The sequence below is a fragment of the Maridesulfovibrio spiralis (SeqCode) genome, from assembly GCF_048571135.1.
Taxonomy (GTDB): Bacteria; Desulfobacterota; Desulfovibrionia; order Desulfovibrionales; family Desulfovibrionaceae; genus Maridesulfovibrio; species Maridesulfovibrio spiralis.
This window is the reverse complement of the sequence record NZ_CP182344.1, coordinates 400,777-458,447: the sequence shown is the minus strand read 5'-3', so window position 1 is coordinate 458,447 and position 57,671 is coordinate 400,777. Positions and strand designations below refer to the sequence as shown.

The 57,671-nt window shown below is 47.8% G+C and carries 53 protein-coding genes and 1 tRNA gene (2 of these 54 only partly in view); 30 read left to right on the top strand and 24 right to left on the bottom strand.

From position 1 onward, the window contains the following. The 5 genes from ACNI29_RS02100 to ACNI29_RS02080 all read right to left on the bottom strand — a co-directional run. Window positions 1-1,889 carry the 5' portion of a methyl-accepting chemotaxis protein gene (locus ACNI29_RS02100; protein WP_419780535.1) on the bottom strand. It extends 517 nt beyond the left edge of the window, so only the first 1,889 of its 2,406 coding nucleotides appear in the window; the start codon lies at window positions 1,887-1,889; the stop codon falls past the left edge of the window. 133 nt (window positions 1,890-2,022) lie between these two features. After that, window positions 2,023-2,466, bottom strand: coding sequence for a DUF3592 domain-containing protein (locus ACNI29_RS02095; protein WP_419780534.1), 444 nt, complete (start codon window positions 2,464-2,466; stop codon window positions 2,023-2,025). 104 nt (window positions 2,467-2,570) lie between these two features. Continuing rightward, complete coding sequence (locus tag ACNI29_RS02090) at window positions 2,571-3,194, bottom strand: LysE family translocator (RefSeq protein ID WP_419780533.1); 624 nt, start codon at window positions 3,192-3,194, stop codon at window positions 2,571-2,573. Between the two features lie 9 nt (window positions 3,195-3,203). Further along, the gene (locus ACNI29_RS02085; protein WP_419780532.1) at window positions 3,204-3,614 is read right to left on the bottom strand and encodes a response regulator; all 411 of its coding nucleotides are present in this window, start codon (window positions 3,612-3,614) and stop codon (window positions 3,204-3,206) included. Window positions 3,615-3,639: 25 nt separating this feature from the next. Next, on the bottom strand, window positions 3,640-4,257 hold the full coding sequence (locus tag ACNI29_RS02080; protein WP_419780531.1) for a D-sedoheptulose 7-phosphate isomerase: 618 nt from the start codon (window positions 4,255-4,257) through the stop codon (window positions 3,640-3,642). A gap of 160 nt (window positions 4,258-4,417) precedes the next feature. On the opposite strand from ACNI29_RS02080, the gene ACNI29_RS02075 reads away from it, so the two are divergent. Beyond that, window positions 4,418-5,542, top strand: coding sequence for a glycoside hydrolase family 3 protein (locus tag ACNI29_RS02075; RefSeq protein ID WP_419780530.1), 1,125 nt, complete (start codon window positions 4,418-4,420; stop codon window positions 5,540-5,542). Window positions 5,543-5,610: 68 nt separating this feature from the next. On the opposite strand, the gene ACNI29_RS02070 is transcribed toward ACNI29_RS02075, so the two are convergent. After that, window positions 5,611-8,223, bottom strand: a complete 2,613-nt coding sequence (locus ACNI29_RS02070) for a PAS domain-containing sensor histidine kinase (protein ID WP_419780529.1) — start codon at window positions 8,221-8,223, stop codon at window positions 5,611-5,613. A 312-nt stretch (window positions 8,224-8,535) separates the two neighbouring features. Here ACNI29_RS02070 and ACNI29_RS02065 point away from each other — a divergent pair, with 312 nt between their 5' ends. The 4 genes from ACNI29_RS02065 (at window position 8,536) to icd (ending at window position 11,339) form a co-directional block, all read left to right on the top strand. After that, complete coding sequence (locus ACNI29_RS02065; RefSeq protein WP_419780528.1) at window positions 8,536-8,664, top strand: hypothetical protein; 129 nt, start codon at window positions 8,536-8,538, stop codon at window positions 8,662-8,664. A 31-nt stretch (window positions 8,665-8,695) separates the two neighbouring features. Continuing rightward, the gene (locus ACNI29_RS02060; RefSeq protein WP_419780527.1) at window positions 8,696-8,824 is read left to right on the top strand and encodes a hypothetical protein; all 129 of its coding nucleotides are present in this window, start codon (window positions 8,696-8,698) and stop codon (window positions 8,822-8,824) included. A gap of 69 nt (window positions 8,825-8,893) precedes the next feature. Next, entirely contained in the window at window positions 8,894-9,778 is an 885-nt protein-coding gene (locus ACNI29_RS02055; RefSeq protein ID WP_419780526.1) for a flagellin N-terminal helical domain-containing protein, read from the top strand. Window positions 9,779-10,193: 415 nt separating this feature from the next. Beyond that, entirely contained in the window at window positions 10,194-11,339 is a 1,146-nt protein-coding gene (gene icd / locus ACNI29_RS02050) for an NADP-dependent isocitrate dehydrogenase (RefSeq protein WP_419780525.1), read from the top strand. Between the two features lie 106 nt (window positions 11,340-11,445). On the opposite strand, the gene ACNI29_RS02045 is transcribed toward icd, so the two are convergent. Continuing rightward, window positions 11,446-11,778 (bottom strand): hypothetical protein, encoded by a 333-nt coding sequence (locus ACNI29_RS02045; RefSeq protein ID WP_419780524.1) that lies wholly within the window; start codon window positions 11,776-11,778, stop codon window positions 11,446-11,448. 204 nt (window positions 11,779-11,982) lie between these two features. Here ACNI29_RS02045 and ACNI29_RS02040 point away from each other — a divergent pair, with 204 nt between their 5' ends. The 4 genes from ACNI29_RS02040 to ACNI29_RS02025 all read left to right on the top strand — a co-directional run bounded on the left by ACNI29_RS02040 (window position 11,983) and on the right by ACNI29_RS02025 (window position 18,238). Continuing rightward, complete coding sequence (locus ACNI29_RS02040) at window positions 11,983-13,038, top strand: efflux RND transporter periplasmic adaptor subunit (protein WP_419780523.1); 1,056 nt, start codon at window positions 11,983-11,985, stop codon at window positions 13,036-13,038. A 21-nt stretch (window positions 13,039-13,059) separates the two neighbouring features. Continuing rightward, window positions 13,060-16,176, top strand: a complete 3,117-nt coding sequence (locus ACNI29_RS02035) for an efflux RND transporter permease subunit (protein WP_419780522.1) — start codon at window positions 13,060-13,062, stop codon at window positions 16,174-16,176. Window positions 16,177-16,302: 126 nt separating this feature from the next. After that, complete coding sequence (locus ACNI29_RS02030) at window positions 16,303-17,541, top strand: AAA family ATPase (protein ID WP_419780521.1); 1,239 nt, start codon at window positions 16,303-16,305, stop codon at window positions 17,539-17,541. Window positions 17,542-17,545: 4 nt separating this feature from the next. Then, complete coding sequence (locus ACNI29_RS02025) at window positions 17,546-18,238, top strand: HNH endonuclease family protein (RefSeq protein WP_419780520.1); 693 nt, start codon at window positions 17,546-17,548, stop codon at window positions 18,236-18,238. A gap of 52 nt (window positions 18,239-18,290) precedes the next feature. Here the strand turns inward: ACNI29_RS02025 and ACNI29_RS02020 are convergent, their stop codons facing one another. Continuing rightward, window positions 18,291-19,451, bottom strand: coding sequence for a pyridoxal phosphate-dependent aminotransferase (locus tag ACNI29_RS02020; protein ID WP_419780519.1), 1,161 nt, complete (start codon window positions 19,449-19,451; stop codon window positions 18,291-18,293). Between the two features lie 227 nt (window positions 19,452-19,678). Between ACNI29_RS02020 and ACNI29_RS02015 the strand changes: the two genes are divergently transcribed. From ACNI29_RS02015 to ACNI29_RS02000, 4 genes are all read left to right on the top strand, one after another. Further along, complete coding sequence (locus ACNI29_RS02015; RefSeq protein ID WP_419780518.1) at window positions 19,679-20,230, top strand: aminodeoxychorismate/anthranilate synthase component II; 552 nt, start codon at window positions 19,679-19,681, stop codon at window positions 20,228-20,230. Continuing rightward, window positions 20,196-21,485: an anthranilate synthase component I family protein gene (locus ACNI29_RS02010; protein ID WP_419780517.1), complete on the top strand. Its 1,290-nt coding sequence runs from the start codon at window positions 20,196-20,198 to the stop codon at window positions 21,483-21,485. The genes ACNI29_RS02015 and ACNI29_RS02010 overlap by 35 nt, the downstream gene beginning before the upstream one ends. Further along, window positions 21,482-22,258, top strand: a complete 777-nt coding sequence (locus tag ACNI29_RS02005; RefSeq protein ID WP_419780516.1) for an aminotransferase class IV — start codon at window positions 21,482-21,484, stop codon at window positions 22,256-22,258. Before ACNI29_RS02010 ends, ACNI29_RS02005 begins: the two co-directional genes overlap by 4 nt. Window positions 22,259-22,337: 79 nt before the next feature. Then, a complete protein-coding gene (locus ACNI29_RS02000; protein ID WP_419780515.1) occupies window positions 22,338-22,517 on the top strand; it encodes a hypothetical protein in 180 nt (59 codons plus the stop codon). Between the two features lie 42 nt (window positions 22,518-22,559). On the opposite strand, the gene ACNI29_RS01995 is transcribed toward ACNI29_RS02000, so the two are convergent. From ACNI29_RS01995 to ACNI29_RS01985, 3 genes are read right to left on the bottom strand one after another with little or no spacing between them, the layout of a single operon-like run. Continuing rightward, the gene (locus ACNI29_RS01995) at window positions 22,560-23,579 is read right to left on the bottom strand and encodes a glycosyltransferase (protein WP_419780514.1); all 1,020 of its coding nucleotides are present in this window, start codon (window positions 23,577-23,579) and stop codon (window positions 22,560-22,562) included. 2 nt (window positions 23,580-23,581) lie between these two features. Further along, complete coding sequence (locus ACNI29_RS01990; protein ID WP_419780513.1) at window positions 23,582-24,514, bottom strand: PP-loop family protein; 933 nt, start codon at window positions 24,512-24,514, stop codon at window positions 23,582-23,584. Window positions 24,515-24,518: 4 nt separating this feature from the next. Beyond that, complete coding sequence (locus ACNI29_RS01985) at window positions 24,519-24,716, bottom strand: MoaD/ThiS family protein (RefSeq protein ID WP_419780512.1); 198 nt, start codon at window positions 24,714-24,716, stop codon at window positions 24,519-24,521. 321 nt (window positions 24,717-25,037) lie between these two features. On the opposite strand from ACNI29_RS01985, the gene ACNI29_RS01980 reads away from it, so the two are divergent. From ACNI29_RS01980 to trpS, 4 genes are all read left to right on the top strand, one after another. Continuing rightward, window positions 25,038-25,397 (top strand): response regulator, encoded by a 360-nt coding sequence (locus ACNI29_RS01980; RefSeq protein WP_419780511.1) that lies wholly within the window; start codon window positions 25,038-25,040, stop codon window positions 25,395-25,397. A gap of 154 nt (window positions 25,398-25,551) precedes the next feature. Further along, window positions 25,552-25,628 (top strand) — tRNA-Trp (locus tag ACNI29_RS01975). 36 nt (window positions 25,629-25,664) lie between these two features. Further along, complete coding sequence (locus ACNI29_RS01970; RefSeq protein ID WP_419780510.1) at window positions 25,665-26,303, top strand: site-2 protease family protein; 639 nt, start codon at window positions 25,665-25,667, stop codon at window positions 26,301-26,303. Between the two features lie 27 nt (window positions 26,304-26,330). Continuing rightward, the gene (gene trpS / locus ACNI29_RS01965; RefSeq protein WP_419780509.1) at window positions 26,331-27,326 is read left to right on the top strand and encodes a tryptophan--tRNA ligase; all 996 of its coding nucleotides are present in this window, start codon (window positions 26,331-26,333) and stop codon (window positions 27,324-27,326) included. 305 nt (window positions 27,327-27,631) lie between these two features. Here the strand turns inward: trpS and ACNI29_RS01960 are convergent, their stop codons facing one another. From ACNI29_RS01960 to ACNI29_RS01945, 4 genes are read right to left on the bottom strand one after another with little or no spacing between them, the layout of a single operon-like run. Next, on the bottom strand, window positions 27,632-28,168 hold the full coding sequence (locus ACNI29_RS01960; RefSeq protein WP_419780508.1) for a hypothetical protein: 537 nt from the start codon (window positions 28,166-28,168) through the stop codon (window positions 27,632-27,634). Further along, window positions 28,161-28,307: a hypothetical protein gene (locus ACNI29_RS01955; RefSeq protein WP_419780507.1), complete on the bottom strand. Its 147-nt coding sequence runs from the start codon at window positions 28,305-28,307 to the stop codon at window positions 28,161-28,163. The genes ACNI29_RS01960 and ACNI29_RS01955 overlap by 8 nt, the downstream gene beginning before the upstream one ends. Window positions 28,308-28,344: 37 nt before the next feature. Further along, window positions 28,345-29,634 (bottom strand): SO_0444 family Cu/Zn efflux transporter, encoded by a 1,290-nt coding sequence (locus ACNI29_RS01950; protein WP_419780506.1) that lies wholly within the window; start codon window positions 29,632-29,634, stop codon window positions 28,345-28,347. Next, window positions 29,635-30,021: an ArsR/SmtB family transcription factor gene (locus ACNI29_RS01945; protein ID WP_419780505.1), complete on the bottom strand. Its 387-nt coding sequence runs from the start codon at window positions 30,019-30,021 to the stop codon at window positions 29,635-29,637. A 214-nt stretch (window positions 30,022-30,235) separates the two neighbouring features. Between ACNI29_RS01945 and ACNI29_RS01940 the strand changes: the two genes are divergently transcribed. After that, window positions 30,236-30,547 carry a hypothetical protein gene (locus ACNI29_RS01940; protein ID WP_419780504.1) on the top strand — a complete coding sequence of 104 codons (312 nt, stop codon included), beginning with the start codon at window positions 30,236-30,238 and terminating at the stop codon, window positions 30,545-30,547. 1 nt (window position 30,548) lies between these two features. Here the strand turns inward: ACNI29_RS01940 and ACNI29_RS01935 are convergent, their stop codons facing one another. Genes ACNI29_RS01935 through ACNI29_RS01915 form a run of 5 tightly spaced genes read right to left on the bottom strand, consistent with a single transcriptional unit; the run spans window position 30,549 to window position 37,214 of the window. After that, the gene (locus ACNI29_RS01935; RefSeq protein WP_419780503.1) at window positions 30,549-31,184 is read right to left on the bottom strand and encodes a putative molybdenum carrier protein; all 636 of its coding nucleotides are present in this window, start codon (window positions 31,182-31,184) and stop codon (window positions 30,549-30,551) included. Between the two features lie 13 nt (window positions 31,185-31,197). Continuing rightward, window positions 31,198-33,702: an ATP-binding protein gene (locus ACNI29_RS01930; RefSeq protein ID WP_419780502.1), complete on the bottom strand. Its 2,505-nt coding sequence runs from the start codon at window positions 33,700-33,702 to the stop codon at window positions 31,198-31,200. After that, window positions 33,699-35,015 (bottom strand): ABC transporter substrate-binding protein, encoded by a 1,317-nt coding sequence (locus tag ACNI29_RS01925; RefSeq protein WP_419780501.1) that lies wholly within the window; start codon window positions 35,013-35,015, stop codon window positions 33,699-33,701. The genes ACNI29_RS01930 and ACNI29_RS01925 overlap by 4 nt, the downstream gene beginning before the upstream one ends. A 35-nt stretch (window positions 35,016-35,050) precedes the next feature. Next, window positions 35,051-36,817, bottom strand: coding sequence for an HD-GYP domain-containing protein (locus tag ACNI29_RS01920; RefSeq protein ID WP_419780500.1), 1,767 nt, complete (start codon window positions 36,815-36,817; stop codon window positions 35,051-35,053). 10 nt (window positions 36,818-36,827) lie between these two features. Next, on the bottom strand, window positions 36,828-37,214 hold the full coding sequence (locus tag ACNI29_RS01915) for a response regulator transcription factor (RefSeq protein WP_419780499.1): 387 nt from the start codon (window positions 37,212-37,214) through the stop codon (window positions 36,828-36,830). Window positions 37,215-37,461: 247 nt separating this feature from the next. On the opposite strand from ACNI29_RS01915, the gene ACNI29_RS01910 reads away from it, so the two are divergent. Genes ACNI29_RS01910 through ACNI29_RS01895 form a run of 4 tightly spaced genes read left to right on the top strand, consistent with a single transcriptional unit; the run spans window position 37,462 to window position 42,523 of the window. Then, entirely contained in the window at window positions 37,462-38,544 is a 1,083-nt protein-coding gene (locus tag ACNI29_RS01910) for a hypothetical protein (RefSeq protein ID WP_419780498.1), read from the top strand. Between the two features lie 3 nt (window positions 38,545-38,547). Further along, complete coding sequence (locus ACNI29_RS01905; RefSeq protein ID WP_419780497.1) at window positions 38,548-39,747, top strand: ABC transporter substrate-binding protein; 1,200 nt, start codon at window positions 38,548-38,550, stop codon at window positions 39,745-39,747. Beyond that, window positions 39,747-41,777, top strand: coding sequence for an ATP-binding protein (locus ACNI29_RS01900; protein WP_419780496.1), 2,031 nt, complete (start codon window positions 39,747-39,749; stop codon window positions 41,775-41,777). Before ACNI29_RS01905 ends, ACNI29_RS01900 begins: the two co-directional genes overlap by 1 nt. Window positions 41,778-41,809: 32 nt before the next feature. Beyond that, window positions 41,810-42,523, top strand: a complete 714-nt coding sequence (locus ACNI29_RS01895) for a response regulator (RefSeq protein WP_419780495.1) — start codon at window positions 41,810-41,812, stop codon at window positions 42,521-42,523. 143 nt (window positions 42,524-42,666) lie between these two features. Here the strand turns inward: ACNI29_RS01895 and mltG are convergent, their stop codons facing one another. From mltG to ACNI29_RS01880, 3 genes are all read right to left on the bottom strand, one after another. After that, complete coding sequence (gene mltG / locus ACNI29_RS01890) at window positions 42,667-43,695, bottom strand: endolytic transglycosylase MltG (RefSeq protein WP_419780494.1); 1,029 nt, start codon at window positions 43,693-43,695, stop codon at window positions 42,667-42,669. Window positions 43,696-43,709: 14 nt separating this feature from the next. Continuing rightward, on the bottom strand, window positions 43,710-44,117 hold the full coding sequence (gene ruvX / locus ACNI29_RS01885) for a Holliday junction resolvase RuvX (protein WP_419780493.1): 408 nt from the start codon (window positions 44,115-44,117) through the stop codon (window positions 43,710-43,712). 307 nt (window positions 44,118-44,424) lie between these two features. Continuing rightward, window positions 44,425-47,967 (bottom strand): FAD-binding and (Fe-S)-binding domain-containing protein, encoded by a 3,543-nt coding sequence (locus ACNI29_RS01880; protein ID WP_419780492.1) that lies wholly within the window; start codon window positions 47,965-47,967, stop codon window positions 44,425-44,427. A 472-nt stretch (window positions 47,968-48,439) separates the two neighbouring features. Between ACNI29_RS01880 and ACNI29_RS01875 the strand changes: the two genes are divergently transcribed. The 8 genes from ACNI29_RS01875 to ACNI29_RS01840 all read left to right on the top strand — a co-directional run bounded on the left by ACNI29_RS01875 (window position 48,440) and on the right by ACNI29_RS01840 (window position 57,157). Continuing rightward, entirely contained in the window at window positions 48,440-49,579 is a 1,140-nt protein-coding gene (locus ACNI29_RS01875) for a pyridoxal-phosphate-dependent aminotransferase family protein (protein ID WP_419780491.1), read from the top strand. Between the two features lie 364 nt (window positions 49,580-49,943). Continuing rightward, window positions 49,944-50,537: a TetR/AcrR family transcriptional regulator gene (locus ACNI29_RS01870; protein WP_419780490.1), complete on the top strand. Its 594-nt coding sequence runs from the start codon at window positions 49,944-49,946 to the stop codon at window positions 50,535-50,537. Window positions 50,538-50,550: 13 nt separating this feature from the next. Next, window positions 50,551-52,686 carry a SulP family inorganic anion transporter gene (locus ACNI29_RS01865; RefSeq protein ID WP_419780489.1) on the top strand — a complete coding sequence of 712 codons (2,136 nt, stop codon included), beginning with the start codon at window positions 50,551-50,553 and terminating at the stop codon, window positions 52,684-52,686. A gap of 12 nt (window positions 52,687-52,698) precedes the next feature. Then, entirely contained in the window at window positions 52,699-53,913 is a 1,215-nt protein-coding gene (locus tag ACNI29_RS01860) for a response regulator (RefSeq protein ID WP_419780488.1), read from the top strand. 24 nt (window positions 53,914-53,937) lie between these two features. Continuing rightward, window positions 53,938-55,680, top strand: coding sequence for a sensor histidine kinase (locus tag ACNI29_RS01855; protein WP_419780486.1), 1,743 nt, complete (start codon window positions 53,938-53,940; stop codon window positions 55,678-55,680). 1 nt (window position 55,681) lies between these two features. Next, complete coding sequence (locus ACNI29_RS01850; RefSeq protein ID WP_419780485.1) at window positions 55,682-56,038, top strand: response regulator; 357 nt, start codon at window positions 55,682-55,684, stop codon at window positions 56,036-56,038. A gap of 20 nt (window positions 56,039-56,058) precedes the next feature. Then, window positions 56,059-56,691 (top strand): sensor histidine kinase, encoded by a 633-nt coding sequence (locus ACNI29_RS01845; protein WP_419780484.1) that lies wholly within the window; start codon window positions 56,059-56,061, stop codon window positions 56,689-56,691. 37 nt (window positions 56,692-56,728) lie between these two features. Continuing rightward, window positions 56,729-57,157: a response regulator gene (locus tag ACNI29_RS01840; RefSeq protein WP_419780483.1), complete on the top strand. Its 429-nt coding sequence runs from the start codon at window positions 56,729-56,731 to the stop codon at window positions 57,155-57,157. Window positions 57,158-57,283: 126 nt separating this feature from the next. Here ACNI29_RS01840 and hypF read toward each other — a convergent pair whose 3' ends face one another. Continuing rightward, window positions 57,284-57,671, bottom strand: the 3' portion of a protein-coding gene (gene hypF, locus ACNI29_RS01835) for a carbamoyltransferase HypF (protein ID WP_419780482.1). Its footprint extends 1,967 nt past the window's final position; only the last 388 of its 2,355 coding nucleotides appear in the window; its start codon lies off the right edge, out of view; the stop codon is at window positions 57,284-57,286.

Below are 57,671 nucleotides of genomic sequence, written 5' to 3'. Positions count from 1 at the left end.
GAGTCGGTGCGCACCCCAAGCTCTTCCATGCTGGTTTTCAGTTCTTCTGAATTCTGTTCCAGCACCTTGATGGCTTTGACTACTTCGCCTACCAGTTCCTGACCTTCTATGGCCTTTTCTTTGGTAGAGCGGGCATTTTCAGAAGCTTCTCCGGCGTTACGGGCAACTTCCATAACTGTGGAGTTCATCTGCTCCATAGCTGTGGCCGTTTCACTGGCCCGTTGCTGCTGCACTTCCGCGCCCCGGCGGGATTCTTCAACCTGAGCGGACAGTTCGTCCGCAGCAGATGAGAGCTGGTCGGAGATTTCATCCGCTTCCATTGCGGTTTCGGCGATGGTGTCGCGCTGAGCGGTGATAGCGCGTTCGTTTTCCTTGATGGTAGTGATGTCATTCATGACCATGAATGCACCGATCAGTTTTTTATCAAGGTCATGCAGCGGAGCAACGTCAATTATGGCGTAGAATTCTTTGCCGTTTGCTGTGCCGTTGATCTCAATCTCAGAGAAACTTTTTTCCTCTTTGATGCAGCGGGCAATTGTTTCGGAAACGGTGGCGATGTTGATAAGCTCACGAGCCTGTTTTCCGAGGTAGCTGTCCGGCTGCCCCTTGAGTCCGAATTGTTCCAGCAAATGCGAATTGATGAAAGAAACCTTTTCGTCAAGGTCCACAACTATGCAGGGCAGGGTCAATCCGTTGAGCAGGCCGTTCGAGAAACCAAGCTTGTTTTTGAGTTCAAAGACCATGTGCTTGACTGAACCGATAGTTTTACCGATTACGTCGTCAACATCATATTCAAGTTCTGAATCGTAATTTCCATCGGAAACTTTGCCGGTAAAGTCGGAGAGGTCCTGAAGCGGCTTTGTTGTCGATTTGATGAGCAGGAGCAGAACAATCACCGAAATGGCAAGGGCGGCCACAGCGATAATAACGTTGGTAATGAATATTTCCCTGTCCACGCCATGAGACATGTCGGCTTTATTCATCATGAAAGCAAAGGACCAATTCCAAGGCTTGAAATAGGTTATGTAAGCAGCCTTGGCTTCACCGTTCAAATCGTATTCAACATCACCCTGTTCTGTTTTTGAGAAAACATCCCAGAAGGGGGCATCTTTCAGGTTTTTACCGGTGAGTGTGGGGTGGAGAAGAACATCACCGTTACGATTGAAGATTGTCGCGTAACCTTTTCCGCCTACATTTGAGGCCAGTACGGATTTTTTGAAGGCTTCAGTAATGATTTTGCGTCCTACATATATGACGCTGACAACGTTGCCGCGCAGGTCTTCCAGCGGCTTGTAGGCTGTAATATACCATGCGTTAACAACGTAGGCCATTCCGTAGTATGTTTTGCCGGACATTACAGTTTTATAAACGGGGCTGGATTCGGGTATATAAGTCCCGGTAGCGCGGTTGCCGTCCAATTTCATAACGTTGGTGGATATGCGCAGCAGTTTGCCGGGCAGCACTTCAAATATAGTCGCTGTGCCGCCGATTTCTTTTTGCAGGTCGTCAACTATGTCAAATTTTCCGTTGACTTCAATCCCGCCGAATTCGAGGCTGGGATAGGTTACCTTTTCGCTCTGTTTTGTGGACTGGTTGGTAATTGTGGCTTCAATAGGGCGTCGTTTATTCAGCTTGGGGAAACCGAGTGAAAATATTTTTTTGTCCAGCGTGTCAATGTCGGCCTTGACTTTATCAAGCAGGATTTCATTTTGGATTTCCATGAGCGCGTGAACACTGTCAGCAATTGATTTCATGGAAGTTTGGCCCAGCCAGTGTAGCGATCCTTGCACTTTATAAAGATTTATGCCGGTCATGAACACAATGGTGGCCAGAACGATCAGCACTGCTCCCAGCATGAGTTTTGTTTGAAATGCCAGCTTTTTTAACATGGTCTCTCCTGATCCGAAGTTAAATGCTTTTACCGTTACATATGCGTTCTTCCCTTAAACGCGTAGGGTCGGCTTTTAAGATTTTATTGAAACTGCTTTCGCAGTATTCAGGCATTAATTTGTCCGGCATAAATCATTGTGCACTCTTACGTGAAAATCTGGCTAAAAGCTGAACCACCGCATTTTCCTTTTCATGTTCAATGCGGGACACCTCAGGCGCGGCTTTTGCGTAGTACACAATTACACTATCCCCCCGTGAAATCCTCCTCCAGAAATTGTTTTTTACTGTTGCGGTCCGTTCTCTCGGTAGACCTGAGTTATCAACAAAACGATATTTAACGGTCTGTCGTTCAATGTGGTCTTGTTTGGAATTATGTTCACCTCTTCGGCTCTTTTTTTCAATAACTATACCTATAACTTTTTTTTCGCCGAACGCCCTTATCCTTTCCAGTCTTATTTCCTGATATGGGATAAAGAAGTACCCGGCTATCACCATTAGAGCCGCTAACATAGCGATTTTGCTTTTTATGCCGGATTTCGTGGGTGAGTTATAAAATAGCATGGCTGATCTTAGCATTTGCGTGTGCAGGGGGCAAGTTGTTGATATTTATATCCGCAAAAAAGCCCGGAACCTGAGAGGCTCCGGGCTATATAAAGTTCAATGGCAATGGCTGGTAAGAATTAATTTCTGCTGAGGGCCATTTTCAGACCGAGGCCGATGAATACGACACCGGATAGTGCTTCGAGTCTTTTTTTGAATTTTCCACCGGAAAGCAGGTGGCGGATCCGGCCCAGTGCAAGGGTGACAAAGCTGAACCAGATTATGCCCATGCTGAAATGAATAGTCATCAGCAGCATTGACTGGCGCAGAATGGATTCTCCGGGAGAAATAAATTGCGGAAGAAGTGCGAGGTAAAATACCGCTACTTTAGGATTCAGTACATTTGTAAGAAAGCCCTCACGAATGGAAGCGGAGATTCCTTTGCTGCATAGTTCTGCAGAGAATTCCGTTTCTTCTTGTTTGCGGCTGTTGCGCAGTGACTGGATACCAAGGTAAATTATGTAAAGGGCTCCGGCCATTTTGACCATCTCAAAAGCGGTTGCCGAATTCATTAGGATCATGGACAGCCCAAGAGCTGAGGCCAGAGCATGAACGAGCAGGCCGGCATTGATCCCGGCAACAGTGCAAAGTCCGTCTGCTGTTGATCTGGTCAGGGTGTTGTTGACCACGAGCATTGTATCCGAACCGGGAGTGATGGTCAGTATTGCTGCTACCGGGATGAAAGCAAGTGTAAGTGCGTCCATTTCGAAATCCTATATCATTCCGAATTTACCGAGTTCTGAACGTATCTTTTCGGCTGTGATGGGTTTGGTCATGTACGAAAGGGCTTCGCATTTAAAAAATGCGCGGGATGCCTTAGTGCTGTCATCAAGAGCGGTGGTCATGATTGCCTTCAGTCTTTTGTCATCGGCAATCTGTTTTTCCTGTTCAATAGCTCTGATTTTTTCAAGGGTCTGCAATCCGTCCATACCGGGAAGGATGATGTCCATAAAAATGAGGTCGCAGGGATTCCCTTCAATCCATTTACGTTCGAATTTTTCGAGAGCTTCCTCGCCGCTGACAGCGCAGTCGATATCAGCATCGAGATTTTCGGTTATGTCTTTCAGGATTTCTTTCAGATACATCCTGCTGGTATTGCTGTCTTCTACTATGAGAATCTGCATGGTGGACTCGTTTGCTGGTGTTTGCCTACTCCCCGCTCAAGTAGGGTTCAAGTTCACTGACCGCTTCAAAAAGAAAGTGATCAATCAGGTGGCAGAACAGGTGTCCGGCGGCGATGTGAACTTCCTGAATTATAGCAGTATCCTTGCTGGGAACACTGATGATGTGGTCACAAATGGGCAGCATTTCTCCGGCACTGATTCCGGTCATGCCTACTGTTACCATGCCTTTGCGCTTGGCTTCCTTTAGGGCACAGATCACGTTGGGACTGGTTCCTGAAGTGCTTATGCCGACGAGGACATCACCGGGCTGACCGAGAGCCTGAACCTGCTTTTCAAAGACCATCTCATATGAGTAGTCATTACCAATCGCGGTGAGGATGGATGAATCAGTGGTCAGGGCGATTCCGGGAAGGGGCGGACGTTCAAGTTTGAACCTGTTTACCAGTTCCGCCGCCAGATGCTGACAGTCTGCCGCGCTACCGCCGTTTCCGCAGAAAAGAATTTTGGAACCGAGGGCAAGTCGTACGGCCAGTGCTCTTGAAACATCAACTACCAGCTGGGAATATTGTTCGAAAAAAGATTCACGGACTTCAAGCCCCTCACGGGCGTGGTCTAATACTTTTTGCAGTGCGGTCTGGGACATTTATTTTCCTTCTGTTGCAATTTTTTAAAAGCAAGTGGAGAAACCCGTGTATAGGAAATCATTCCGGGTGGCAATACGCTTGCCGCTCTTGCAAAATTGCAGGATGCTAACTATATCACGTTTTTAGTGTTCTGTATTAAAAAAGTTCGGAGTTTTATCTTTGAGAAAATTAATATTTATATATTTTTTGGCTGTAATGATTTTGTCCGGGTGTGCCCTGAAAAAAAGTTCAAGCGGTCCTTCGGAACTGGATGTAATGATCGGCCAGATGGTCATGGTCGGTTTTCGCGGGCTGGAACTCACTGTTGATAATCCGATAGTAAAAGATATCCGTGAAGCGCGAATCGGCGGGGTTATCCTTTTCAGCAAGGATTGCGCACTGAACAGCACTGTTCGCAATGTGGACAGTCCTGCACAGCTTTCCATGCTGACTTCCGATCTGCAAAGCCATGCAGATATTCCCTTGTTTGTTGCTGTTGATCAGGAAGGCGGCATCATCAAAAGGTTAACCGGGGAAATGGGATTTCCAGAGACCCCCTCCGCTGCCGAACTTGGTAACAGTGGTGATCCGCAGGGCGCATACCGTGCCGGTAAAGTAATCGGGAATACTTTGAAAAAAGCCGGGATTAATATGGATTTTGCCCCGGTTGTGGATGTTAACCGTAATGCTGCCAATCCGGTAATTGCGGCTCTGCAGCGCAGTTTCTCCGATGACCCGCGCATCGTGGCCCGTTTCGCGGAAGCGTTTATCGACGGATTGCATTCCGAGGGCATTCTTTCCTGCCTGAAACATTTTCCCGGACATGGCAGTTCGCGTGGTGATTCCCACCTGGGCTTTACCGATGTTACCGGGGCATGGGACAGCAGCGAGCTGTATCCATTTGAGAAAATTATCAAGAATAATAAGGCCGATATGGTCATGACGGCCCATATTTTTAATGCTGATCTGGACCGGAATTATCCGGCAACGCTTTCCCGTAAGATTATCCACGGTAAATTAAGGCGCGGAATGGGATTCAAAGGAATAATTGTTACCGATGATATGCAGATGCAGGCTGTCAGCGGTGAATATGGCTTTAAAGAAGGGGTTTACCGGGCGGTAAAAGCCGGTGCGGATATACTGCTGTTCGGCAACAACCTGATTTTTGAGCCGGGACTGGGAACCAAAGCCGTAGTCACTTTAAAGCAGCTGGTCCGTGAAGGTAAGATCACCGAGCGCAGGATCAGGCAGTCCTATGAGCGCATTATGCGGGTCAAGTCTGGACTGCCGGTCAGCCGTAACTGATGGCGGTTTATAAAAAATTTATAAAAAAAAGCCCGGAAAATCTGTTCATGATTTTCCGGGCTTTTTGATTATTTCTGCATTGCGGGAAGCTGGATGGTGAAGGTTGTTCCCATTCCGGGGGAAGAATCTACCTGAAAGACTCCCTGATGGTTCTGGGTAATGATGAAGTAGGACACAGAAAGTCCCAGTCCCGTCCCGATTCCCGGTGATTTGGTAGTGTAGAATGGTTCAAACACTCTTTTGCGTACCGCCTCATCCATTCCAGGTCCGTTGTCGGAAACAGTACATTTGACCATGTTCCGGTCGTTGTGGATGTGAATCATAATTTCCGGCACATTTTCCATATCTTTCCAGTCGTTCATGGCCTGTGCTGAATTGCGCAGCAGGTTCAGGAATACCTGTTCGATTTCAGTGGCGGTGCAGGGGGTCAGGCTCAGTTTGTCGTCATAATCCTTTATGATAGTGATTTGTTTGAAATCATACCCCTTCTGGGGATTGTAGTCCTGAGCTGCAAGGCTTGCGGCCTTATCCATTATTTGTCGCAGATCTCCCGGAGCTTTCTGGGAATCGCTTTTGCGGCTGAATTCCAGCATGCCGGAAACAATTGATGCCGCCCTCACCCCGGAGTCGGTTATTCCATTCAGGGTTCTCAGGATTTTGCGGTCTTCCATGTAGGCAATTATGGAATCAATTGAACAGCCCGCTTTTTCCGCAGCTTTGAGGTTCGCCGGCAGGTCCGGTGATATACGGCGGACTATGTTCTGAATGCCTTGAAGAATTCCACCCAGCGGATTGTTGATTTCGTGGGCCATACCTGCGGCAAGTCCTCCGATGGACATCATTTTTTCTGTCTGGATCATCATTTCATCAATCTGGACCCTTTCGGTTGCGTCATCAATACGGATAACAGCTCCGCGCATGCCGTCGTTGAGAGGGTAAATGATAATGTCCTGATGGCTGTGCGGAGCACTGATTCCCTGAGTGCGAATACCAGTCTCCGGAATTCCGCTCTCGATGGCCTGAGTGATGCTATAGGCGTACTTGGCCAGCGGTGGGAAAGCTGTTTCCACATCCGCCCCCTCCAGTTCAGTGGCCGGAATAACTGCCAGACGCTGTGCTGCTGTATTGAAATGTGTAATCTTGCAGTCATTATCCAGCCCGATGATTACTGAGGGCATGGAGTCGATGATGTTGCGGATGTAGTTACGGGTCTCATGTAGCGCGCTTTCCATCTTCTTGCGTTCAGTAATATCTGTACCTACACAGAGAATTTCTGAAAGCTCCCCAGAATCATCAAATACAGGGCTGTTGGTCCAGTATACCCAGACAGTACTTCCGTCTTTACGGGTGTTGCGGTTGGTATTGGCCGGATAATTCTCGGGGTTGTTGGTAAGCTCCCGGATCAGTTGCTCCAGCTCCGAACTGCCTTTCTCCGTTTTGGGAATCAGCGTTCCGATCACACTTTTTCCGATCATCTCCTCTTCCGAAAAACCGAAAAAGGACTGGGCATATTCATTGAAAAAAGTACATTTCCCTGTGCAGTCGATACGCAAGATTATAGAGCGGGCGGTATGCACAAGGTCATGATATTTCTGGCGCGAACTGGTCAGTTTGCGTGAATGTGAAGCGACTTCTTCCAGCAGCCTCAGAATTTTTCTGGAAAAGAAAGCCGTGGCTGTTACGTAGTTTCTGTTTTCCAGAAATGCCATACGGTGTGCTTCCCTGTCCCAATCAACTTCACGGATTCTTTTTGCCGTAGCCTCAATTGCCGGAAGATGGTTCAGGTTTTCATCCGGTGCATCCGACACTTTTTTTAGCAGGTTGTTGATTCTGATGAAGTCTTTTTCGTTTTTTTCAAGGTCCCAAGTAAGGAATGCGGACCTTTTGACCAGAATACCCAGACATATTGTCGTAAAAAGTATGAGCACGATTCCGGCATAGAATTCTGTAGAGATATCCTTGCCCACGGTCAGGGAGAGACCACCGAAATTTGTTGTTTGGGCCTGTGCGGATGCAATAATATGGAATTTGGAAAAATGCAGCTTGCCTAGCTTGAAGGAGTTCGGAATGAAACTTTCGGTTGATTTGAAAATTGAATTTCCGTTTCTATCTCTAATATATATTTCTGTTCCATACGGGGATACGGGGAGTAGGCTTCCCGGCGGAACTTTGGCAATCGCGAAACTGTGGTCCAAACGCTGGATGAGATAGAGTTGCTTGGAGCCGTCTTCGTGTGTGCGCAGGAGAAGGGATTGCCCGGGCTTGAAGTCTTTTACTTCCTGGAAAACAGGAGACTTGGCTACAGATTTTATTTCAGAGGGAAAGGGCCTGCTGTTTACTACTTCGCCTTCGGTAGTAACCCGCAATATGGACATTCCATGATCGAATGTTGCTCTTGATGTAACAACATCCTCCAAAAAGGATATCCGTTCAACAAGGTAGTTTGCCCATGTGGCAGCTTTGCTATCCACCTCTTTGGATACGGACCAGAAAAATAAAATAGAAGAGCAGAGTGAGCTCGCTATAAATATGGTCAGGAATAGGCAGAGGTAATTCCTGATACGGTTATTGAGCCTGTGAATACTTCGTATCTTCATGTGGAAAAGTGCTTTGTCTTTGTTTTTGGATTTTCGTGCTTTTGTTTTTCGGGTCATATCGGTCAAATAGAATCGTGTAAACATTTTCCCGCCCCCGCCAAGAGGAAAGATTTGCCGCTTACAGAAGGGCAGATATTTCCCGTTTTCTTTCTTTCTATCCTTTTCTTCTTAAATATTAAGATATCTTTGTCTTTAAAAATACTGTCTAAACAGCATCTTGTGTCTTCTTTTCTTTAGTAAATAAACGCTTCCCGCAGTCTAGGCATACCCATTGCAAATACTTCGGCAGAGTAAAATTATATCAAGTCAACAAAGGAGGATGCCCGGAAAGAATAAACCGTCGTTCACAAGAGCATATAAAGGCATTTGGTCGAGTGTGGTTCTCGGAGGTTGGTAATGTGCGGAGTAGTACCCTGCATAGAGAAATTTCCCAGAAACGGGACATGTGAGAATCGCCGCCGTATGACCGTGCCTGTACAGAGTCGCGGACTCATCAAGGAGTCCCGCGTCTTAATCAAAGATTAAGCGGACACCTGCGTGAGTCCATATGCAGGTAATGCCCGAAGATGCTCCAGATGAAGTGTCGGTGATTACCGGGTTGACCGGCCATAGGCCGCATGTCGAACTGTTCCGGAGGGTATTTTATGCAGTAGAAATTCAAGAGGATTTTGTACTGAATATTTAACCAGTAAAAGGTCGGAGTGGAAGGACCCACTCAGGCGAATTTAAATAAGTAATTCATGGAGGAATTATTATGTCGCTCGTAATTAATCACAACATGATGGCAATGAACGCAAGCCGCAACTTGCAGGAATCATATGGTAACCTCGGTGTTTCAACCCGTCGCCTGTCTTCAGGTCTCCGTGTTGGAACAGCAGCCGATGATGCCGCAGGTCTGGCAATTCGCGAACTCATGCGTGCAGATATTAAGTCCCTTAATCAGGGTATTCGAAACGCAAACGACGCCATCTCAATGATTCAGACTGCTGATGGAGCTCTCGGTGTTATCGATGAAAAGCTCATCCGTATGAAGGAACTTGCAACTCAGGCATCCACCGGTACCTACAACTCTGACCAGCGTCTTATTATCGACTCTGAATATCAGGCCATGGCTTCAGAAATTACCCGTATCGCAAGTGCCACTGACTTCAACGGAATCCACCTGCTCAACGGTAACATGTCCGGTGCAAACTCTGATCACAGCGGTACTGGTCTCACATCTACCGGTCCTGTAAAGGTTCACTTCGGTACCGGTAACGATTGTGCGGAAGACTACTACTACATCTCAATCGGCACTTCTACTGCTTCGGCTCTCGGTGTCGGTTCGGCTGCAGATAACTCCATCTCAACTCAGGAGATGGCTCAGAAGTCTCTGGAGAAGCTGCAGAATGCAATTATCTCCAAGGATAAGATCCGCGCAAATCTCGGTGCTCTCCAGAACAGACTGGAAAACACCATTACCAACCTCTCAATCCAGGCTGAAAACGTTCAGGCTTCGGAATCCCGTATTTCCGACGTGGACGTAGCGACTGAAATGACAGAATTCACCAGAAACCAGATTCTGACTCAGTCCGCAGTAGCCATGCTTTCCCAGGCTAACGGTATGCCCAGGATGGCAATGCAGCTCATCGGTGGCTAATAATCACAGATGGGTTATATACAACTCAGAAAGGGAGGTCCGTGTTCGGGCCTCCCTTTTCGTATTTAATATCAGAATGAATTTTGTGCTGTTTATGCGGTTGTGTTTTGATTAAAGTTTCCTGATTTGATGTTTTTGCGAAGTATGTGTCTCTTGTGCGCTTTGGAGTGGGTCTTCTTTACTTTTTTGCAAGAATATCGTATTTCTACGCTTTGTAATCGATTATGCAGATACAATCCTGCCGTTTGTCCAGCCTGCGGACGGAAAAAATACCCGGTTCCTCTTTTCAGTTTAATGATGACTCGAAACGCCGTCCGGTCATACCTGATGTCACGTCTTTATAACACAGGTGTCAATTCACTTCACTGCGCAGCCGTAAGGAGCCGGAGCTGTGCCAGCAACATAGGAGATCATTTTGTCCACAAAAACAGTATATTTTATCGAAGGTGACGGTATCGGACCAGAAGTATGGGGCGCAGCCCGTCCAATTCTGGATGCTGCCATTGAGAAAGCATACTCCGGCGATAAGAAAATTGAATGGGTTGAACTTCTTGCCGGTGAAAAAGCATATGAAGCTACCGGTGAATACCTTCCCCAGAAAACTCTTGATACCCTCGCCAAAGCTGAATTGGCCATCAAAGGGCCTTTGCAGACTCCCGTCGGGAAAGGTATCCGCTCTCTCAACGTTACTTTGAGACAGGTTTTTGATCTCTATGCTTGTATCCGTCCCATCCGCTACTTCGAAGGTATCGAGTCCCCGGTAAAACGTCCTGATCTGGTTGATATCGTGGTTTTCCGCGAAAACACCGAAGACGTTTATGCCGGAATCGAATGGAGCTCAGCTTCCCCCGAAGCAAAGCGGGTAATTGATTTTCTCGTGGACGAAATGGGTGCCAAGATTGATCCCACTGCCGGGATCGGCATCAAGCCCATCACTCCCGCAGGTTCCAAGCGTCTCGTCCGCCGGGCCATTGATTATGCCATTGACCAGAACCGTGAGTCCGTGACTCTGGTTCACAAAGGCAACATCATGAAGTTCACCGAAGGCGGATTCCGTCAGTGGGGCTACGACCTCGCCGAGGAAGACTATGCCGGCAAGGTTGTCAAAGAAGGCGAAGATGCGACCGGTAAGGTTGTGATCAATGACCGTATTGCCGATGCAATGTTCCAGGAACTGCTCATGCGTCCCGAACAGTACAGTGTCGTTGCTACCACCAACCTCAATGGTGACTATCTTTCCGATGCGCTTGCCGCACAGGTCGGCGGTCTCGGACTGGCTCCGGGCGTAAACATGGGTGACAAGCTTGCTATCTATGAAGCTACCCACGGAACCGCACCGACCATCGCCGGTAAAGACCTTGCCAACCCCGGAAGTATCCTGCTTTCCGGTGCCATGATGCTGGAGAATAACGACATGGGCGAAGCAGCCGCACTGATCAAAAATGCGGTTGAAAAAGCCCTTGCAGCCAAGAAAGTAACTGTTGATCTCGCAAGCCAGATCAGCGGTGCCGAGCAGGTTGGCTGTAAAGCATTCGGTGAGATTATTCTCGCCAATCTTTAGTAAGTAGCTGAAAGGACTTACTTGGTCGTTTACAGAGACCGAAAGTAGTGAACCCTCCCCGTACATGAGTATGGGGAGGGTTTTTTGATGGTAGAGAGACGGAAATTTATTCCACCTTGAATTTGATCCCCTCTGGAGATTGTTTCAATTCAATGTGGCTGTCCGGATTGTCGATTTCAATAGAAGTTATTTTAAGCTTCTTCATGTCGTAGACATTGGGAATGGTCCTGATAATAAGTCCCATTTTTTCGAAATTATCCAGTATCTTTTTGGACTTGCCGGGCGCGATGTTGAATTGGGCAACACTAACCATACTTTCCGCAACTGTCACCGAACCCGCCACAGTATATTTACATTTGTTCTTCAAAGTCAGGGCCGCCGCAGGCGTTGCGGTTGCAAAAAGTCCCAGTATTACAGCGTTTGCTAGCAGCGTTTTCATATTTGTCCGGGTCAGGGGTTGGAGATGGATTCTTCCAAGGCAAATTTAAGCAGGATTGTTTTAGCGGTAAATTATAAATTCACCGCTGTCGAGGTGTGAATGTTTGCTTTCAGGTGAAATACGATCTCAGTTGACTATATTTCGATCTTACGTAAAGTGTGCCCGTTAACAAAATGAAGTTATAATTTCTATCGGAGCTGTTCTATGCAACGGATAATATTTTTTTTGATTTTCTCACTTATCTCTTGTCCTGCCTTTGCTGCTGAGAAGAAGGCCCCGCAGATGCCCCCCGCCCATGTGGCAACATCCAAATCTTTCGCCGGGCAGGTTGCCCCGCAATCGTCCTATATCGGCACGGTCTATTTTTCCGAGACTTCGGATGTTGCATCCGAGGTCAGCGGTAAGATTGTCCGAGTAGATGTCGAAGAAGGTGATGTGGTCAAAAGGGGGGATGTTCTGATCAGACTCAGCTCTGATTTACTGAATACTGAAATCCGGGCAGCTAAGGCGGCTTATGCGGAAGCAAAAGCCAATTACGATCTTGCCAAGCGTGATGACCAGCGTATTACCAAGCTTTTTAAAAGCGGCTCTGTTCACGAAGGTGAGTACGACTCCAAACGGTTCAAGGCTCTGGCCATGGAGAGTGAGCTTGCTTCCTCACAGGCCAAACTGCGCCGTTTGCAGATTCAACTTTCCAAAAAGATTATCCGTGCGCCATTTACCGGCATTGTGCTTAAACGTTCTGTCTACCTCGGCGAGTGGCTTTCAGTCGGAGAGGATGTAGTCAAGTTGGGCATGAATACCAGTTATGATGTGGTGGTTAATGTGCCGCAGGATGTTGCGATGGTCGTTAAACCGGGGCTTGAGGTGGGTATCTCCGCCGCAGGTAACGAGTATAAGGGTAAGGTTTTCGCAGTTATCCCACGTGGCGATGTTGCCAGCCGAACCTTTCCTGTGAAGATCAGGATAATCAGCGAGAACGGTTTCAAGCAGGGCATGGAAGCCCGTGTTTCCCTGCCGAATGCTCTTGCCAGTGAGACAGTTGTGGTTCCCCGTGATGCGGTTATAACTCTGCGCGGAACGACCATGGTTATCGGGGTTATTGACGGCAAAGCCCAGCCATTTCCTGTACAGGTGATCGGTTTTAAAGGCATGAATGCCGGAGTACGCGGCAAGGGTCTCAAAGCCGGAATGGATATCGTCACCAAAGGTAATGAACGGCTCAGACCCGGTCAGCCTGTGGTCATAGACAATAAATAGCCCGGCGGGCCGGAGTAGATTATGGATTTTGTAAAGTTTTCAATCGAAAAGCCTGTTTCAGTGCTAGTCGGGGTTATTCTGCTGGTCCTGTTCGGCGGAATGGCCCTTTCCGGTCTGCCGTACCAGCTTTCCCCGTCTGTAACTGAGCCGGAAATTACCGTTGAAACAACTTGGAGCGGAGCTACTCCCTATGAGATCGAGCGTGACATCATTGAAGAGCAGGAAAAAGTGCTCAAGGGTGTCACCGGCCTTATGGAGATGGAATCGGAATGCTTCGACAGTTTCGGGCGAATTTCCCTGCGCTTTAAGATCGGTACTAATATTGATGATGCACTGCTGAGAGTTTCCAACAAGCTCAATGAGGTTAAGAAATATCCTTCTGATTCCGACCGTCCGGTAATTTCCGCGACAGGTGCTTCGGCTTCCCCGGTTATCTGGATGATTTTGCGTACCCTGCCGGAGAACAAGCGGCATATCAACGAATTTGCTACTTATTTTGAAGATGAAGTGCGCCAGTACCTTGAGCGTGTAGACGGTGTTGCGGACCTGTTCATCGGCGGTGGAACTGAAAAGGAAATGCACATCATCATCGCGCCGGAAAAGCTGGCTGCCTACAACCTGACCATCGATAAGGTGACCAAGGTTCTGCAGAGTGAGAACGCCAACGTTTCTGCCGGTAACCTCGGTGTTGGACGCCGTGATTACCGCATCCGCACAACCTCCGAATTCAAAAGTCCTGAAGAAATCGAGCAGGTGGTAATCACTTCCTCCGGCCAGCAGCGGGTGACCATTGCTGACGTGGGCAGGGTTGTTCCCGGATTTGAGAAAAATAAAGTAGCCATGCTGCAAAACGGAGTTGCCGGAATAGCAATCGGGGTTAAACCCGAACCGGGCGCGAACGTACTGGAAGTTACCGAGAACGTGCGTAATGTTGTGGAAGAACTCAATGCAGGGCTGCTCGCTGATCAGGGTGTTTTTCTTGATTGGGTTTACGATCAGGCTCCGTACATCAATGGTGCGATTGATCTGGTAAAACAGAATATCATCATTGGTGGTGTGCTGGCGATTATCGTTCTGCTGACATTCCTGCAATCACTTTCCGCCACCGTTATCGTCGCAATCGCCATTCCTATTTCAGTTGTCGGTTCATTCATTGTTTTCGGCGGCTTGGGCCGGACACTGAACATTGTCAGTATGTCCGGTATTTCGTTTGCTGTCGGTATGCTGGTGGATAACGCCATTGTTGTTCTGGAAAATATCGACCGACACCGGGGGATGGGTAAAGCCCCCTATCAGGCCGCTTACGACGGGGCCAGTGAGGTTTGGGGCGCGGTTCTGGCTTCAACTTTGACTACCGTTGCGGTATTCCTTCCGGTTGTTTTTATTGAAGAGGAAGCAGGGCAGTTGTTCAAGGATATCGCCATCGCGGTTACCTGTGCGATCTCCCTGTCCCTGTTTGTTTCAATTTCGGTTATCCCCATGCTGGCCAAGCAGTTCTATTCTATTTCCAAAAGGAAAAAAAAGGTCAAAGAGAACTTCCTTACCGTAATCGGAGCCAAGTTTTCCGACGGAATTATGGCAATACTCAGCTTTTCCATCCGCAACTGGGTTACGCGTCTATCCACTGTAGCAATCCTTGTGGCGGCTTCGGCTTTGCTGGTAATATCCTTTTTCCCGAAAATGGAATACCTGCCGCAGGGTAACCGTAACCTGATTCTGTCCATTCTCATCCCGCCGCCGGGTCTTTCCTTTGAGGAACGCTCGTCCATCGGTGAATTCATTGCCGCTCAGACTAAGCCGCATATGAATCAGGAAAAGGATGGTTTTCCTTCCGTGGAGCAGCTCTTCTATGTTTCCGCCCCGGATATTAATCTTTTCGGTGCAATCTCCGGTGACGAGGATCGTCCCGCTGCGCTGATCCCGCTTTTTAACCGCATTATGAACTCAATCCCCGGTATGTTCGGGGTTAGCATTCAGGCTTCTATCTTCGAAACAGGTCTCGGTAAGGGTCGCATGGTCGCTGTTGATTTCAGCGGACCGGAACTGCCCAAGCTGATGGCTGCTGCCGGAACAATGTTCGGTATGGCCAGACAGGCAATTCCCGGCGGGCAGGTCCGACCAATCCCGTCTCTGGAAATGCTTTATCCTGAAGTACGCATAGTGCCCGACCGTGACCGTCTGCGTGCGGCAGGAATGTCCAGTCAGGAAATCGGTGAAGCTCTTGACGTACTCATGGATGGGCGCAAGATCGGCGACTATAAAGAAGATGGTAAGAAGAAGATCGACCTGAAGCTTATGGCTTCTGAAAACAGGGTCGGCACACCGGAAGATCTCTATGAATCCCTTGTGGCAACCCCGCAGGGCTGGGCGGTTCCGGTATCTTCCCTTTCCCATCTGGAGCGGACTTACGGTATCACCCAGATCCGCCATCTTGAGCGGCAGAGAACTGTTACCCTGCAGATTACCCCGCCCAAATCCATGCCTCTGGAACAGGCTATGGACATCGTCCAGAACCAGCTCATCCCCAAGGTTAAGGAAATGGGACTTATGGACGGCGTTAACGTACGTATGTCCGGTGCGGCTGACAAGCTGACCCAGACCCGTGAGGCCATGCAGTGGAACTTCCTGCTGGCGGTAGTCATTACCTACCTGCTCATGGCGGCACTCTTCGGAAACTTTATCTACCCGTTCATCATTCTGCTGACCGTTCCGCTGGCTGGTGCAGGTGGTTTCCTCGGCCTTAAGCTGGAAAACCTGTTTATCGCGCCGCAACCGCTGGATGTTTTGACCATGCTCGGTTTTGTTATCCTGATCGGGGTTGTTGTTAACAACGCGATTCTCATCGTGCACCAGTCCCTGAACAACGTACGTTTAGAGGGCATGGAACACCGCGAGGCCGTGCTGGAAGCGACCCGCTCCAGACTTCGCCCCATCTACATGTCAGCAACAACATCCATCTTCGGTATGCTGCCGCTGGCAATCGCCCCCGGTCCCGGTTCCGAACTTTATCGCGGTCTCGGAGCGGTTGTGCTCGGCGGTCTGGCCCTTTCCACGGTCTTCACCGTGTTCATGATTCCGGCCCTGCTCATGTTCTTCATCAAGATGGAGAAGGTGGGCCACGGTGAGGCGGAAGCTTAGGGGATGAGGAAAATTTAACTGATCAGCATATTGAGAAACATAGGATCATAGGCTACTTATATTCCCATCGGCGTTGAATGCGTCGATGGGATTCTTTTATATCAATTCTTCAGGAGACAACCTGCTATGTATTTAGAAAAATTATCGCTGCACAATTACCGGGGCATCCGGGATATGGAGATCGAATTTGACAGGCATCTGAATGTGTTTGTGGGCGATAATGGGTGCGGGAAGAGTAGTATAATTAGTGCTATAGGGAATGGACTGTTTGGTTCCAGAGTAGATCATTTTGTAGGTGAAGAAAGAAATACGTACGAAACACTCTTGTTTATATATAATCATCAAATTTTTGAAAATGAAGAGTATGCCAAATTTTGCCTTAATTTTATTTATGACGATAAAAAGATAGAGGTAGTTTGTAGTAGTGAACCGGACGAGATCTCCAGTACATTAAAGAAGCAGTTCCCTCGTGTTGATTTTTTAGATTTTACTATTTTCGAAGAAGATAGAGGTGTGGGATTAATTGAAAATGAACCGGATAAGGGTGCTCTTGAATCGTTGAGAAAAATTGATCCAAGACTTTCAGTGATAGCAAACAGAAATGCAGCTTTTAATCACGCTTTTGATTGGATTAAAAAAAGGGAAAGCTATGAAGATTCATTGTTCCGCAAGCATATTTTAGCAGGTAATAGCATTGATGATTTTTCTCGAGACGCACATCTTAAATTTGTTAAAGATGCTATTGTTAATATTACAGGATTTTTAGCAATAGATTTCAATATTGAACGTGGTGTTTTTGAAGTAGTTAAGGAGTATAAAGGAAAACAAGTCACATTAGGTCTATTCCAACTTTCTTTGGGTGAACGTGTATTCATAGGACTTATTGCCGCAATCGCATATAGTTTTGTTCTTTCTTCTGAATTAAATAAAAAAATTGATGCTGAACACCTCATCATAATCGACGAAATAGACCTCCATCTGCACCCCAAATGGCAACGCCGCATTGTTCCTGCACTGCGTGAGACATTTCCTAACTGCCAGTTTATTATTACAACACATTCGCCACAGGTCTTGAGTGAAGTGCCGGCGGAGAATATTTTTTCCCTTTACCGTGATGAGGATGGGGATATTCGCTACGACAAGCCTGTTCGCAGCAAGGGGCTGACTTCATCTGAAATTCTTACCGAAGTTATGGATGTTTCTGATATTAATGACGAAGTAGCTGCCACTGTTAATGAAATTTATATATGTATTGAGAATGAGGAGTTTGATAAGGCTCGTGGTATCTTAGATGATCTTGAATCTGAACTCGGTCAGATACCGGCATTGATTGAAGCGCGGACAGTTCTTGATCTTTCGGAGTAAAGCTGTGCTGAATATTAAAAAGAGCACTGAGACTCAAGAGTTTAAAGATTTCAAACGTGAGCAAAGCAAAGTTTGCGATCTTTCTGATTACGACGGCAAGTATAACGAATTGATTACTTCTGAGGCAAAAAATGCTGCCCAGAAATCTTTGTGTGAAGATCAAGGATACCTGTGTTGCTATTGTATGCAGCGGATTAACCATGTGAGATGTCCTGATGACAAAGTTCAGGATGTCAAATGTATGCGCCTTGAGCATTTCAAATGCCAAAGTAATCACAAAGAACTAAAGTTTGAATTTTCAAATATGCTTGCCGCGTGTCACGGGTTTAACCATAGAAGGGATTCAGAGAAGCATTGCGATGTAAGTAAAGCTGATGCGGAATTAAAGTACGACCCTTCAAGCTATGATGTTGAGAGGATTGTTTTTTATCTTCCAGATGGAACAATCTATTCAAATGATACTGAATTCAGTGAACAACTTGATAACGTGCTGAACTTAAATATTGAGTATTTGAAGAGAAACAGAAAGTCTGTCCGTGATGGTGTGAAAAAGTATCTGGATATAACCGGATGGAAAGAGGGTAACTATAAAAAGGCTCTTGCCAAATATGAAACTCAGAATTCAGACGGTGAATTAAAAGAATATTGCGGCGTAGCGATCAACTACCTAAAAAAGAAATTACACCAACCAAAATAAAGCCCTGCGAACACAAAGTCCGCAGGGCTTTTCTTTTTATCGAGTCAGAAGTCTAGCTGTTTTCTTTTACGTATTTTTCAAGCCTGTTCATTCCTTCAGCTAGGTTTTCCATTGAGTTGGCGTAGGAGAGGCGGATAAAGCCTTCGGCTCCTTCGCCGAAATCAATGCCCGGTGTGACTCCGATTCCGGCTTTCTCTAGGATGTCGAAGGCCAGTTTCAGGGAGCTGCCGTCGAATTTAGCTGCCAGATGCTTCATGTTTACCAGCACATAGAAAGCCCCGGTTGGTTCGACTTTGATATCAAAGCCGATTTCGCGCAGCCGTTTGATCAGGAACTTGCGTCGTTCGTCGTAAATGCCTTTGATGCGGTTGACCTCATCCCACGATTCTGTGAGCGCGGCTACTCCGGCATGCTGGGCCATGGAGTTGGCGGAAATGAAAAAATTCTGGCAGAGCTTCTGCATTGGCCGGACGTATTTTTCCGGGGCGATAATGTAGCCCAGCCGCCATCCGGTCATGGCGAAAAGCTTGGAAAATCCGTTCAGCACAAAAGCGTGGTCGGTGTATTCAAGGATGGTATGTTCCTTTTCCCCGTACACAAGGCCGTGGTAAATTTCATCGGAGATAATCCAAGGCCCCATCTTGGCGATTTTCTCCATGCGGTCCGGCGGGAGCAGGGTTCCGGTTGGGTTGGAAGGGGAGTTGATCAGAATCGCTTTGGTGCGTTCGTTGATGGCCTTTTCAATTGCTTCCGGGCGGTACTGGAATCCGTCTTCCTCAAAAGTGCGGATGGAGTTGGCTTCAGCCCCGGAAAAGGAAATGAAGTTGCTGTAACAGGCATAGGCGGGGTCGGAAACAATGATATTGTCGCCCTGATCCAGAATGAAGGTGAAGAGCAGCAGCATTGCCGGGGAAGTCCCCTGAGTAATGATGACCCGGCCCGGATCAACATCCACACCGTATGTGTCGTTGTAATATTTGCTGATAGCCTCGCGCAGTTTTGGTATGCCCAGACTGTGGGTGTAGTGGGTTTCACCGGATTCCAGTGCCTTGATACAGGCCTGTTTGACACATTCCGGGGTATCGAAATCAGGTTCACCGATTTCCATGTGGATGATGCTGCGCCCCTGACGTTCCATTTCCTGCGCTTTTTCCAGAACGTCCATGACCAAAAAGGGGGTGATCTCACAGGCTCTTTTCGAAATACATTCCATACTGCTCTCCGTGGGAATATTATGACGCGCTGCGCGCATTTGATGATTTGATTTAGCCTTCAGCGGAACCAAAGGGAATGATCTCCTTTGTAATCCCTGATAGTGGGGAGGGGGTAAGAGTATATAACCTATACATTTTGATCTCCCTGAACGCAATACGTCAGTTCTGAATCAGTTTATCATGCTTGTGCCCCGTCTTTTGATGAAGTAAACACCCGGTTCGAACCATGAATATACTTCTTATCGATAACAACGACAGCTTTACCAACAACCTTGAGCATCTGCTGGCCCGTGAGATTTCCGGGGCGCGCATTTCTGTGCGTCCTTATGCCGAGGTGCTGGGTAAAGGCAGCGGTTTTGATTTCAAGAGCTATGCGCTGATCATTATTTCACCCGGACCCGGTTGTCCGGCAGACTATCCCGGTTATGCAGCGGTTTTTGAATCCGGCCTGCCTGTGCTGGGTATCTGCCTGGGCATGCAGATTATGAATGAATATTTCGGGGGCCGTACTGCTCGACTGGACGGCTGTTTTCATGGTCGCACCGAAAAAATATCTTTCGCCGGGAAGAAGCTGGATGTGGCTCGCTATCATTCTCTTTATTGTGCCGAACTTGGGCAGGGGCTGGAACTGCTTAGTTTTAATTCTGCCCATGTTCCTATGGCTGTAGGGCATCCGAATCTCCCGCTTCTGGGATATCAATTTCACCCGGAATCTTTCTTAACCGAGCAACCCGGAGTCTTCATTGAATTCGCCATTAATTATTGCGGACTGCTGTAGCTTCGAACGGTTCAGGGAAATCGCGGCGCATTTCGTGCGTAATCATGATGCGGATATTCTGCTCGGCTCCCTGGAATTTGCTGATTCTAGCTTTAGTTATCTCGGCATTGATCCAGTTGACGAGCTGGTGATGACGCATGGTCATAAAGCCGATGATTTTTCCGTAAAAATGAAGGACTTTTGTTTCGCGGAAGACACTCCGGTTATAGGTTACCTCTCCTATGAATTGGGACATGAATTACGTGGAGTGGAGAGCGATAAGCCTGCTGAGTTTCCGCTGCTGCACTTGAAAAAATATCGCGCTGCACTGATTCATGGAGGTGGTGATTCGTCCCTGAGAATTATCTGCGGAGATGAAAGTTATCGGTCAGCGGTTCTCGTCGAGATCGGGAAAGCAGAAGCCGTTCCAGATATTTCATTGCCTTCGTTTGTTAAAAGTGATGTGCGTATGTCCTTGGATAAACAGGGGTATGAGGAAGGCGTTGCCCGCACTCTTGAATATATCCGAGAGGGACTTACCTACCAGTTGAATCTGACAACAAGGTTCAGCATGTCGGGTGGGGATTTGGATCCTGTTCTCTGGTTTTTTGCATTGCATAAAAAGTATCCTGCGCCTTACTATGCACTTCTGAAGAGCGGTGGGAATATGATTATTTCCACTTCACCGGAACTCTTTTTGCGGGTGGAAAAGGGTCAGGTTCTTTCGGAGCCGATTAAGGGAACCCTTCGTTTTGAAGAGTATTCCGAAGATTTGGTCAGGGGATTACAAAGCTCAGTTAAAGAAGACTCGGAACTTTCCATGATCGTGGATTTGATCCGTAATGATATTTCTGCCGACTGCCTTTACGGTTCGGTGGTTGTTGAGGATCACAAATCAGTATTTGCGGTGGACAACCTCTTGCAGATGTTCAGCCGGGTGCGTGGGGAATTACGTGAAGGGCGTGACTGTATTGATCTGCTCTTGAGTGCTTTTCCCGGTGGTTCCATTACCGGGTGTCCCAAGAAAAGTTCCATGGAGCTTATCGATAAGCTGGAGCCGCATGTGCGCGGGCCGTATTGCGGGAGCATTGTGTTTATCAACGGTCCGCAGGATATGGTTTCTTCCATTCCTATCAGGACAGCTGTGTTTAATCAGGCGGATAAAGAACTTCATTACTGGGCCGGAAGCGGCATAGTAATTGATTCTGATCCTGAAGCGGAGTATCTGGAGACGATTGCCAAAGCCGGCAAAATTCTCGACCCGGAGTCTGTATGATTTATTTCAGGAATGGTGAGTTTATCGAAGATGCGGTCAGTCTCGATCTGGCCCAGCCAGCGTTCAGGACCGGGTACGGTTTCTTTGAGACCATCTGCTGGAATGGAAATAAACTCTGCCATCTGGACCTGCATATTGAGCGTGCGCGTAAGAGTCTGGCCCAGTTTGGAATTTCTGAGCAAGCTCTTGATTATGCCGCTGTCATCAAAGATGTACTGGCGACTAATGGTCTGGAGAATGAATTCGCGAGGGTGAATATATTCTTTCCGGTTGAGGAAAATTGCACTGTGCCTGTCGTGTGTGCTGTTCCGTTTGAATACATCCCGAAGCGCACTTGGACTCTGAAGCCCTGCCCGGATGTTTTTCTTTCCCCGCTCATGGCTCATAAATCCACCAATCGCATGGATTACCTGAACGCCTGGCAGGACGCGCTTGCGGACGGTTTTAATGATGCTTTGTTGCAGGATTTTGACGGGAATGTGCTGGAATCATCATTCGCTTCCCTTATGTTCCGCAAGGGAAATTCGTTTTACGAACCATTGAGCGCCTACAAACTTCCCGGTACGGCCCGCATCGTAGCGGCTCAGCATGTTGAAATTATAGAGAAAAAAATTAATCTGGCGCAGATTGATGATTTTGATTATGTCTACGCTCTTAATTCATTGGGTGGGATGATTCCGGTCACTGCTGTGGGAGAGATGGAATTTGAAGCTGATTTTGATTCTGTAGAGAGAGTCAGTGCCGCGGTATTGGAACTGGAATTTATCTCTTAATTAAGATATAAAGATTTTACTTGAATGTATAGAGTTTTTCTATAGTACTGAAACTATTGAAGTAAGGAGAGTTCAATAGATGGATAATGGTTTGTCCATAAAAGTTATCGCTGTGCTGCTTGGTCTTTTTTTAATCTGGATGCTGGTATCCGTTCAATGTGCCAAGTCAGAAACAGCCAGCCCTGCCGAGGTTGAAGTCATAAACAAGGTAACTCTTAAAAATAACTCTAAAATTATTTTCAAGATTGCGGAAAAATAAGGTCGTTAAGACCTTATTTTTTTATGTGAGGTGCTACTGCGTCTAAGAAACCAGTAAATAATCTCGTCCCATCACATAACCGCGCCCATTGAGGAACTCTGCTACTTCATCACGGGCGCCCCAACTGGCCACATACGAAAGCAGAAATGTTTCCCCGGCTGCAGGAATTTCATCACGGTGCAGAACTTTCTTGCCGCGAATCAGCATGCCTACCTTGCGCGGGTCCACATCAACATAAAAAGCAGTTTCCACGCCCAGACTTTCCAGCATCTGGTAGCGTTTGCGGGAAGTTCGCCCTGATCCGATAATTCCTACTTTGGGGTCGGGGCCAAGGTGCTTCTGCAGCCAGCGGAAAAGATATTCGCTTTTGATGCGGTAGAAGGCTTCCACTGTGTATTTGGGATGGTTGCGCGACAGGCGGTCCGGCGGATCATTCCAGATGAGCAGTTCCTCATCAACCTTGCGCATTTTTACCCCGGCTTCCAGCCAACGCAGGATCAGTTCGTAATCTTCAGGAAAATCTCCATCACGGAACGGTCCATGCGCGGCAATCAAATCTTTGCGCATCATGATCGAAGGGTTGGCAAAGGGAAATTCCACGAAACGGTTCAATGAAATTTCCTCTGCGCCGACCAGAGTATTGATCCAGTCAACATAATGAGCGTAGCCCCCATTCTTTGCGCGGTCCCCGCCGAATCCGACCCGGCAGGCGGTCAGTCCTGTACCGGGGTCGATATCCAGCAAAGCTGCTTGTTTTCCGATGCGTTCAGGCAACGCGATGTCGTCCGCGTCCATGCGGGCAATATATTTCCCCTCAGCAGCACCTATTGCGGCATTGGCCGCGCCGACAACCCCCTGATGGTCTAGAAACAACGGTTTCAAGCGAGAGTCACGGGCGGCATAGTCACGCAACACATTTGCAGTTCCGTCTGAGGAGCCGTCATCCACGGCTACCAGTTCCAGATCGGAGCAGGTCTGTTCGAGGATGCTTTCAATTGCCGCTCCTACAGTAGCTTCACAATTGTAGCAGGGCATGGTGACTGAAACTTTGGGGCTGCTCACGGTTATTCTGCTCCGTTGGCTTCCTGTTCGATGGATTCCTGCAGCTGGCGTTTGAGCCTGCAAATGTTGCATACTCCGGCGGAAGTAGGGTAGCCGCATTCAGAACAGGGGTTAATCTCAAAGTCTTTTGTTTCGCTTTCATAGGCAGCAAAAGCAGGCTGGCCGCGATCGAGAAAGCCTTTGTAGAAAGCTCGCTTTGTTCCGGGGCTGCGTAGTTCCATGTCGCGCCAAAGTAGCTTGTGACCCGTAAAGCTGGCTCCGCCGCTGTATGGACAGGGTAGGTGGTGATATGGAATTCCGGCTAGAAAAGAGAATACGGCACTTTCGTATTCAGTGACCCGGAAAAGGGGTTTTACTTTCTTGGCGAATCCGTGTTCCGCAGGCAGTACGGGGCCTTGATCGGAAAGGTAGCCCTGATCCCAGCGCAGTGTGTTAGCGAAGAGTCTGGCTATCTCGTCATCCAGATTGTGGCCGGTGGCAAGGGCGGTGTAACCCTCTTCAATGGCGACCTTGTTAAAGTAGTGGCGTTTGAATTTGCCACAGATAGAACAGATTGGACGGCGGATGTGCTTTTTGATCAGCGGCATGGGCACGCCTTCTTTTTCCAGTTCAACCACGCGCAGCGGGTAACCTTTGTCCTTGCAGAAGTCTTCAACAACTGAGCGCGCTTTGATGGATGATTCGAAAATCCCCAGATCAATGTGCAGTCCGGTAACATCGTAGCCCAGTTCAGCCAATGCATACATCAGCCCGAGGGAATCCTTACCCCCGGAAAGGGCGACCAGCACTTTGTCGTCGCGTTCCAGCAGCTTGCGCTTCTTGATGCCCTGCGCAACCTGTTTCATGAAAAAATTATTGAAATGTTCTTTGCAGAACGCAGCGTTGTGACTGGGCAGTGAAACCACCGCCTTTCCTTTGCATACTTTACATTTCATGTTTTTAACCTACGGAAATTACTTTTCTGAGTTCAATTTCATCGCCCTGAAAGATCCGCTCATCAGGTGTGAGCAGCTCGCCGTTGCGGATGACCAGTGTATCGGTATGGTGCAGTCCCTGTTTGTTGAGTAATTGGAGGACTGTATTCAATTTAGTGTATTCTACTGTCTGGCCTTCCGGTTCGATGGTTACAATTACCATGGTCAGACTCCTTTTTTTTATTATTATATGATATGATAGTGCCGAGGGTTAGGGATTTAGCGTTTAAGTCCGTTTTCATCAAGCTTTTCCTACTACTGAGAGGTAGAATTTTTGTCGGTTCAGGTTACAATCAGGGGAAATTGAAAAAAATAAGCAGCCAGATCTGAAAAACGCTGGTAAAATGTGATAGTATCGGGATATTGATTATACGGCTATGGTTTGCGTTTTGGCTAACGCAAAAAAAAATCTATAAATGTTGACCCCAACTCGAATAATGAACTAAACTGGTAATAATGAAAAACGACTTTCAAGGAGTTGCATATGGCTCAGAAGACAATTTTAGTCGTTGACGACGAAAAACATATACGGATGCTCTACAGAGAGGAGCTGGAGGCAGGGGGCTATAAAGTGGCCACTTCTGATGGTACTGAGGATATTCTGGCAGTTATCGGGCGGGAGAACCCGGACCTTGTTGTTCTGGATATCAAGCTTGGTATCAACCGTTCCGGTCTGGATCTGCTGCAGGAGATCAGACAGGAGGATCAGGAACTTCCAGTTATTTTGAGTACAGCCTACGATAGCTTCAAGCATGATATGAAGTCCATCGCGGCTGACCATTATGTGGTGAAATCCGTTGATTTAAGCGAGTTGAAAATGAAAGTCTCGCAGGCTTTGGGGTGATTTCCGATCTGTTTAGGTGTTGCCTGATGACCAAAATAATTAATTTTTTTTAGGAGTCTGTGAAAATAGACTCCTTTTTTACTTGCCAAACCCAAAAGGGGGTGCTAGAACCCGCTTGTCTTTGACGGCAGAGATGTCTCAAGGCAATAAATGCAGGCCAGTAGTTCCAACGGCTAGAACGTCGGTCTCCAAAACCGAATGCTGGGGGTTCGAATCCCTCCTGGCCTGCCATTTATCACTTCTAAAAAGCGAACAAGCTTACAATCCATGTTCGACATCGCCAATACAATCAAAGAAATAAGCATTCTTGCTTTACCTTTTCTTCTCGCTATTACTTGTCATGAAGCCGCTCACGGCTTCGCTGCCTATCTTTTAGGCGACCCCACGGCTAAACAGGCCGGACGCCTTACTCTGAATCCCCTAAAGCATCTTGATCCGATGGGAACCCTTGCCCTCGTGCTTACGCGCATGATCGGCTGGGCTAAACCTGTTCCGGTCAATCCCATGTATTTTAAAAATCCGCAGAGGGATATGATGATTGTCGCTTTGGCAGGTCCTGCGGCAAACATGGTACTTGCGGTAATGTTCTCAATTGTCGTAAAGGTCATTGGTTCACTCGATGCGAACGGTCTTTCACCGCTGATGCTCAAGATTCTTGTGCCTGCGATGATGATTGCCAATGCGGGAGTCATAATCAATCTGGCCCTGTGCTTTTTTAATCTTCTGCCCATACCGCCTTTGGATGGGAGCAAGATAATAGCCGGATTCATGCCCCGTGAGGCCGCATTCAAATTTATGTCGTTCCGGTACGGATTTATTATTGTAATCGTACTGGCAATGCTCGGACTGCTCGGCAAGATCATCAGTCCGGCCATGGGTTTTTTCTATAATTTTCTGGTTCAATAGAGCCGCCAAGCATAAAAGATTTTTAAAATGAGTAAGACAAACAATCGCATTGTTTCAGGTATGAGGCCCACCGGCAGGTTGCATTTGGGACACTATTTCGGTGTTCTGGTCAACTGGGTCAGGATTCAGGAAGACCATGAATGTTATTTTTTTGTTGCAGACTGGCATGCCATGACCAGTGAATATTCCGATCCCCGCAAGATTGGTGGATTTGTTCCTGAGCTGGTTAAAGACTGGATTGCTGCCGGTCTTGATCCTGAAAAATGTGTGATCTTTCATCAGTCACAGGTTAAGGAGCACATTGAGCTGCACTTGATCCTGTCCATGCTGACCCCGCTGGGCTGGCTGGAACGTAACCCTACTTACAAGGAAATCAAGCAGGAACTGGTTCAGAAAGAACTCAATACCTACGGTTTTCTCGGTTACCCCGTGCTTATGGCTTCGGATATCCTCATGTACAAGCCTTCGCTTGTCCCTGTTGGTCAGGATCAGCTTCCCCACTTGGAACTGACCCGTGAGATTGCGCGTCGCTTCAACCACTTGAATGGTGATTATTTCCCCGAGCCGAACGCAATGCTCACCGAGGACGCTAAACTTCCCGGACTCGACGGCCGCAAGATGTCCAAGAGTTACAACAACGGCATCTACCTCGGCGAGCCTATGGATGAGGTTAAGCCCAAGGTTATGTCCATGCTCACCGACAAAAACAGGCTTCGCAAGTCCGATCCGGGCGATCCTGAAGTTTGCAACCTCTATCCCTACCACAAGCTGCTCACTGATGCTGAGACCTGTGCTGAGATCGAGGAAGGCTGCCGCAACGCAAGCCGTGGTTGTGTGGAATGCAAGAAGTTGCTGGCTGAAAACATGGCTAAATTCCTCGAACCTATGCAGGAACGCCGCCGCCATCTGGACGAAAATCCGCAGCTCGTCTGGGATATTCTCCACGAAGGTACTGCCAAAGCTCAGGCTAAGGCAAAAGAGAACATGGATGAGATTCGCGAAAGAATCGGCTTCAAGTTCTAAGGTTGATTAATACTAAATTTAAAATCCCCTGTTGCAGATGCAGCAGGGGATTTTTTTGTTTTATATTGTCAGTGCATTTAAGTCTGGCACTGAATGTTTAATGATTTTGTCCACCTCCAGGCGGACTTCAGGAAGGCATCAACTGCCTTTGGGGTTTATTTCAGCGCACCGGCAATCGCCTGATTTGTTCTCAGATATTATCCGTTTATAAATGGTGGAGTGTCCGTTACGGATGACATCCTGTATTATATCTTCCTTGGTGTATCCAAAACAGTGGCAAATTAGCTCTGACATTGTAATTATGTTTAGAATTTGCTGATAATAAAATCCGTTATAGCTTGAATTGCGGATTTCTTTTGTTCTTTCAACTCATTGTCGGTTTCCCACCATTGCAGGTCGCTGAATTCGAGCGGGAGCCGCAAGGTCAGAAAGGGCAGGAAGAAGTTGTATACATTTTCCTTTGATGAGCCTTTGACGGAATCAAAATGGAAAAAGACCTCACCGATGAACCATGATTTATCTTTCTGGGTCGCCGGTTCCGGAGGCTTGATGTACATGAAGTCTGGGTCGGTTTCCGATTTCAGCTCGTTATCATGAAAGCGGGCGAAAAGGTCCAGTACCTGTTTCCGAATGAGTTTATCGCCGTAGACATCAACTATAAAAGTGAATTTGAGAAATCCAGTTTCCGGGGTCATGTTATGGCGTGAGATCTTCAGCACCCCGTCCTTGCGTTTGGATTCATCATCGTCAAGGAAAAGGTCAAAGGCGCAAAAGCCGATGAAGTTTTCAGAACCACGCAACTCTTCTAGTTGCGCTTCAATTCCAGCAGTATCTTTATTCATTGCTGCCCATCTCTTTTTTATCCGATTGTTCACGGACTGGGGGTTGGCCCATTCCGATTCCGGTTCTTTTAACCATCTTGAAAATGGCAAGAATAATGACCAGCATGATAATTATTGCTTCTACGCCTTCACCCGTCATCTGAAACCCTCCGGTGCTTTCTGGCATCCTTTCTCTTTTAATGCGAACAACCGTGCAATGATTCACCTTTCACCAAAGTTGTTACCTTGGGAACAGCAATTAAGGCAAGCAGAATGAATGCGCTAAGGGTGTAAAGCATGCCGTGTCCGTCTTCTGATCCCGACTGTACCCAGTCAGTCACGCTTAGACCGATAGAGTAGTAAAGCCAGTTGGTGAGCATGCCGAGCGCAAGTGAACATCCGATGATTGATCCGAGATAGATCAGCGCGGAACGCTTACCCAGTAGCTTGGCAACAACTGTGAATGATGCAGCATTTGTGGCCGGACCAGCCAGCAGGAAAACCAGCGCTGCACCGGGTGACAGTCCTTTGAGGGCCAGTGCTGCTGCAATGGGGGTTGAGGCCGTGGCGCAGACGTAGAGCGGAACAGCTGCCGCCAGCATTACCAGCAAGGGCAGGAAGCCGTCACCAAGGTTGCGCTCAATGAATCCGTCAGGGATCAGCGCTCCGAATATCCCGGCCAGTAATACTCCGCCGAGGAACCAGATTCCGATATCCTGTAGAAGGTTACCGAAAGAATATTGCATTCCGAAATAAAATTTCCCGATGAAGGAGTCCGGTCGTTCTTCGGAATGGCTGTGACCGCAGCCGCAACCGGAATCAGAGCAAGTGGAGTCTGAGTGGTCATGGGCTTTATCGGATGAACATCCGCACCCGGAATCGCAGCAACTTGACTCTGTTTGCGGTATAATTTCCTGAGTTGAACATCTGCATCCGGAATCTTGGCAGCTTGCTTCCGAAACTGGGGAGAGGGACGGGGCTGAACATCCGCATTCATTTCTGGAGCTTGGGGATTCCATTTTAGGTATCAGTACTGCAGCGGGGATTGGCACAGTTATTTCCGGTTCTTTGCTCTTGTCGTCTCTGTCAACCAGAATTCCGGCTATCATCGCAGTGAAAAAGGCTGCAAAAGGACGGATGAATGCCATTACCGGGTCCAGAAGAGCGTAAGTTACAGCAATGGAATCTACACCAGTTTCAGGAGTGGAGATCAAGAATGAAGTGGTTGCCCCTTTACTTGCTCCCTGCTCGCGCAATTGCGCGGCTGCGGGGATTACGCCACAACTGCATAGTGGGATCGGGACGCCAAGAATGGAAGCTTTGAATACATCTGAGGTTTTACCGGAACCAAGGTTTTTAGAAATGAATTCCGGCCCTACATAAGCTTTAAGTAGTCCGGCAATGAAAAAACCCAAAAGCATGAATGGTGCTGATTCCAGCAGAACATCCCATGATTCATGCATGATTGATGAGAGTATTTCGGTCATTTATTTTTCTCCTTGCAGAGTTGCACAACCATCGCCCAGCATGTGCGCCAGTGCAGTCTGCATGATTAGTTCAACATGTTTGTCGTCGAGCCTGTATATGGCTCTGCGTCCTTTTTTTTCAAATCGCACCATGCGTGCTGTCCTTAATATTCGCAATTGATGCGATACAGCTGAATGACTCATGTCAAGCAGTTCCGATAAATCACAGACGCATAAGTTGGTGATGGAAAGAGCATGCAGTATCCTGATCCGCACCGGCTCCCCAAGAATCTTGAAGATAGCAGCCAGATCGGTCATGGTTTCTTCAGGACAGCATTTTGTTTTAACAAGTTCCACCGCGCCCGGCGTAGGGTTATGGATGGAACAGCAGTCTTCATTATTCGGCATGGTTACACTCTTTATGTTAATATATGAACAACTGTTCATATATTAAGCGCGTCGACTGAGAAGTCAAGATTAAATTGAGATGGTAATTACCTTTGATAATAGTTGCGCGGAGAGGTTAAAATATAATGTATTTATAAATTTGTTTTTTTTAAATTCAACTAAGTGGATTTAGCGTAGTCTCAACGCCGGATACGGCATTATTCAGGAGTTTGATTTGCCAGATTTTCCCCGCACTAAAGTTACCGTGGAATCAGATATTTATGATTTGATTCCGGTGTTCCTAGAGTCTCTTTCTTCCGAATTGGCAATGATGGCCAATTGTGCGGAAGATTGTGACTACGAACTTATGCGGGAAAAGATTCACTCTTCAAAGGGAGCAGCTCTGACTTTCGGCTTTACTATTTATGTTTCAGAGCTTGATACTCTGCATAGGCTTAGTAGGGATTGTGATTCAGATGGTATGCGTAAGAGTCTTATAAAGCTGAATAATTTACTTGAAAACTGTACCTTTGTTCCTGCCGGTTGATTTATAGACCGGCAAGTAGTTCCCGCGTTTTTGCTCCTATTCCCGGGGCCCCGCTTTCCCTTGGTCCGGCTACGTTCATTTTTCTGATATTATTCGCAGCAACCCAGGCCAGAATTGTTTCAGCGGCATCCGGGCTATCAAGTGCAACCACTGCAACCGGTTTCTGGTGCTTGCGGGCTAAGCGTATGGTCAGTTCAGTTCCTTTTGATTTATGTCTGCCCGGAAAAATCAGGGTTCCGTCTGAATCCAGCACATTTTTTTCTGTTCTGATCCAGTATTGCCAACCTTCGGTTTCCTGCATGTTATATTTGCTGGGAATAGTTCCGTCTTCGGCTTTGCGTCCTTTGGGGCACCAGCCGTAGTGGGGAATGTTTCGTTCTATGGCAGCATCAAGTGCTCCGCGGTCAACCCCTGTCTGTCCGCCGGAGATTATCGTCAGACCTTTCGGTAGAGAATCCGGACCCTTATTAAATGAGTTGTCGTTCTGCTTTGATATTGTACCGCATTTGGGGCAGATTATTTGAATTTCAGCAGGAAACAGGGCTGCCTGCTTACCGAATGAAGCAAGCGGCCCTGTGTGTGAGCATTTCTTACAAGTAGCGTATTTTTTTGTTCCGTATTCTGCGACTCTTTCCATAGATGGAGGAATATCAGTTTTCAGGTAAAATAACAATCTGTACGTCAGGTGTTTGTGAGAGGCGATCTAAATCGAGACTGGTGCTCAGTTCTGCGGTGATGAATATTGTGCCTTTAAACCCAGAAGACACACGGCTCCAGAGATCTGAAGGCGGGCAGTAATTGATTTTGCCGGGGCAGATTACCAGCAGGTTTTCTGCCTGGGAATCACTTTCCTTGCCCAGTACCATGCAGGGATCGGTCATCATCAGATCTTCCTGCAGCAGACCGTGGATAGTTTCGACCAATCTTTTCTCATCGATAGGTTTGATGAGGGCGGCGTCTCCGCCAGCCTGCTGTCCTTCAGCAAGCGCACTGATTACGATTACCGGGATATGCCGCGTTGACGGGTCCTGACGCAGTACGGTAATAGCCTGTGCGCCGTCCATAACCGGCATCTTCAAGTCCATGGTGATCAGCTGTGGCATCCGTGTTTTTGCCGTTTCAACTGCTTCCTGACCGTTCGTAACAGTGATGATCCGATAGCCTTCTTCTTCCAGTACCTGTGAAAGGAACTCGTTCAAAGCAGGATCGTCATCAGCAACCATGATCAGAGGGCTATTCGTATTTCCAGGGCGTGTTTCCCGGTTGGGTGTTTTGGTTATCGGGACGGCAACAGGAATAACTTCATCCGGCGTATCGAGTGCCATAGTGAAGTGAAAAGAGCTTCCTTCACTCAATTTACTATCGACCCAGATACGGCCTTTGTGGTGTTCGACAATCTGTTTGCAGATCGGCAGACCCAATCCGGTTCCTTTGGGTTTTCCGGTCAAAGTGTCCCCGGCCTGTTTGAATCGTTCGAATATTTTTTTCTGGTCTTCAGGTGAAATACCGCTACCGGTGTCACTAACGCTGACCATGATTTCATCATTGTGTGAGCGTGCGGTGCAGGTGATGGAGCCGGAATCGGTGAACTTCACAGCGTTGGAAATCAGGTTGACCAGAACCTGCATTACTCTATCCCTGTCTCCGTACATGGTAGGAATACTGTCATCCACCTCAACAATCATATCCAGTTCCCGAGTTTTCCAGAGCGGGGTAGTTGTCTGGACTGAGGTTTCAATCACTTCAGCAATTTCAATGGGGACTTTTTTCCAGTCAATTTTGCCGGATTCCATTTTGGCAATATCAAGCACGTCGTTGATAAGTTCGGTCAGCCGTTGTCCTTCGGAAACAATAATTCCTATATTGTCCTGTACCTGTCTTATCGCTTTCTGGGTTTTTGGGTCTGGTGCGTCGCAGGAGGGGAATACTGATTTTTCCAGTTTTTTCTTAATTATTTTTGCAAATCCAAGAATAGACGTCATAGGGGTCCGCAGTTCATGCGAGACAGTGGAAATAAAGTCGGTCTTCAGGTTGTCCACTTCTTTTTCATAAGTAATATCCCGAACAAGGATTACCGCCCCTAGGCAGACATTCAGCTTGTCTTCATCGTTCATTTTATGAATAGGGGTCGCCACGGCTTTACCTGTCCGGCGGCCTTTTAGCTGTATCTCTGCTGAAAAGACTTCGTGGTCACTGCCTTTGACCAGCTGGAAAAGTGTGTTCATTTCTTCAGGGAAGTATGCATTAATTTCCCTGCCTCTAATCTCATCCTCGGTAATACCGAACAAATCACCCAGCGCGGGGTTTGTTACGGAAATTTTACCATTGATATCTACAACCAGCAGGCCGTCCGCAAGGTTGTCCATGATGACTTCCATGTAGGTCAGGGTGTCCTGTAATTCGCTGGTGGCATTGTTAACCGCCCGCTCGAGGCCGGAGATAAGCGTAGTCAGTTCGTCGGCCATATTCTTCATGGTTCCGGCCAGCAGACCTATTTCATCTTTGGAGGTAATTTCAATATCGCCTGTAAAGTCATGAGCAGAGAGCTTTTTGGCGTATTCAGTGAGTTGGTTCAGCGGTTCGGATATTCGTTTGACCATCATGTACAGGATGAAAACACTGCCCCAGAATATGAAAAACATGACCACCTGCAGTTTTGCTATGGCGGCCCATACGTATTTATTGATTATGCCCTTATCCATGCCAACATGGACGTAACCGGCCATCCCGGCGAGGATGGGCTTGGTAATATCGATAATGTCACCGACACCCGGAACTTCCATTTCGCGGATGGATATGGTTTTGGGGTGGATGCTTGTTCCGCCTAGAATTTCCGGCACCTCGGGAACGAAGGTATGGGAAATGATATCTCCATTGGAATCCTGAACATAAACATAGGCAGCACCGTCACTGTCCTTGAACTGGTCAATCATGGATTGGATGGTCGAGGCGTCCCTGTTGAGCAGGATCTCTACACTGGAACTGGCAATACTGCTGGCAATGGCTTTTCCCTTGCTGATGTATTCGTTTACCATGTGGTCATGCAGAGTCAGCGCCGAGATCAGTGACATGGATGTAGAGATAACCCCGAACAGAATGAAGTTCAGGAGCAGGGTCTTCTGGAAGATTTTTGACATTCTCATTTTTACTTTCATTTGCTCCACCTCTTCCAGTCGTTTAACGGAACAAATTTTCCGTCCGAAACTTTAGAATAATAGACTTCATCAAGTCCCTGATGTTTACCGCGCCCGAAGTTTACATCGGTTCCAATGCCGATATCGAGATTACGGATGGACAGTGTGGCCGCATATATATTGTGCTGGTACTGGGGCTGGGTAACCCGTTCAAGAATGCGGGCCATGACCTTGGCATTCAGGTAGCCTTCAAAACTGATAAAGCTGTATTTCAGGGGCTGGTAGCCTTTCCCGAATCCTTCCGGCGGCGGAGGGTTGCTGGACATGGCTTCACGGTATTCACGTACTGCGGGAAGACTGGTGTCTTCATAACTGGGTACAGTCTGGGAGTTAATCAGTTCAGAGGTGTAATTCTTGCCTGTTTCTTTTTCCAGTTTGTCCAGCAGGTCGAGCATGTTTTCACTGCCCACAAAGGAAAGGTTGCAAATCGGAATTTCAACACCGGCATCACGGGCGTCACGGATAAATGCCGCACATGCCTCGTAAGCCCCGACAGCGATAATTGCGTCCGGTTTGCCACGCTTAAGAATTTGCACCTGTTCTTTCATAGATTGATTGAAAGAAGCCCCTCTGCGGTAAGTTGCCTCTGAAACAATGGATAAATCTTTTTCAGTCAAAGCCTTGCGAATTCCATCCCAACCGCTTCGGCCATAAGCGTCTGCCTGATAAAAAACGGCGATACGGGTGCGGCCTACCATATAGAGATTATGGACTAATCCCCATGTTTCCTGACGGTAGGAAGCGCGCAGGTTGAATACATAGTCTTCGTAAGGGAATTCTCGTTGGGGCTGTGCTCCGGTGAAGGGAAAGAACAGGAACTCGGGTTCTTGAGAATTGAAATGTTTAATTACTGGAAGAACGCGGGTTACTGTCGGTGTTCCTACATAATTGAAGAGACAGTCCACTTTTTCTTTTTCAACAAGCTTGATGGTATTGCGGATAGCCGGCTCCGGGTTGTAGCCATCATCCATGAATTTGATGATGATCTTGCGTCCGTTGACTCCGCCCTGAGTGTTGATCTGATCAAAGTATGCTTTTGAACCGCGGTAAAGTTCAATTCCCAGTCCTTTGCTGGGTCCGGTGAAGGCTGCAGACATGCCGAGCAGGAATGGTTTTGAACCATCAGCCACTGCGGGGGCGTAAAATAGCGTCAATGTGAGCAGGGAGATAACAAGAGAGGACAAGACTTTGTACATACCGGGAATCCCAGAGGTTTTCAGCCTTCTGATCCTCGCATCCCGTTTGTTCTGCTGGATCGGGCTGGTTGCAGACAAAAAAACACCCGGAACAAATGTTCCGGGGATAAGAATCAGTTCAAATTTCCATGAGGTATTTTACAAAACCTCGAGGATACCGGGCGGTCAAGGTCAATACATTCCGCCCCGGCTTCAATGTCAGAAATATATTTAATAAAGAAATCTACCAGATCGCGATCCAGTTTGCCTTCCCCGGCTTCAAGTGAAAGTATTTTCAAGGCCCGTTCTTTGGGAGTTGCGGGCTTGTAGTGCCTTTCCTGAGTTACGGCATCGAATATGTCTGCGATAGCCAGTATCCTGCTCTGAATGAGGATGGCGTTTCCTGAAAGTCCTTCAGGGTAACCGGAACCGTCCAGTCTTTCATGGTGCTGGCCGATAATGGTCAGCAGCTGTGCCAGATCATCCTGAAATGGGATGTGCTCAAGAATCCGTTTGCTTTCCGCAGGGTGTCTTTCGATTTCCATGCGTTCTTCAGCAGTCAGATTGCCCCGGCGTACGGTCAGGCTTTTCCTTTCTTCTGGCTGGAGCATGTGGATGGTTGATCCGTTGACTTTGAACTTCACGCAACTCATGTAGTCGACAAAGTCCAGATCTTCCTGTGCAGGGCTTAGGGAATTATTTATCTGTTTGATGCGTTTGTAATCTTCTTCCCATTGATGCATGTGGTGTATGCCGAAGAGTTTCAGGCGCATGCCGATAACATCGACCATGGATTTCGGCAGCCGGGTTTTCTTGGTCAGTACTTCTTCTTTAATACCGATTTTGCCGATGTCGTGCAGGATTCCGGAATAGAAAACTTCCCGCAACTGTTCATCTGTAAAGGTAATATGCTGAAATTTATTATTGTCTTGTGAAATCTGCCGCGCAAAGGCTACAGCGAGATGGGCGACACGTTCAGAATGACCGGCGGTAAAGGGGTCCCGGGCGTCAATCGCTTCGGCCAGAGCTTTCAGCAAGGCGTCCATGAGAACCCTGATAGATTCGAAGTTGTATGCATTGCTGATGGAAATACCGGCCACAGATGAAAGAGTGCCTACATGTTTCAGGTGTGCTGCATTAAAAGCATTCTTTGCCGGAGAGGTTAAAATCAGCACTCCCTCGCATACGTTGGGTGAGGGGATGGGCATGATCAGCATGGAGCGGATGTTGCTGGAAAGTTTGTCGTGGCAGCGTTTATCTTTGCTGACATCATTTATTATCTCTCCACGAAGGCTGGCGATGATGTCTTTAAAAAGTGTACATTCGACGATATTTTCCAGTTCTTCGTTGGAGAATCCACCGAAGCTGTCGAAGATGGTGAAACCCTCTTCTTCCGGCAGGTATACAGCACCCATCTCCGCCGGAAGGGCGGACGTTTTACATTCTGTGGTCAGGGCAGTGATTACATCTTTCAGCCGCAGCGAATTGTTCAATTCAACAATTGAACGGTGTAGAAGGGCCAGTTCCCGGTATTTCGAGAGGGTCTCTTCACCGATCTGCCTTCGTGCGGTTTCAGATTCAATGTAATTTGAGAGGGAAAAAGCGGTGAATTCCAGAACTGATTTGATGTGGGTCAGTTCCGGTTCCAGAAGCTCGTCCCGGTTGGATATAAATACCCCTAAGCTGAGATTATCACCGGACGGTGTTTTAAGGGGGCTGAAGATTGTTTCTTCAAAAGAATGTTGGATAGGTTCGGCGCAAAAGATTGGGCTCCCGTCAATATAAACACAGAGAACTGATCCTTCCGGTAGCAATGGCAGTGCCTTTTGCAAGAAAGATTTCAGCTTTTTGGGCTTGAGGATTCTTTTAAGGCGTATTTCCGGGTTCAGTCCTGCATTCATGGGAGTCTCATCAGTCCTCAATGTTCAGAATTGATTTGGCTACCTCGAGAATTTCATCTGGGTCGAAAGGTTTGGTCATGTACCGTTCGGCGCCCAGTTCGAGTCCGTGCTTACGGTCTGCTTCCTGTCCTTTGGCGGTCAGCAGTATGATGTTAACCCCTGAGAGATTGGCATCTTCCCGCACAGCCTGACAAACTTCATAACCGTTCATATATGGCATCATGATATCCAGAAAAACCAGCTCCGGCCGTTCTTCGCGGATGCTGTCTAATCCTTCTTCACCGTTTTCGGCTGTCAGCAGTTCTACGCCGTAATCGTCTTCGAGTTCTTCCAGCGTTTGTTCTAGAAGCATCCTGATGTGGACTTCATCGTCCACAACTAGAATTTTTCCGGCCATGGTTCCTCCCTATCTATTGCCAAATTGTGACCATATTTACATATTGTATTCAAACTCGGCAAGGGGTAGGCTCAGGAAAATAAAAATTAATTCGTTTTGTGGAAATGTAGTGTATACTGTACTCAAGGGTAAGGAAATACTTACTTGATGTAATGATTATCTTTTGCCCTAAATAATATATTTGAGTGACACTTTCAGGTGATATACGGGCACGTTTTTTTAAATTTCCGTAATAGATGTTTATAGTATGATACAGTCCAAAGTAGATACCAGATTCCTGGGAACAATTCAGGACACTTTTCACGGCCTGCCTCCTATGCCGGGAGAAGTGAAGATCTTTTTCATGGTTCTTTCAGCTGCGCTTTTGATACTACTGGCAATCTATTGGCTGCGAAAGTTCGGTTTTAAAGATTTTTTATATGAGTTGCTGAAGAAGACTCCTTTAGGTGTTTATTTTGCCCATGAAGAAGAGTCCGACAATGATAAACGCAAGGGCAACCGCCGTATTGCCCGTAATGTTTCGTCTGACAGCGGTCCGTGGAAGGTGTCCAGTGATACGGATATCCTGAATAAACTTGTAATGAGCAAGTTGCCGGTCGATGTGCTGGTCGAGCGTTCCGGACAGCGTTCTCTTGCTGCTGTTGTCAACGCTTCCGGGATAGAAGGTCATAACATTGTTTTTACCTTCGAAGATCTTGTCAGTGGAGAACTGCTTGCTCCCGGTGAGCAGGTTAAATGTATTTTTACCGAAATGTTGTGGGGGGAGAAAAAGGTAAATGCTTTTATAGGGCAGATAGCCAGTAAGTCCGACAATAAGGGGATGGTCATCACCCGGCGTTCTTCTTTCGGTTTTATTAAACGCAGGGTTTTTGCTCGCCGTAAAGTTGCTGATCAGCGGTATATTAAAATTAAAATCTGGCGTCTGGAGTCCGATGATTATGACATTGATCTGATTTTGGATAAGGTTGAGCCGGAAGTTCTGATTGATAACCGAAAATTTAAAACACCCAACCCGTCAGCGGAGCAGGTACTTGATATCTCGAAAGGGGGTATTGCACTCACGGCCATGGTGCGAAAGGCCGGCAGTACTATTTCGCGTAATGATAAGGTCATCCTGTGTATGCTTATCTATCAGCCGAAAACCAGAACTTTTCAGCCGCATCTGATATATGCCGAGGTAAGGGCATCCAAAGGATTCGGGTCGGGAATGACCCGGCTCAGTTTTCAATTTCTACGCAGCTTGAAGATTCCGCCGCGCAAGCGTAGTTCTTTGTTTAAAGGGCAGGCGGTTATGGCCATGAGTCTGGCTCATCCTGAACATGAAATTTAGCATATGAAAAAGATACTACTGCTTTTGTTTCTGCTGCTCATTGCATGCGAGCGCACAGTTTCCATTGAGGTTGAAGAGAACGATCATGCCGGAATTTATCCTGATAAAGTGGTGCTTGGTGCTTCTCTGGCCCTTGACGGGCATGCCAGTTATCTGGGTATCCAGACCTTGCACGGGGCACTTGCCTACCTGAAGCACGTTAATGCCAAAGGCGGCATTCACGGACGTAGCGTAGAAGTTGTTGCTTATGATGATTCTTATGATCCGCCAAAATGCTTGATCAATACCCAAAAGCTTATAATCGAAGATCAAATCTTCGCGTTGTTTTGCTACGTGGGGACCCCGACTACTGTTGAGGTCCTTCCATTGGTGGAGGATGCACGCATTCCCCTGCTGGGGATGTTCACCGGGGCTGATGCCCTGCGCAAGCCTTTTAATCGCTACGTAATAAATATCCGTCCTTCGTACTATCAGGAAACCAGGGAGGCTGTACGGCATATGGTGGAAGATCTTGGTATCACCAAGATTGCTGTCTTCTATCAGTATGATGCCTTCGGTTTTGACGGATTGACCGGGACCGAGCTGGCTCTCAAGGATTATGATCTTGAGCCGGTGGCAAGGGGATCTTACACCCGTGGTTCCCTTGATGTAAGCGAGGGAGTGGAGCGGATTAAAGATTGCGGTGCGGAAGCGGTTTTTATGATCGGAACCAGCGGGCCGTGTATCAAGTTCATGAATCTGTTGCGCAAGGAAGGACTCAACCCTGCCTACTACACGGTCTCGTTCATGGGCGCGCGCGAGTTTGCACGTAATCTCAAGTCCGATCAGGAACTGGTCATTATGTCACAGGTGGTTCCGCCATTTGCTGATGACCTCGATCTCTCCAGTTCCGAAGCCGCCAGCTATATCAGCCTGCTTAAGCAGTATTACCCTCAGGATACCCCGAACCTCGTTGGCCTTGAAGGTTTTTTTAACGCCCGCATACTTGTAGAAGGTCTGCGTCGCAGCGGTCGAGAACTCAGCCGGGAAGGCTTTATCGAAGCCATTGAGAGTCTGAATAAATTTGAAATAGCACCGGGAATCACCGTCTCTTACGGTGACGTGGACCATCAGGGTATGGAAAAAGTTTATTTCACCCGTTTCAAGAACGGCCGATTCGAGTTGATTCGGGACTGGTCAGAGTTAATTAAGGGGACTTTGTAATGAGTCTTTTTTCGATGCAGGAACTTGTGGACCGTTTTTCCGGGCTGACTCTCAAGAATAAAATCTTTTTTTCAACCCTCGGGGTAATCCTGATTATCAGTGCCATAATCGCGTTGTTGGCACGCTGGATTCTTGTTTCGTCGCTGACAAAAGAGTTGGAGCTGCGTGGTGTTGCCATCGCCTATTCCATTGCTGAACGTGGAGCCGGGTTCATTCTGGATAAAGATTATCCCCGGCTGCTGAGCCTTGCTTTTGAAGAAGCAAAACTGCGTGAAAGACAGCACCTGATCACCTACATCTATATTCTTGGAAAAGACGGAGAGGTTTTATGTCACACCTTTACGAAACCCTTTCCTAAAGGTCTTGATCTAGCCAACCCTACTTCGGAAGGTGAGGATAAATCAGTCCGGCGTATAGATCTGGGGCGGACTTCCGCTTACGACATCGCAGTTCCAATCAAAGAAGGTTTGTACCGCATCGGTACGGTTCATGTTGGCCTGAACAAAATTCATATTGACCAGCTGGTCTCGACATTGCGATTCACATTTCTGGGTTTTATCTCTTTCGTAGTTATCATCATCTTTGTGATAAGCCATCGCTTGGCGAAGTATATTACCCAGCCGGTCAGTACTTTGACCCGTGTTTCGGATGAGCTTTCGCGGGGTAATTTTGATTTCAGTCTGGACCTGCTGACCGGCGGAACGGATTGGAATGCATCCAGTTGTCCGGCTTATTACAATACAGATTTTCCCTGCTGGCATTTTGATCTGCTAACTTATGGTGACAATCGGGGAATTGAAGGACAGGCTAACGTGCAGCAGTGCCGGGACTGTCATTTTTATTACAAACGCGAAGGTGATGAGGTTGTTCAATTGGCGGATAGTTTCCGCAACATGGTCTGGTCAATCAAGCTTTACCGCCGCAGGTTGCGTGAGTCCGAAGAGAAGTACAAATCACTTTTCGATAGTGGACCTGACCCTGTTCTCGTTGTTTCTTGTAACGATTTTACAATCATTGATGCCAACCCGCGTGTTACTGAGCTTTACGGCTATTCCCGTGAAGAATTGATTGGGGAGCTGTTTCTGAGTCTCGGACCGGAATCCAATGAGGAATGCATCAAGGCTTTTGAAGAGTATGGCGGACCTTCAGGATGTGTTTACTACCCGAAAATTATTCACTACCGTAAGGGCGGTAGTCCTGTTTATGTAAACATGCACGTTTGTCCGATCACTTACAAAAGCCAGCCTTCCATGATTGTGGCGGTTAACGATGTCACTGAGATCATTGAGAAGGATGCCCAGCTGGTGCAGGCAGCCAAGATGAAATCTCTTGGTGAAATGTCAGCCGGTGTGGCCCATGAGGTCAATCAGCCGCTTAATGCAATTAAGATGGGGAGTGAGTATCTTGCTTTAATGGCAGAGCAGGGTCGGGATGTTCCGGCTTCACAGCTTGAAGAGGTCGCCAAGGAAGTCAGCAATCAGGTGGACCGTGCTGCTGAGATCATCAGTGCTTTGCGCGCATTTGGTCGTAAGTCAGGCTTCAAGACTGACAAGGTTGATATTAATGCGCCTGTTAACGGAGTGCTCCGGTTGGTGACCAAGCAGTTCGAGTTGCAGAATATTTTCATCCGTCTTGATCTTGGGGAAGGGTTGTCCTCGGTTGTTGCCGAAGATAACCGTTTGCAGCAGGTGTTCTTCAATCTGGTGAATAATGCTCGCGATGCCATATCCGAGAAGCGTGATAATCTTGGGAAAGATAGTGAAGATTACATTAATATAGCTACCTATGAAGCTGACGGTCTGGTTTGCGCCCGGGTTTCCGATACCGGAGCAGGTATTACCGAAGAAGTGCGTAATAAGATTTTTGAGCCTTTTTTCAGTACCAAAGAGGTAGGATATGGAATGGGTTTGGGCCTTGCCATTACCTATGGCATAGTAAGAGACTACAAAGGCAGCATTGATATTGAAAGTGAACCCGGAAAGGGGACTTCTTTCATAATTTCTTTTCCTGCTGCTGTGGAAGGAAATTAATTTTAAATATATTAGGATAATCGGGGTTGGGCGTGAGCAAAATTCTTGTAATTGATGATGAAAAAGCGACCTTGAACATGTTCAAGATGCTGCTGACGGCATATGGTCATGAGGTACTGACTGCTGAAAATGGAGAGGCCGGGATCAGTCTGTTTGATACGGAAAAGCCCGATTTGGTCATGACTGACATAAAAATGCCCGGTATGGACGGTTTGCAGGTGCTGGGTAAAATCAAGTCCATGTCGCCTGATTCCGAGGTGATTGTAATAACCGGACACGGGGATATGGATCTTGCCATCAAAGCTCTTAATCTCGACGCCACAGATTTTCTCAACAAGCCCGTTAAGCGTGAAGAGCTTGAAAAGGCCCTGAAACTTTCGCAGGACAGGATAGAATTTGCCCGCAGCAGACAAAAAGATATTCGGTTGACTCTTGAAGATGATCTGGCGGTGATCAACGTAACCGGTAATCTGACTTCCATGTCAGAAGGGTTGCTGTTTGATGTTTTTGATGAGGCTCTCGCCACTGCCAGGGGTAATTTTCTGCTTGTATTTCAGGAGAAATCTTCCATTAACGGCGCGGCCATGGATTCATTGTTCAAGCTGGTGGAAAGAGCTCGCACCCGCGGGTGTGGGGTGCACATTGCCGGACTTTCTGAAAATTTTCTTTCTGTGCTGAATTCAATGGGCATAACGCAGATGGCGTCTGTTTATGAGACGGAAGCAGAAGCGCGGGAGAGTTTGTAGAAAGATGCCTCCGGTGGCTCTGGACTCTTCCATAATTTTTTAATAGGGCTTGCGATAGCTTAGATTTTTTTATTAAGAACTAGAAAGGCGGACCTGAATCGTTGATTCGGGTCCGCCTTTTTTATTCTGTGATATAATTTGCTTTAATTGTATGATCTGTAGGTCTTCTTGTCCCTACGCAGCTGATACTTCTTTACTGCCGCATTGTGCTCTTTCAGGGATTTGCTGAAGTAGTGAGAGCCGTCCCCTTTAGCTACGAAGTAGAGATATGAATGCTTTTCGGGGTTGATAGCCGCTTTGAGCGAGTCGAGGCCCGGTGAGCAGATTGGTCCGGGGGGCAGACCCCGATGCTGGTAGGTATTGTAGGGGTTGGAATTGTCGTTTAAATGCTTCTTACGCAGGTTGCCGTCGAAGGTTTCGCCCAGACCATAGATTATGGTTGGATCGCATTGCAGCAGGTAGCCTCTCGCTAAGCGGTTTGCGAAGACTCCGGCAATTGTGCGTCGTTCCCTCACATCCCCCGTTTCTTTTTCAACCAGAGATGCAAGGATCACTTTTATGTGAATTTCCGCAGGGGAAGGCAGTGTGCCGTTCCATGCTTCGTTTGCGGCCTTTTGGAACTCTTTAAGCATGGTTGTGACCATGACTTTTCCGGTTTCGTTTTTTGGGCGTGTCAGCAGGTACGTTTCCGGGAAAAGATAACCCTCAGCACTTTTGGCCGGGATTTTATATTCTGTAAGCAGTGCGGGATCGGAGACTGCTTTTTTGAATTCAGCATAATCGGTCAGTCCGGATTTTTCTGCTCTATCAGCTGTTGCCCACCATGTAAGGCCTTCGCGCACGGAAAATTTGTGCAGGATGCCGGAGGATGTGGTCAGGGTATCGAGCACCTGCGGAGCGGTCATGTTTGACCAGAGGCTGAATTCCCCGGCACGGACTTTCGAAGCTTGACCCTGAGCCTGTGCGTATTCACGGAATTGTTTGGCATCTGTGATCAGTCCTGCTTTCGCAAGGTTGCCAGAGACAGTCCACAAAGGCTGGCCCGGTTCAACGCTGAAAAGGATTTCACGCCCTTCCAGTTCCGGCGGAACATTGAGAAAGGTCCAGTTCCGATACAAAAACCAACCCGCCACCAGCATGAGTGCCATGCACCCGAAAGCAATGGTGGGCATAACATAGCGCAGAACTATGCTCGGGCGAGCCACGTTTCCAGAATTATTTTTGCTGCCTGGCTGTCCAGGTTTTTCTTTCTTTTCCGGTCCCAAAGTCCGGCCTCCTTGAGTTCGTCTTCAGCTGCGATAGAGCTGAGTCTTTCATCGACAAGATGAATCGGTAAGTCAACCCTTCTTTCCAACGATGCTGCAAAATTGCGCACCTGCCGGGTGGTCAGAGTGTCTTCGCCATCCAGAGAAAGGGGAAGGCCGATGACAATATCACCGATCTTTTCATTCTCTATAATTTCCAGCAATTTCGAGAACATCGCATCGCGGGTAGTGCGTTCCATAACCTTGTACGGAAAGGCAAAAACCTTGTCCGGGTCAGTTATCGCCAAGCCCACACGCTTTGTCCCAAAATCAATACCTAATGCTTTCATGTTAGAAGTGCCTCCGGCCCCCATCCCCTCTCTTTCAAAGACGTTTTTAGTTATGCTTCGCAAATAGCACATCAATACGTCTTCAAATAAAAAGACGGCGAAGCATAATAAAAGTTTTTGGGATTCTTAAACCCTTTTTACACAAATCCGCAGGAAAGCGGATTTGCCCGGTGCTTCAAAGCACCGCCCCGAAGGGGTAAGCCCCGGGAGGGAAAATATTATATTAAAAGCGCATAGCGCATTAAAATGCCCCCGGCAAGGTCCCAGAAGGGCTGCCGGAGGCATGTTTTGTGAGTCTTATGTCTTTTTAGATCAATACCAGTTCATCCTGACGGGTAGCACGTTCAAGTTCTTTCTTGAAATCTTTGCGCCACTTGGGTCCGCCGATGAGTTCTGCCATATACTCAACTGTGTGGAGTACACGGTTCTGCTTTTTGAGGTTCTGCATGTTGCGCTTAATGCCGACCTTACATGATGGGCAGCCGACAATAACCGGGGTTTCCTTACTGCGTCCCTGCAGATCGTCCTTGAGCTGTCCACCTTTGCGGTCGCGCAGCTTGTTGTAGATCTCGGGGCTGGTGATGGAACCGAGTCCGGATTCACCGCAGCAACCGGGAGAGAGTGTCACTTCGGTGTTGAGTGTATCTGCAATTGCTTTGCGGTACATTTCCGGTGCCTTGTTCTTTTTCACTTCGGTCCATTCGGTGTGGCAGGACGCGTGGTAAATCACTTCCTGTGCCGGATTGACGTTGGCTAAATTGAGGTTGCCCGGATTGTTCAACAGGTACTGCATGGCATCACTGCGTTTGAGTTCGTAGCCCAGTTCCCTGAACTCGTAGGATTCGAGGGATTCGCGGCAGGTTCCGCAGGCGGTAATCAGGGTGGAAACCTTCATGCCTGCGATGGAAGCCTTGGCGATGCGGTACTGGATGTCGCTGATGTTGCGGTGGCGGTTGGTGTTGTATGCCTCAACGCAACCGCTGGCCAGCAGCGGGTAGCCGCAGCAGAGGTGCTTGGCAGGCATGACAACGTTAACGCCGGATTTCAGCAGCAGGTAAAGGGTAGCCATGCCGATGTCCTTGGAGAACAGTGACGCACCGCAGCCAGGGAAGTAGTAAACACTGTCCGGCGCGGGGGTGTTCTGCAGGAACATGGAACCTTTGTCGAGATTGATGGACTCGGAAAGGTTACGGAAATCCATGGTCGGTGTTTTGCTGTGCAGCATTGGGGATTCCATGCGTCTGCGCCAGTGACCGGGAATGAGCCCCACGGCCTTGGCTTGCAGCCCAGCGGACAGGGACAGGAATTTGGCGGTCTTGGGGAGTCTGCTTTGCGGGTCCTTGGCTACGAAACCGAGCACGGCATTCTTTATGGGATGACCACCGGTTCCTTTGTATTCGAGGAACGAACGGATTTGCAGTGCCGCTCCGGCAGAATCAATCTTGATGGGGCAGACAGAGGTGCAGCGGCCGCAAGCGGTGCAGTGCTCCATGATTTTTCTCAGTCTGGTCATGAGTTCCGGAGATGGCTCTCCTCGCTGTACCTGAGAGTAGTAGATGGCCTCAATGAGTGCACCGAGCGCAATGTTTTTGTTGCGCGGGTGGTACATGAGTCCTTCCTGCGGGTAGAACATGGGGCAGACCTGCTTGCATTTACCGCAACGGGTACAGGTCTGGATGTTCTGGAGCAGTTCCATCAGGTGTTCCTTATCTTTAATGGCAGTCTTGTTCAGGTCGTTGATGAGCCTGTTGAACGAGAATGTGTATGCCGGAGACGGAAGGTTTCTGCGGGTCAGCTTACCGGGGTTGAGAATATTCAGCGGATCTACTTTCAGCTTGTATATTTTGATGGCTTCGATTTTCTCTTCGGAAAGATAATCGATCTTGGTGATGCCGATTCCGTGTTCACCGGAAACTTCACCTTTGAGCTCGAGTACTTTTTTAAAAACATCATCAACCGCTTCATGGGCACTGTGGAGCATTTCCGGGTCGTTGGAGTTGACCGGGATGTTCACGTGGCAGTTACCGTCACCAGCGTGCATGTGGTTGGCGATGATGATGCGCTGTTCCTTGAGCTTTTTGAGAATGCTGTTGATATTGGAATCCAGCTTGGGGAATTCGTCGCGCAGTTCCTGAAAGAGGTAGTAAACCTGACTTTCAAGTTCCTGATCACTCATATCCTTGCCGGTGATTTTGCCTTTGAGGATGTTGGTGGTCCGCTCAAGGGCCATCTCGACCTTTGGTTCCTCAATGGGAAATCCGGGCAATTCCTTAACGTTAAGCAGTGATTTGCGATAGATCTTGGCAAGGTAGATCAGGTTGAGGTCTTCAAGGAAATCGGAGAAATCCGGGATGACTTCAAGGGGGATAACGATATCTTCGTTAACCTTAAAACCTGAGGTACGTTTTGCGATTGCGGAAAGTTTGTGGCGGTCTTCCCAGAACAGCTCCGCTTCTTTTTCATCGCGTGCAGCAAAGATGTCCACACCGTCATAAGGCTGCGCAATGGACAGGATAGTGTCCACCGCACTCTGCAGTGCGGCTTCATCATCAGAATCAAGCTGCAGGATGAGGACTGAAATGGGGTCGCCTTCGTATTTATCAGACTTCTTAACGTATTTGATTGCCTGTACGTATTTGGGTCCGAATTCTTCAAGTGCAGAGATTTTTACCAGATCTCCTTCTTCGCGGATGGTGTCGCGCAGGGCAACAACATCTTTGATGACCAGCATGGCGTTACGCATGGAGCGGCCGAAGAATTCAAGGCAGAGTACACGGGTTTTGCTCGGCTTGGGATAGAGAGCAAAGCAGCATTCAGTGATGATGCCGTCAACACCTTCTTTCTGTACGCCGGGCAGTCCGCCGAGGTACTTGTTGGTCACGTCCTTGCCGAGTCCGGTTGTGCGGATTTCTTCAGCGGTAAGGTCGATGGTGTCGATCAGCCTGTCTTTGGCATCGAATATTTCAAATGTTGCGTCTTCGTTGGCGAAAATTTTGTGGCCGGGATGTCCCTTGCGGCGCACTTCAATAAGTTCACCCTTGGGCATGACCATCTTGTAGCTGATGATGTTGTCGATGGTACAGCCATATTCAAAGGCGAAAGGTCCGCCGGAGTTCTCGGAAATGTTACCGCCGAGGGAGGAACCGGCCTTGGATGCCGGGTCTACTGTGAAAAGAACCCCTTCTTTGTCCGCAGCTTTGATTGCGTCAAGGGTGATTACCCCGGCCTGTGCGCAGAGGGTCATGGCCCCTGTATCAACGCTCAGAATTTTTTTGAAGCGGGCAAGGGAAAGGACTGCTGTACGGTCAAGCGCCGGGATGGCACCACCGGTTGCACCGGTCCCACCACCACGTGGGATCAGGCCGAACTGCATTTCGTTGGCAAGGCGCACTATGGCCCGCACCTGCTCGGTGTCTTCCGGGAAGAGCACTGCTATGGGCAGTTCAATACGCAGGTCAGTTGCGTCGGTTGCGGATTGCACAACAGTGTGGGGATCGAGACCGATACAGTGTTCGGGCAGGATCTCTTTCATCTTTTCAACGAAACGGTCTTTGAATTCCTTATCTGCATCCTGTTTGAGCCAGAAGTTTTCCACTGCACGGGTTAAGCGCTGTGGGTATTCGCCGGACAGGGTCGGGCGGGCAAGGGTCAGGGTGCGGGATACGGATTTACGGACCAGTTCAGGATCAATGAACGGGTTATAGCGAACCAGAAAAAGCTCAGCCGCAATGCTTTCCGCAAGGGTACGCACGTCTTCGGGCCAGCCTTTAAATTCAAAGGGATCAAGGCCAAGCACTCTTTGCAGCAGTGCTTCGGCGGGAATGGAAATATGGGGACCTAACTGAGGCATAATAACTTACCGTGAATTGTTTTTGTTTTACAGGCAGGCAGGACACCGTCCTGTGAAGAAAAAAGGGAATATAGTGACCACTGTGGTTAAAATCAAGCAACTATTTTGCGAAATTATAAATTATTTAAACCTAAATCTTTTATGTTTTTCTTTTAATTCTCTGAATTAATTGTATGTATTCTGGAAAACAGAGGATTAAGAAACGCAAAGCAGTTTCTGATTGTCCGTTGGAATTCGTAGTCTGCTTCGGTGAGCGAGAATCTTATAAGAATGTGTTGGACTTCCACACATATAATGGCGGCGGGGCCGATTGTAAAGGGCTGTGTACTGTTAATGCTTGACAGAAACGGGAAAACTGAATGATTATTTCTGCCTCCATAATTCTCGCATTTTAGTGATTCTTTGACTTCATTTCGATATTCGTAATATAAATCTCAAAAATTAATTATTTTGAAACAGTGAGGGTTTAAAAATGATCGGTGACGATTTTGCAGAACTCCAACTTTTTATAACCGGCCCCATTCTTCTGCGTGAGGAAGTGCGTAAAGCCGGGCTTCTTCCCGAATTTGGTCATCGCGATGCGGAAAATCCCAAGCGCTTTGAACCCATAATGCGTAATCTCAATACTATTGCCGGTAGTCCCGAAGGATACACTCCGGTGATCTTCAACGGCTCCGGAACAAATGTACTTGAAGCCTCAATCCGTTCATTGGTTGCGGATTCCGATAAGGTGCTCAATGTTTCAGTCGGTGCATTCGGTGATCTTTACCATAATCTTGCTGTGCTTAACGGTAAAAACGCAGTGCAGCTGAAGTTTCCGTACGGCAGTGCTATCAATCTGGAAAGATTGGAAGATGCTCTCAAGGAACATAAGCCTAACCTTGTTACATTTACCCATAATGAAACTTCTACCGGGGTGATCAACGATGTGGTTGCGGTTTGCGAAATGATTCGTGCCCACGGAGCCGAACCGATCATTGATGCTGTCTCCATATTTGGAGGCGCGCCTACACATATAAATGAATGTAAGCCGCTCATGTATTGCACCTCGACCCAGAAGTCTCTCGGATTGCCTGCAGGTTTCGGGATCGGTTTTGTCAGTGAAGAGGCGTTGCAAAAGGCTGAGTCTGTCGCCAACCGTGGTTACACTACTGACATCATAGCGCAGGTAGGCAAGGCGAAGATCTGCCAGACCTTGACCACACCTAACGGTACTCTTGCCAACCAGATGTGTGTGCAGCTCGACTATATAGTTAATGATGAGACTGTAGAGGGCCGCTTCAAGCGTCACGAAGATATGCGTTCCATCGCGCATGCATGGGCTGGGACAATGGATGGTTATGAGCTTTTCGTGCAGGAAGGATATCGCTCTCCCAGCCTGACTACTTACAAAACGCCTTCTCATATGACTATCGACAAGCTTAAGGAAGTGAAGGAGCTTATGCGCGGACATGGCTATCTCTTCGATCCCGGTTACGGAAAGATCAACAAGGAGCTGGCCGGGCAGGGAGAATCCCCTATTTTTCGTGTCGGCCACATGGCAGATATCACTGCTGAGATGCTATCTGAATATCTCAACGTGCTTTCCGGAGTGCTGAAAGGTTTTAATTAAGACTGCTTCAGTTCGAATAGATTTAGAAGCCCTGATCTGCTTGTGCAGGTCAGGGTTTTTTGTTTTTTTAAGGAAAAATGCATTTTTTTTGTAGTGCACGCTCAGTTTTTCTTGATAAAATGAAAATAATTTGCCAATAAAAACCGAGTGCTAACTCAGTTATAAGAAGAAATTTGAGTTATGTGAAAAAAATATCATGGCTGATTTGGCTGAGTTTTAATGTTTAAAGTTATGTAAAACAGTAATTTAGGTGATAAAATGTAGCTCGTTTGTGAAAAAATGGACGGGTTGACATTGAACCTAGATTCAGATTATTTTTTATTCCGACTGAGTGCTCAGTCGGTTTTTTGAAAGAGGAGAACAAATGACCAAGATGTCCAAAAAGAAGGCGGCAATACTGGAGGCTGCCACCATCCTTTTCGCCAATAAAGGATTTGCCGATACTTCCATGCAGGAATTATCCAAAATGACCGGAGCGGCGGAAGGTACAATCTTTTATCACTTCAAGAACAAGGAACACCTTCTGTTAACCATCCTTGAGGCAACCAAGGATCGTATTCTGGAGGAGTTCGAAGCCCACATGGAAAACCATGAACAGGCAACAGGTATTGAAGAGATGGAAGAGGTGGTTGCGTTTTACCTTCTTCTGGCCGGACGTATGGAATACCAGTTTCTTCTTCTGCACCGACATTTCCTGTATCAGTTCGCCGAAAGCCGACCTGAATTCCGGGAACACCTCGTGGCTATCTATAACTGTCTGGTCATTCTTTTTGAACAGACGATCCAGAAGGGGTTGGAAGATGGTTCCATCGGCGAGGTCAATCCCCGGAAGAGCGCACTCATCATTTTTACGATGGTAGATGGTTTAGTGAGATTCAAAAATTTTAATCTCTACGACGCGGGGGCTTTATTCAACGAGTTGATTGAGTCAATCCGCAGGATGTTGAAACCTAACTAGGGGTGTTTATCTCATGCTTACTAGAATTTTTCCTTTTCTGGGCTGGTTCAAAAAGTACAGCGGAGCGGCTTTCAGAGCGGACATCATTTCCGGTCTGACTGTTGCACTGGTACTTATTCCCCAGTCCATGGCGTATGCGCAGCTGGCGGGCATGCCTGCTTACTACGGTCTTTACGCCTCTCTGCTTCCTCCCATGGTAGCTGCCCTGTTCGGCTCCAGCCGTCAGCTGGCTACCGGTCCCGTTGCTGTTGTATCCCTGATGACCGCAGCTTCGCTTGAACCGTTGGCAACAGCTGGTAGCGAGGGCTACATTGCCTATGCATTGCTGCTGGCACTGCTGGTAGGTCTCTTCCAGTTCCTGCTTGGTGTTCTGCGTCTCGGTCTGGTCGTTAACTTCCTGTCTCACCCGGTTGTTAACGGTTTTACCAACGCAGCAGCCATCATCATCGCGTCTTCCCAGCTTTCAAAAATGTTCGGTGTCTACGTAGACAAAGCTGAGCTACATTTTGAAACCATCATGAGGGTTATCAAAGGCGCAATCCATTATACCCATCTACCAACATTGGGTATGGGGGTTCTGGCCTTTGCCATCATGGTCGGGCTAAAACGGGTTAACCCAAAGATTCCAAACGTTCTTTGCGCGGTTGTAATTACCACCCTGCTTTCATGGGCAACCGGTTTTAACCACGATACAAAGGTTGATATTTCTGCAATTCAGGATGCTGAAGTTCAGACTCTGATCACCGACTTCAACAAATCTGTTACCGGTATCGAAGATCTGGCACTGCAGCGTACTGAGATCGCAGCCCTTGAAGACAAAGCCAAGGCAGAGAAGAATCAGATCGGATTTTACGATGCCGAGCATGATATTGCAGTTGTCAACTATCAGGTTAAACTGCTCAAACATAAATCCCATGAGCTCCGCGCTGAACTGCGTCACACCCTCCTCGACGGCGTTGAGCAGGCAGACGGAACTATGGCTTTCTATGCTCAGGGCAATGCTCCTGCAGGTGTAATTACCGATGGCCGTATCTGGCGTCTGAAAGTCGGAAACAAGGTTCTTGATACTACTTCCCTGAAGATGATGGGTGGTGGTGCTGTTGTAGGAACCATCCCTTCCGGTTTCCCTGCGATTGCTGTTCCCGAGCTGAACTTTAAGGTCATACTCAAGCTCTTCCCCTTTGCAATCATCATTTCGCTGCTTGGTTTCATGGAAGCTATTTCCATTGCAAAAGCAATGGCTGCAAAGACCGGACAGAGACTTGACCCCAACCAGGAACTTATTGGTCAGGGTCTTGCAAACATGCTTGGTGCTTGCGGTTCTGCATACCCCGCTTCCGGATCATTCTCACGTTCTGCTGTTAACCTGCAGGCCGGGGCTGTGAGCGGACTTTCCAGCGTATTTACCTCCGCCATTGTGGCTGTTACCCTGCTGTTCTTCACTCCGCTGCTTTATCATCTGCCGCAGGCTGTTCTGGCGGCTGTTATCATGATGGCTGTTATCGGGTTGATTAACGCTTCCGGTTTTATCCATGCATGGAAGGCCCAGAAATATGACGGAGCTATCTCAATTATCTCATTTATTGCAACTCTGGCCTTTGCACCGCACCTTGATAAGGGTATTATGATCGGTGTGGCACTTTCACTGGGCGTGTTTCTCTACAAGAGCATGCGTCCCCGTGTTGCAGCCCTCTCGAAAGGTGAAGATGAGGTTCTTCGTGATGCCAGCATTCATGGCCTGCGCGAATGCGATCACATCGCGGTTGTCCGTTTTGACGGTCCTCTGTTCTTCGCAAACGCAAGTTTCCTTGAAGACCAGATCACTGACCGTATTATGGATATGCCTAACCTGAAACACATCATTCTGGTTTGTAGCGGTATCAACGACATTGACGCATCCGGCGAGGAAGCACTTTCCCTGATTGTCGATACTGTTCGAAGCGGTGGACGTGACATTTCTCTTTCCGGAGTGAATGAAGCGGTTATGGCAGTGCTTGAACGCACCCACCTGCTTGAAAAAATCGGAAGAGATCATGTTTATGCCGATACTGAGGACGCTCTCTGCAAGACTCACGCTAAGGCCCATCAGGACGGTTCCGAGTCTGATTGCCCGCTCACAACTTACTGCCGTGTCAGCGGTAACGCTTAGTGGAGGTTGTTAATGTCTGATCTATTTATCTTCAGCGGTCTGTTCTGTCAGGCTGATGCAATTGTAAAACGCTTGATCGATGATATTGATTTCAAGCTGGTTACTGACAGCGATCTCATATCCGATGCCGCTGCTCTCGGTGGAATGAGTGAAAAGGCTATTGCCAAGGCTTTTTCTCCCAAGACTTCCATCTTCAATAAATTCAGCCACGAAAAAGAACGTTCCGTTGCCTGGCTTCGCCTCGCTCTGGCTAAGAAATTGGCCGAAGGTCAGGCGCTGCTTGTCTCGGGTATGGTTACCCAGCTGCTTTCTCAGGAAATCAGTCATGTTCTCAAGGTCTGCATCATTGATGACCTGAAGAAGAGAATGGAGACCGCACGCAACGAGTCCGGGATTTCCGAAGAAGAAGCTGAAAAAGAAATTCAGCAGAGTGATGAAGAACGTACCGTTTGGGTTCGTGAAATAAACGGAAGCAATGATCCTTGGTCTTCTTCCCTTTACGACATGGTTATCCCCGCTGACAAAACCGGTGCTGACGAATCCGTTGCTCTGATCAAGGAACAGTTGAACAATGCTGCTGTTGAAGTTACAGAAGCCTCAAAGCTGGCTGTGCAGGATTTCCTTCTGGCCGCTAATGTTGAAACTGAGCTGGTAAGCAAGGGGCACAACGTTTCCGTTAAAGCGAAAGCCGGTAAGGTAACCCTTTCCATCAATAAGAAAGTGCTCATGGTTGAGCGTCTTGAAAAGGATCTGCGTGAAATCGCTGAACCGCTCGAAGGCGTTAAGAGCGTTGATGTCACTTTCGGCAAGGACTTCTATGAGGCTGACATTTATCGCCGCATGGATTTTGAACTGCCTTCCCGTGTACTTTTGGTCGACGATGAGCGCGAATTCGTAAAGACCCTTTCCGAACGTCTCCTGCTTCGCGATCTCGGTTCCGCAGTGGTTTATGACGGTGAATCTGCTCTTGATGTGGTTCAGGAAGATGAGCCTGAAGTAATGATTCTTGACCTGAAGATGCCCGGCATCGACGGTATCGAGGTTCTGCGCCGGGTTAAATCCGACCGTCCGAGCATCGAAGTGATCATCCTCACCGGTCATGGTTCTGATGATGACCGCAAGACCTGTATGGATCTCGGCGCGTTCGCTTACCTGAACAAGCCTGTCGATATTGATGTACTCAGCAAGACTCTCAAAGATGCTTACGCTAAGGCGCGTAACTCTTAACCGATAAATTCTCCGGGGCTGGCCATGAACATAAAAGGAATATTCAAGCCGGAATTCTGGGACGCGGATACTAAAACCGCAGGACCTTACAAGCAGCTGTTTGACTACAAGCGGATCTGGCAGTTTTGTATGGGACTTTTAGTTGCGGTTTCTCTTGTTCCAATCCTGATTATGGCCTCCATCGACTTCAGTGTCACCCGGGGTGCGATCAAATCCGAGAATACCCTCGACGCGGCAAGGACAACGTCCAATACCCGCCGGTCGGTATCCTTCTTTCTGGAGGAGCGGAAATCAGCTTTGCAACTGCTGGTTGGAATGCACGATTTTCGCTCCTTCGATGATCGCGAAAAATTGGCCCGTATGCTGGAGTCGCTGAAAAACAGCTTTGGCGGGTTTGTGGATTTAGGGGTAATCAACAAGGAAGGCAAGCAGGTTTCCTATGTGGGACCGTACAAGCTTGAAGGCCGTGAGTATGCCGGGCAGGACTGGTTCAAGCAGACTGTTGAGCAGGGTATTTACGTAAGTGAGGTGTTCCTTGGTTTTCGCGATAGTCCGCACCTTGTTATCGCCGTCAAACATATGATTGATGTTAAGAAGGACCGCTTCAAAATTTTGCGGGCTACACTTGATACCAAGCAATTCAACGGAATCCTGTCTTCCCTTGATCTTTCAGAAGGAGAGGATGTCTTTCTGGTCAACCGCGAGGGTGTGCTCCAGACGCCTTCAAAATGGAACGGCAAGATTTTTTCCAAAGTCGGCTTTGAACTTCCGGAGCAGTCTTTCCGTACCAAAGTTAAAGAAATTTCCTATCGCAAAGGTGATCCGACCATGCTCGGCTATGCTTATCTTGAGAACACGCCTTTCGTCCTGCTTTATGTGAAGACTGAGGCCGAGTTCATGGGCGGCTGGCAGAGTTCCCGCGACACCGTGATCTGGTTTACCATTATCAGTGTTGCAGTAGTTATCATGGTAATGTGGGCCGTTGCATCTTATCTTGTAGAACGGATATACATTGCGGATATGACCCGCTCCAAAGCTTTGCAGCAGATGGAGCACCATAACCGAATGGCTTCCATCGGTCGGCTCGCTGCCGGGGTTGCCCATGAGATCAACAACCCTTTGGCTATTATTAATGAGAAAGCCGGGTTGCTCAAAGATCTCTTCACCTTCAGCAAGGCTTACGAAGCGGATGACCGTTTGCTGGGGCTGGTGGATTCAGTGTTGAATTCTGTGGAGCGTTGCGGGCGTATCACCAAAAGACTGCTCGGTTTTTCTCGTCAGACTGATATGGAATTCAGGCCGGTTTATCCGCGTAAGGTGATTGATACCGTATTGAGCTTTTTGAATAAGGAAGCCGAGTATCGCTGCATTGATATCAATGTCGACGTAGATGAAAATATTTATGAAGTTGTGACTGACCGAGGTAAGCTGGAGCAGGTCCTGCTGAACCTGATCAACAACGCTTTTCAGGCCATGAAGGATGGCGGAGCATTGCACGTTAAAGTCAGTCTTTGTGAAAAAGGGCAGATACATTTTTCGGTAAAGGATAACGGCTGCGGGATTCCCGCTTCGGATCTCAAAAGAATTTTTGAGCCGTTTTATTCAACCAAGAAACAGGCTGGCGGAACAGGACTCGGATTGTCCATTACTTATGGGCTGGTGCAGGACCTTGGAGGGGAAATGCGCGTACAGAGTGAGCTGGGGAAAGGTACAGAGTTCAGCTTTTCGCTGCCCAAGGTTCCCGATATGAATGGGGAGAGTCATTAGTATGAAGATTTTATTGGTAGATGATGAATCAGAGCTGGTGTCAGCTCTTGCGGAAAGACTTTCCTTTCGTGGATTCGATGCTGAATGGGTTTGCTCCGGAGCGGAAGCAATAGACAAGGTTAAGGATAATGAGTACGACCTCGCGGTTCTTGATGTCAAAATGCCGCGCATGAGTGGGCTGGAACTGCGAGTCGAGTTGGAAAGCATCCGGCCGGGTATGAAATATATTTTTCTTTCCGGGCATGGCTCGGAAGATGATTACAATGCGGGAGCGGCCGAAGCAGAGTGCTATCTGGTCAAGCCTGTAAAGATTGAAGAGCTGGTGGAAAAAATCAATCTGGCTCTGGAATCTGACTAACCATCCACAAGGAGAAGCGCATGGGATCAACAGTACCGCAGAAAGACCGTGACGGACTCTGCTTTTTCGGGCAGATCAGCGCGGCCATTTCCCATGACCTCAAGAACGTTCTGGCGATCATCAATGAAGATGCCGGACTGCTGCAGGATTACTCCCTCATGGCAGCTCAAGGTATGGAGTTGGACCCTGAACGAATGGCAAAGCTGGCTGAAAAGGTTCAGGGACAGGTCAAAAGAGGTGATGGAATAATCAAGAACATGAACCGGTTTGCGCACAGTGTGGACATGCCGGAATGCGAAATTGATTACCGGGAGCTGAGTGCGCTGGTTGTCTCCCTGCTGACCAGAATGGCTTCGCGCAAATGCGTGACGGTCAACATTGTGGATGGCAGTCCGGTCAAGGGCAAAGGTGACCCGTTTATTATCCAGATGCTTATAGCCAAGGGTCTTGAGTATGCGATGGATAGTGCCGGAAAGGATGGAAAGCTCAGTATTGAGTTAAGCACTTCTGGAGGTGGGAGTGTCCTAGCGGTTTCAGGTTTGAGTGATATTTTAGCTGAAGACCGTCTGGCCGAGCTTGGATTGATTGCCGATAAAGCGGATGCCGAAGTTTCCGGTGATCCGCAGGAAAAAATATTAAATTTTAAATTTTAATTACTTTAAAACTGCACCATGCAGGCGGAGAAAGATCATGGCAGAAAAAGTACTTCTGGTTGATGACGAAAAAGAATTTGTTGAAGGTCTTGCAGAGCGTATGGAACTGCGCGGCATGAAGGTAACAGCATGCACCAACCCTCAGGAAGCTCTCGATAAAGTTGATGCTGAAAGTTTCGATGCAATCGTTCTTGACCTCCAGATGCCCGGAATCGACGGCATTGAAGCTCTCAAGCATATCAAGAAATCCAGACCTGAAATGCAGGTTATCCTGCTCAGCGGGCACGCAACCGTTGAAAAAGGTATTGAAGCCATGAAACTCGGCGCAATGGATTTCGTTGAAAAACCTGCCGATATCAATGTGCTGACTGACAAAATCAAAAAGGCACAGGCCAAAAAAATGATCCTCGTTGAAGAAAAAACCGAGGAAAAAGTTAAAGATATTCTTAACCACAAGGGCTGGTAGAAATTATCCGCTCAACAGCGATTAGTAAAAAGCCTCCATCGGTAACGATGGAGGCTTTTTTTGTTCTTATCATTGTAAAGCAATAGTCAAAACTATTGTAAGGCAATTATTCAAAGACAATAGTTTTTATGATTCCGGCTTATTAAGCAATAATTGCCCATAAACTGCCTGCCCCAGTGAGATGCAGCCGTCGTTGGGTGGCAGGTTGCGGTGGACCAGCGGAGTCAGGCCGCGCTTTTGGAGTTCCACCGGAAGTTCCACGGCGATGGTCAGGTTCTGCATGACCCCGCCGCTTAATCCAACAGTCTTGATTCCGGTCTGCCTGGCAATTGCTTCCGCACAATCTGCGAGGCCGAGAATCAGGCCCCGGTGGAAACGGCGGCTGATTTTCGCCGGGGGGATTCCTGCCCGGAAATCTGTGAATGCCTGTTTGAACAGTTCAGCTGTATTTATTTCGAATGGTTCTTCAGACTTGTTCAGGGGGCTGGTATACGCTTCCTGTTCAGACATATCC

What these genes read in the sequence shown, in the direction of transcription:
- ACNI29_RS02095 (WP_419780534.1), bottom strand. Translation starts at nt 2,466, where the DNA reads ATGCTAAGATCAGCCATGCTATTTTATAACTCACCCACGAAATCCGGC.
- ACNI29_RS02090 (WP_419780533.1), bottom strand. Translation starts at nt 3,194, where the DNA reads ATGGACGCACTTACACTTGCTTTCATCCCGGTAGCAGCAATACTGACC.
- ACNI29_RS02085 (WP_419780532.1), bottom strand. Translation starts at nt 3,614, where the DNA reads ATGCAGATTCTCATAGTAGAAGACAGCAATACCAGCAGGATGTATCTG.
- ACNI29_RS02080 (WP_419780531.1), bottom strand. Translation starts at nt 4,257, where the DNA reads ATGTCCCAGACCGCACTGCAAAAAGTATTAGACCACGCCCGTGAGGGG.
- ACNI29_RS02070 (WP_419780529.1), bottom strand. Translation starts at nt 8,223, where the DNA reads ATGTTTACACGATTCTATTTGACCGATATGACCCGAAAAACAAAAGCA.
- ACNI29_RS02065 (WP_419780528.1), top strand. Translation starts at nt 8,536, where the DNA reads ATGTGCGGAGTAGTACCCTGCATAGAGAAATTTCCCAGAAACGGGACA.
- ACNI29_RS02060 (WP_419780527.1), top strand. Translation starts at nt 8,696, where the DNA reads ATGCCCGAAGATGCTCCAGATGAAGTGTCGGTGATTACCGGGTTGACC.
- ACNI29_RS02055 (WP_419780526.1), top strand. Translation starts at nt 8,894, where the DNA reads ATGTCGCTCGTAATTAATCACAACATGATGGCAATGAACGCAAGCCGC.
- ACNI29_RS02045 (WP_419780524.1), bottom strand. Translation starts at nt 11,778, where the DNA reads ATGAAAACGCTGCTAGCAAACGCTGTAATACTGGGACTTTTTGCAACC.
- ACNI29_RS02040 (WP_419780523.1), top strand. Translation starts at nt 11,983, where the DNA reads ATGCAACGGATAATATTTTTTTTGATTTTCTCACTTATCTCTTGTCCT.
- ACNI29_RS02035 (WP_419780522.1), top strand. Translation starts at nt 13,060, where the DNA reads ATGGATTTTGTAAAGTTTTCAATCGAAAAGCCTGTTTCAGTGCTAGTC.
- ACNI29_RS02030 (WP_419780521.1), top strand. Translation starts at nt 16,303, where the DNA reads ATGTATTTAGAAAAATTATCGCTGCACAATTACCGGGGCATCCGGGAT.
- ACNI29_RS02020 (WP_419780519.1), bottom strand. Translation starts at nt 19,451, where the DNA reads ATGGAATGTATTTCGAAAAGAGCCTGTGAGATCACCCCCTTTTTGGTC.
- ACNI29_RS02015 (WP_419780518.1), top strand. Translation starts at nt 19,679, where the DNA reads ATGAATATACTTCTTATCGATAACAACGACAGCTTTACCAACAACCTT.
- ACNI29_RS02005 (WP_419780516.1), top strand. Translation starts at nt 21,482, where the DNA reads ATGATTTATTTCAGGAATGGTGAGTTTATCGAAGATGCGGTCAGTCTC.
- ACNI29_RS02000 (WP_419780515.1), top strand. Translation starts at nt 22,338, where the DNA reads ATGGATAATGGTTTGTCCATAAAAGTTATCGCTGTGCTGCTTGGTCTT.
- ACNI29_RS01990 (WP_419780513.1), bottom strand. Translation starts at nt 24,514, where the DNA reads ATGAAATGTAAAGTATGCAAAGGAAAGGCGGTGGTTTCACTGCCCAGT.
- ACNI29_RS01985 (WP_419780512.1), bottom strand. Translation starts at nt 24,716, where the DNA reads ATGGTAATTGTAACCATCGAACCGGAAGGCCAGACAGTAGAATACACT.
- ACNI29_RS01980 (WP_419780511.1), top strand. Translation starts at nt 25,038, where the DNA reads ATGGCTCAGAAGACAATTTTAGTCGTTGACGACGAAAAACATATACGG.
- ACNI29_RS01970 (WP_419780510.1), top strand. Translation starts at nt 25,665, where the DNA reads ATGTTCGACATCGCCAATACAATCAAAGAAATAAGCATTCTTGCTTTA.
- trpS (WP_419780509.1), top strand. Translation starts at nt 26,331, where the DNA reads ATGAGTAAGACAAACAATCGCATTGTTTCAGGTATGAGGCCCACCGGC.
- ACNI29_RS01960 (WP_419780508.1), bottom strand. Translation starts at nt 28,168, where the DNA reads ATGAATAAAGATACTGCTGGAATTGAAGCGCAACTAGAAGAGTTGCGT.
- ACNI29_RS01955 (WP_419780507.1), bottom strand. Translation starts at nt 28,307, where the DNA reads ATGACGGGTGAAGGCGTAGAAGCAATAATTATCATGCTGGTCATTATT.
- ACNI29_RS01950 (WP_419780506.1), bottom strand. Translation starts at nt 29,634, where the DNA reads ATGACCGAAATACTCTCATCAATCATGCATGAATCATGGGATGTTCTG.
- ACNI29_RS01945 (WP_419780505.1), bottom strand. Translation starts at nt 30,021, where the DNA reads ATGCCGAATAATGAAGACTGCTGTTCCATCCATAACCCTACGCCGGGC.
- ACNI29_RS01935 (WP_419780503.1), bottom strand. Translation starts at nt 31,184, where the DNA reads ATGGAAAGAGTCGCAGAATACGGAACAAAAAAATACGCTACTTGTAAG.
- ACNI29_RS01930 (WP_419780502.1), bottom strand. Translation starts at nt 33,702, where the DNA reads ATGAAAGTAAAAATGAGAATGTCAAAAATCTTCCAGAAGACCCTGCTC.
- ACNI29_RS01920 (WP_419780500.1), bottom strand. Translation starts at nt 36,817, where the DNA reads ATGAATGCAGGACTGAACCCGGAAATACGCCTTAAAAGAATCCTCAAG.
- ACNI29_RS01915 (WP_419780499.1), bottom strand. Translation starts at nt 37,214, where the DNA reads ATGGCCGGAAAAATTCTAGTTGTGGACGATGAAGTCCACATCAGGATG.
- ACNI29_RS01910 (WP_419780498.1), top strand. Translation starts at nt 37,462, where the DNA reads ATGATACAGTCCAAAGTAGATACCAGATTCCTGGGAACAATTCAGGAC.
- ACNI29_RS01905 (WP_419780497.1), top strand. Translation starts at nt 38,548, where the DNA reads ATGAAAAAGATACTACTGCTTTTGTTTCTGCTGCTCATTGCATGCGAG.
- ACNI29_RS01900 (WP_419780496.1), top strand. Translation starts at nt 39,747, where the DNA reads ATGAGTCTTTTTTCGATGCAGGAACTTGTGGACCGTTTTTCCGGGCTG.
- mltG (WP_419780494.1), bottom strand. Translation starts at nt 43,695, where the DNA reads ATGCCCACCATTGCTTTCGGGTGCATGGCACTCATGCTGGTGGCGGGT.
- ruvX (WP_419780493.1), bottom strand. Translation starts at nt 44,117, where the DNA reads ATGAAAGCATTAGGTATTGATTTTGGGACAAAGCGTGTGGGCTTGGCG.
- ACNI29_RS01880 (WP_419780492.1), bottom strand. Translation starts at nt 47,967, where the DNA reads ATGCCTCAGTTAGGTCCCCATATTTCCATTCCCGCCGAAGCACTGCTG.
- ACNI29_RS01875 (WP_419780491.1), top strand. Translation starts at nt 48,440, where the DNA reads ATGATCGGTGACGATTTTGCAGAACTCCAACTTTTTATAACCGGCCCC.
- ACNI29_RS01870 (WP_419780490.1), top strand. Translation starts at nt 49,944, where the DNA reads ATGACCAAGATGTCCAAAAAGAAGGCGGCAATACTGGAGGCTGCCACC.
- ACNI29_RS01865 (WP_419780489.1), top strand. Translation starts at nt 50,551, where the DNA reads ATGCTTACTAGAATTTTTCCTTTTCTGGGCTGGTTCAAAAAGTACAGC.
- ACNI29_RS01860 (WP_419780488.1), top strand. Translation starts at nt 52,699, where the DNA reads ATGTCTGATCTATTTATCTTCAGCGGTCTGTTCTGTCAGGCTGATGCA.
- ACNI29_RS01855 (WP_419780486.1), top strand. Translation starts at nt 53,938, where the DNA reads ATGAACATAAAAGGAATATTCAAGCCGGAATTCTGGGACGCGGATACT.
- ACNI29_RS01850 (WP_419780485.1), top strand. Translation starts at nt 55,682, where the DNA reads ATGAAGATTTTATTGGTAGATGATGAATCAGAGCTGGTGTCAGCTCTT.
- ACNI29_RS01845 (WP_419780484.1), top strand. Translation starts at nt 56,059, where the DNA reads ATGGGATCAACAGTACCGCAGAAAGACCGTGACGGACTCTGCTTTTTC.
- ACNI29_RS01840 (WP_419780483.1), top strand. Translation starts at nt 56,729, where the DNA reads ATGGCAGAAAAAGTACTTCTGGTTGATGACGAAAAAGAATTTGTTGAA.